This is a genomic window from Palleronia sp. LCG004, from assembly GCF_032931615.1.
Taxonomy (GTDB): domain Bacteria; phylum Pseudomonadota; class Alphaproteobacteria; order Rhodobacterales; family Rhodobacteraceae; genus Palleronia.
On record NZ_CP136759.1, the window covers coordinates 2,422,501 to 2,477,570 of the forward strand.

A 55,070-nucleotide genomic window follows, 5' to 3' on the forward strand; every position below is an offset into this window, starting at 1 on the left:
ACCCCGAAGGGCGCGCTCGACTTGCATGTGTTAGGCCTGCCGCCAGCGTTCGTTCTGAGCCAGGATCAAACTCTCAAGTTGAAAGCTCCGAAGAGCTATCCTTGACGTTCGAACCTCTGCACATCGTCCCGTTGTTCAAACGGGACAGTCTCTGTTCCATGTGCTCAAGGTACCAAAGGTACCGAAAGCCACATCAAACAGTGAAGCTGACACCCCATCATCGGCCGAAACCTAAGGGCGCGATATACAGACGTTGATCCATCGAAATGAACCGAAACCGCCCGCATATCTCTTCAGTATTATAGCGATGTCAAAGAGCGTGAGACAAAAACAAACAAGATGCGCCCTATCTTCGGCGCGCCCCGCCTGCCTGCCTCGAATTTCGTGGTCCGCAGCGTTTACCGAACCTTGTCTAACTCGTCAACACCTTTTTTCGAAGTGCCGCCGAACTAAGCAAAACCGCTAAATCCGCGTCCCGGTAGCGCCTCAGCCCCGCCGGTGAAGCGCTGTCTACGGATATCACCCAAACCCCGCAAGCACATTCCGACAGAAAATCGATAGAAAATCGTAAGTGGTTGATTGGTAATGGGTAAATAGGGGTGGGGTCGGGGAACCAAACCGTCATTTGCTGCGCAGCAACGCCTCTATCTCGGTCCGAAGGGGCATCGACATGGCCGCTCCTGCCCGAGTCACCGAGATTGCGGCAGTCGCATTGCCGAATCTTACGGCGTCTTTTGGATCCGCACCTCGAGACAAGGCAGCTGCGACACCTCCGTTGAACGCATCTCCCGCGCCGGTCGTCTCGGCAACGGGCCCTGCATGCAGTGCAGGCACATGAATTGCGTCGATTCCGTCATGAAAGAGTGCGCCGTTCTCGCCAAGGGTCAGAATCACCGCTCCTACACCACGGGCGACAAGATCCCGGGCCGCGCGCTCCGCTCCTTCGATGCTGGACACATCGATTCCCGTGAGCGCTTCGGCCTCCGACTCGTTCGGGGTTATGAAATCGCAAAGCGCGAGCATGTCGCCGGGAATCTCCGTCGCCGGGGCGGGATTGAGAATCGTCCGCGTTCCCGCACTGCGCGCGATCCGCAATCCGGCATGCGCCGCGTCGAGCGGTTGTTCGAGCTGGGTGAGGAAGATGTCCGCCTCCTCGATCAGCGATCGGTTTGCCTCCACGTCCTCGGGCGAAAGGCCCCCTGCCGCACCCGGTGCGACGATGATCGCGTTGTCGCCCGTCCCCGCGTCGACGAAGATGAAGGCCGCGCCGGTATGATTGTCGGGATCCTCGATCACCCGGGGAATCACCCCTGCGTCTTCCCAAGTCCTGCGGGCAAGATCGCCGAAGGCGTCGCGGCCGAGGCGGGTCAGCATCTGCACCTGCCCCCCCGCCCGCGCCGCGGCGACCGCCTGGTTCGAGCCTTTACCGCCGGGGGTGAGCGCGAACGATTCCCCCAGGATCGTCTCTCCCATCCGCGGCATCCGCGCGGCCCGATAGGTCGTGTCCGCGTTGAACACTCCCATGATGACGATCGACATCTTCCTGCTCCTTCGTTGTCTGCGAGCGGCAGTTCAAAGCAATCGGACAGCGGTGACCAGATCGAATCTCCCGCGGCGATCGGTATCCCGGCTGGACCTCTGGGGGACGGCGGCACGTTGAGGTAGCGATTTCGACACATCCGGAGAACCAAGATGTTCGACAGTACGAACCCGGCAACGGGCGAAAAAGTCGCCACACATCCCGAACTGACCGACGACGAACTTGAGGAGCGGATCGCCAAGGCACACGCTACGTTCCGCAGCTGGCGCAACTCCAGCTACGACGAGCGTACGGCCCTGCTTGATCGAATCGCCGACGTCTACGAAGCCAATGTCGACGATCTCGCGCTCACCATCACCAAGGAGATGGGCAAGCCGATCGAGGCCGCAAAGGGCGAGATCCGGAAATCGGCCACCGCCTTCCGCTATTATGCAAAGAACGGTCCGGCCCTTCTGGAGCCCAAGGAATACGACCTCGGCGACGGCAAGCGCGCCGTCGCGCGATATCTTCCACAGGGCGTCGTGCTGGCCGTCATGCCGTGGAATTTTCCCCATTGGCAGGTTGTGCGGTTCCTCGCTCCGGCGATCATGGCCGGGAATGTCGGCCTCCTCAAACATGCGTCGATCTGTCAGGGCGTGGCACAGGATATCGAGAGAATCGTCCTCGATGCGGGCGCGCCCGAGGGGCTGTTCCAGAACCTTGCCATCAAGTCCGACAAGGTCGACGGCGTGATCGCCGACGACCGGATCGTTGCCGCGACACTCACTGGCAGCGAAGGGGCCGGTCGGGCGGTCGCCGCCTCGGCGGGACACCATTTGAAGAAGGTCGTGCTCGAACTCGGTGGCTCGGACCCCTTCATCGTCATGCCCTCCGCCGACATGGATGCCGCCGTCGAGCAGGCCGTGACCGCGCGGGTCCAGAACGCGGGTCAATCCTGCATCTGCGGCAAGCGCCTGATCCTGCATGCGGACATTCACGACGATTTCCTGGCGCGCTACGCCGAGGCGATGAAGGCCGTGAAGGTCGGCGATCCGATGGATTCGTCGAACGATATCGGTCCGCTTTCCAGCTTCGACCAGCGCGATACGGTCGTGAAGCAGCTCGAAGATGCGAAATCGCGCGGCGCGACCCTGATGTTCGGGGGCGAGGCGCTGGACGGTCCCGGGGCCTATATGTCGCCCGGTATCCTCACCGGGGTGGATCCCAAATCCGACCTGATGTCCGAGGAGATCTTCGGCCCCGTCATGATGGTCTTCAGGGCGGACAACATCGACGAGGCGATCGAGATCGCCAATGCGATCCCCTTCGGCCTCGGATCCTCGGTCTGGACGGAGGATGCCGGCGAGCGGGAGCGATTCATCCGCGATATCGAGGCCGGCATGACGGCGATTAACCAGATCACCGCCTCCGCCCCCGAAGCCCCCTTCGGAGGGGTGAAACGGTCGGGACATGGACGCGAGCTCGGGCCCCATGGCCTGCACGAATTCATGAACCTCAAGACCGTCTTCCTGAGCGATTGACCCGATCGGCGGCGGATCCCGGCAGGGTCCGCCGCTACGCCCTCACGCCGTCTCGGACAGGACCAACCCTCCGAGATCGGCTAGCAGCCGGACGACCTCGTCCACACCCTGCCCCGATTTCAGCGATGCAAAGACGACCGGACCCTCGCCGCGCATCCGCGCCGCATCGCGCGCCATGACGTCGAGCGATGCACCCACATGCGGGGCGAGGTCGGTCTTGTTGATCACGAGGATGTCCGACCGGGTGATCGCGGGGCCGCCCTTGCGCGGAATTTCCTCCCCGGCCGCGACGTCGATGACATAGATCGTCAGATCGGCAAGTTCGGGGCTGAAAGTGGCCGAGAGGTTGTCGCCCCCGGATTCGATCACTACCACTTCAAGATCGGGATGACGCTCCCTCAGCCGCGCGATTGCGGCGAGATTGATCGATGCATCCTCGCGAATCGCCGTATGCGGACAGCCGCCCGTCTCGACACCCATCACGCGATCGCCCGGAAGCACCTGCATCCGCATCAGCGCCTCGGCATCCTCCTGCGTGTAGATATCGTTGGTGATGACCCCGAGCGAGATCGCGGGATGAAGCGCCCGGGCAAGCGCCGCGGTCAGCGTCGTCTTGCCGGCACCGACGGGGCCGCCGATTCCGATGCGCAATGGTCCGTTCATGATCGGAAGATCCTCGGTTGCAATGTCTCGTGTCGCATCGCCGCGATATCCGCGACGAAGCTTGCCGTCGCAAGATCGTCGGGACCGCATCCGTGCGTCTCTTCTGCGATTCGCTGGCAGAGCGGATGGAGCCCCGCGACGATCGCCTGCGCCCGCGTCTGTCCCAGCGGCATGAGACGCTGCGCGGCCGAGACGATGCCGCTCACCATCGCAAGGAGATATTGCGCGACAGTCGCATCGACCGGAAGGCCGAGCCCGCGGCAGGCATGGCCAATCGCCACCGGATAGCAGAGCGCGCGATCCGCGATGGGCCATGCCGCTGCGACAGTCGTCCCGAAGCTTGCCCCCGTATCCTCGATTTCTACGACCCGCTCGGCCGAGGCGGCGAAGGCGCGGGCTGTCCGGTCGAGGTCGGCCAGATCCTCATCCTCGCAGATCGCCGCCGCGCGGATGAGAATCGCATCGGCGCGGCCCGACCCGTGCATCAGCAGATCGCAGAGCCATTCGTCCAGATCGTCGGGCCCCGCTACAGTCCCGTCGGCGATGGCCTGCTCGAGCCCCTGCGAATACGCGAATGCCCCCGTGGGAAAGGCGGGAGAGAACCATTGGGACAGGACAAGCTGCGCCTCATCCATGGCTGTGCCCCATCGTTCGTCCATGGCCATAGGCCCCGCCTTCCGGACGGAACGGCCCCATGAACGGGGTCAAAGTCGCGCCGAGCCCGGAGAGCATCTTCTCCATGACCGGCTCGCGCTGGATGACCAGCCGCGTGGATGAGATTTCGCAAGGGGTGTGGCGATTGCCGATATGCCAGGCAAGACGCGCCAGATCGGGGCCGGTGATCGCGACCAGCGGTTCGTCCGCGGCCAGGACCTCGACCGATCGGCCGTCTTCGAGGACGAGCCGATCACCATGATCGAGCGATGTGACCTGTTCCAGGTCGATCAGGAAGGACAGTCCGCCTTCCCCCGTCAGACGCTTGCGGCGCAGCAGGCGCGCCGCGTAGTCGAGCCGGACGGCATCGACGGGCGCTTCCCCGTCGGCTGTCCCGACTGTCGAGGCAACGGGAAGGAACGCCATTCAGGCATCCCTCCGGTCACATGGCTTCAGGCGTAGTAGACGTCCGCGAAGACGTGACGCACGAGGTTCTCGCGCTTCAGGCCACGCTGGGCAAGCTGCTCGTCGGTCATCGCGTTCAGCGCCTGAAGGCGACGGTAGCGGCTGGAATTCTCGCCCATGGCGATGAGGCCGTGGCCGATCGCCGAGAAGAAGGCCGAGACGGTCTGGCCGAAGGTGCGGCTGTCGGTGCGGGTGTCGTGTGCGGTGTGGAAGGTCGCGTCTGCCATTGGATCGGTTTCCTTTGGATCGTGTGGGTTCCTCTTGCACACGAAGGTAGGGAACGCTGCATCGCAGCAAAACCGACAATGAGGAATGTCCGCCTTGCACGAGATGCAAACCGGACAGCTTCGTTGACCTTATTTTAGGGAATTCTCGCATCAGAACAGGAAATACCTTTGCGCCATGGGAAGAATCTCGGCCGGTTGGCAGGTCAGAAGCTCTCCGTCGGCCCTGACCTCGTAGGTTTCGGGATCGACCTCCATGACAGGCAGGGCCGTGTTGAGGATCAGATCGCGCTTTCCGATGCCCCGCGTTCGCCGCACTGCGGCAGTGGTTTTTCTGAGGCCCAGCGCCGCGCCGATGCCGTTGGCCTCGGCCGCCTGACTCACGAAGAGAACGGCGGAGGCTTCGACCGCACGCCCCATCGCGGCGAACATCGGGCGGGAATGGACCGGCTGCGGCGTGGGGATCGACGCGTTCGGGTCGCCCATCTGTGCGCAGGCGATGGACCCGCCCAGCAGCACCATCTCGGGCTTCACGCCGAAGAAGGCAGGCTTCCACAGCACAAGATCCGCCCGCTTGCCGACCTCGATCGAGCCGATCTCGTGACTCATCCCATGGGCAATCGCCGGGTTGATGGTGTATTTCGCGATATACCGGCGCACGCGCATGTTGTCGTTCTCGCCGCTCTCTTCCGGCAGGCGGCCACGTTGCTTGCGCATCTTGTCGGCGGTCTGCCAGGTGCGGATGATCACCTCGCCCACGCGACCCATGGCCTGGCTGTCCGACGCGATGATCGAGAACGCCCCGATGTCGTGCAGGATGTCCTCGGCCGCGATCGTCTCGCGACGGATGCGGCTTTCCGCGAAAGCGATATCCTCTGGCACACGCTTGTCGAGGTGATGGCACACCATCAGCATGTCGAGATGTTCCTCGACGGTATTGGCCGTAAAGGGCCGCGTCGGGTTGGTCGAGGAGGGCAGAACGTTCTCGTCGCCGCAGATCTTGATGATATCGGGCGCATGGCCTCCGCCCGCGCCTTCGGTGTGGAAGGCATGGATCGTCCGCCCCGCAATGGCATCGACGGTCGTTTCCACAAAGCCGCTCTCGTTCAGGGTGTCGGTATGGATCATGACCTGCACGTCCATGTCGTCGGCGACCGACAGACAGCAATCGATGGCGGCGGGCGTCGTGCCCCAGTCCTCGTGCAGCTTGAGCGCGCAGGCCCCCGCCTCGACCATCTCGACAAGCGCATCGGGACGGCTCGCATTGCCCTTGCCCGACAGCCCGATATTCATCGGCACGCCGTCCAGTGCCTGCAGCATACGACCGATATGCCACGGGCCGGGCGTGCAGGTCGTGGCGAGCGTGCCATGCGCCGGCCCCGTGCCGCCGCCCAGCATCGTGGTCAGCCCGGAATGAAGCGCATCCTCGATGAGCTGCGGACAGATGAAGTGGATATGGCTGTCGAACCCACCGGCGGTCAGGATCCGGCCCTCGCCTGCGATGGCCTCCGTGCCGGGCCCCACCACGATGTCGACACCCGGCTGCACGTCCGGGTTCCCGGCCTTGCCGATCGCGGCGATCCGTCCGTCTCGCAGCCCCACATCCGCCTTGTAGATCCCGGTATGGTCGACGATCAGCGCATTGGTGATGACGGTATCGACCGCACCCTCGGCCCGCGTCGCCTGACTTTGGCCCATGCCGTCGCGGATCACCTTGCCGCCGCCGAACTTGACCTCCTCGCCATAGGTGGTGAGGTCGCGTTCAACCTCCACGATCAGGTCGGTATCGGCCAGACGGACGCGATCGCCCGTTGTCGGGCCGAACATCGCGGCATAATCGGCGCGGGCAATCTTGGTGGCCATCTGGGATCCGGATCCTTGGAAATCTGCCTCAGATTTCCCCGGTGCGTGCGTCACGACAAGACTTCACGCCCGTCGCGACGGCGTTTGCACAAAATTTACGCGAAGTTCGTCAGCCAGGCTGCTTCAACCCGCGCCGACCCAACCGGCGCGCGTTGGAGCGGGTCCGGCGACCGATCGGCTTCAGCCAGGCGGAATAGATCTCGTCGGGCCGGCCGCCCTTCATCGCCGCGTTCCACGCCGCGAGGTTGGCGGCCATCAGGGCCGGCCCCTTCTCGGACACCATGCGGTTGTTTTCGGAAGGCGTGACCGACCAGATCCCGGCCATGCCGAAAAGCCTGTATGTGATGACGGCCTGCGCTTCGGCTGCCATCTGTGCCCCGGCGAGTCCCGCGCGGAACATGTCGAGCGGTACGTTCATGGTCATGGAATATCCCTTCCGAGGAAATGCTGCATATGCGAACACCGCCCAGGTGCCGATGTTCCACGGGCCGGATCAGAGCGGTCCCATCACCTGCCCGCGAAAGCCGAACACGTTGCGATCGCCCGAATACGCGATCAGGCGCACCTCGCGCCTCTGGCCCGGTTCGAACCGCACCGCGGTGCCCGCGGCAATATCGAGCCTGCGACCGCGGGCGACCTCGCGATCGAACTCCAGCGCCGCGTTCGTCTCGGCGAAATGGTAATGGCTGCCCACCTGGACCGGCCGGTCGCCCGTATTGGCGACCATGACCGTCACGGCCTCGCGTCCTTCGTTGAGCGTGATGTCGCCCTCGGCTGTCAGGATCTCTCCGGGGATCATGGCGCACTCCTAGCGGATCGGGTTGTGAACGGTGACGAGCTTCGTGCCGTCGGGGAACGTCGCCTCGACCTGCACGTCGGGGATCATCTCGGGCACCCCCTCCATGCATTGCTCGCGCGTCACGATCCGGGCACCCGCCTGCATCATGTCGGCCACGCTGCGGCCGTCGCGGGCCCCCTCGACCACTGCATCGGTGATCAGCGCGATCGCCTCGGGGTGGTTGAGCTTCACCCCCCGTTCGAGCCTGTTGCGCGCCACGATCGCGGCCATGGAGACGAGCAGCTTGTCCTTCTCGCGCGGTGTCAGTTGCATGGGTCAGAACCTCCAGACGGGGGGAAGCGGTGCGCCCGAAAGGCGCTCCAGAACGGGTATCAGAACGGTCCGCAGCGCAAAGCCGTCCTCGGCCAGAACGCGGCAGACGAGAAGTCCGGGCCGGGGCATCGTGACGCCGGCACTGGCCGGCAGCATCGCCCGCAGGGCTGCCAGTTCGGCCGACACGTCCGGAGCCGCCAGCGCGACGAGCGCCATGGCCCCCGCCCCGCCTCCGATCGCCCGGCGCGCCATCAGCGCGGCAATATCGCCCGAAAGATCGCATCCGTCGCGGAAGATCTCGCTCCCGCCGCGACGCAGCAGGACCCGGTCGGAGAACGCGCCCGCGCGCAGCACCTCGCCGCGCGCGTGCCGCCCGAAGACGACCGGCTCGACCATCAGGAATCGCGCCGACGGGTCCATCTCGATCGACAGCCGGCGCCGCAAGCGCGCGCCGTCGAAGAGGATCGTCTCCTGCGGAAGCCAGTCAAGGGTGCCATTCGCCCCGACGGAAAGCCGCGTGTCCATCCGGCCCGCGATACTGCCCGCCGCGCGGTAGATCCGCTCGGCCGCCTGCGTCGTCAGGACGAGGGACGCATCCGCTTGCGCATTCGCCTCCACGGTGAAGCGGTCGCCACCGGCGATGCCACCGCCGGTATTGATGCAGACCGCCGTCACTGCCGGGCCCCGCGCGGTCGGGAACAGCGCCTTCAGCGCACCGGACTGACGCAGATCCGACAGCCCGCTTGCCCCACTGCGCGCCGCGACCGACACGACCAGCTGCCCGATCGAACGGGGCTGCTGGTTCTGGGTCAGGTCTATCGCGGGAAGGTCGGTCATTTCGCGACCATCCTATCCCGGGTTTCGCGCTTGCCCAGAGGCACACGCCACTGCCCGTCGAAAAACGCGGCGTTCGCCCGAAAATCAGGCAGACGCCGCACCGATCCGCGAGATCCCGATCAGTTCATCGCCTGATCCGTGACCTCGTGCGTCCATGCGCCCTCGGGCTCTTCGGTGATGGCCGGATTCTCTTCCGAAATCGCCGAGAGCAGCGTCTGGACCGTCTGGTCGTAGGCCGCCGGGTCGAGCGTGCCGTCGCTGTTCTTCGTGAGCTCCGAGACCTGGTTCATCATGTAGAGCTGATGATCGAGCGTCTGCGCGCCGGACATGTCGTTGTCGATCACGATCTGCGCGGCCTCCCCGGGATTTTCGGCCGCCCATTCCCATCCGCGCATCGAGGCGCGCACGAATCGCGCCATCTTGTCGACGAATGCCGGATCCTCCAGATCCTCCTCCATGACGTAAAGCCCGTCCTCCAGCATGCCGACGCCCTCGTCGAGATAGTTGAAGTTCACGAGTTCCTCGTCGGTATAACCCGCATCGAGGATCTGCCCGTACTCGTTGTAGGTCATGGTCGAAATGCAATCGGCCTGCCCCTGCAGCAGCGGATCGACATTGAAGGCCTGGCGCAGCACCTCGACGCCGCCCTCGCTGCCATCGGTCGCGATCCCGAGCTGCGCCATCCATGCATAAAAGGGATATTCGTTGCCGAAGAACCAGACCCCCAGCGTGCGGCCCGGGAAATCATCGGGGCTCTCGACCCCGGTCTCGGCAAGACAGGTGAGCTGCAACCCGCCCGAGGCGAAGGGCTGCGCGATGTTGACGAGTGGCAGGCCCCGTTCCCGCGCGGCGAGCGCCGCCGCCATCCACGTGACGATCACGTCCGCGCCGCCGCCCGCGATCACCTGCTCGGGTGCGATGTCGGGCCCGCCGGGATTGATCGTGACGTCGAGGTTTTCCTCGTCGTAGAAGCCCTGATCCTGCGCCACGTAATAGCCCGCGAACTGGGCCTGCGTCACCCATTTGAGCTGCAGGGTGACCTCGTCGGCCTCCTGCGCCTGGGCGGCCCCCGCGATCGTCAGGGCGAGCCCGGCGAGTATCGTCCGTTTCATATGAGTCTCCTTGTTGGGTCGTCCGGGGTTCATCCCCGGTTCGACGGATGCCAGAAGGTCAGACGCCGTTCCGCGATGGCTATGATGCCGTAGAATAGCGATCCGGCAAGTGCGGCGAGCACGATCTCGGCCCAGACCATCTCGAGCGCGAGCTGACCCACCGAGACCGAGATCCGGAACCCCACGCCCACGATGGGCGAGCCGAAGAATTCCGCGACGATCGCCCCGATCAGCGCCAGCGTGGTCGAGATCTTGAGCCCGTTGAAGATGAAGGGAAGCGCCGCCGGCAGCCGCAGCTTCACAAGCGTCTGCAGGTAGCTCGCGCCGTAGGTCCGCATCAGGTCGCGCTGCATCGGCTCGGTGGCCGACAATCCCGCGACCGTGTTCACGAGGATCGGGAAGAAGACCATCACGACGACGACAGCCGCCTTCGATTCCCATCCGAAACCGAACCACATGACAAGGATGGGTGCCGTGCCCACGATCGGCAACGCGGCCATGAAGTTGCCGACCGGCAGCAGCCCGCGCTTCAGAAAGGCGTACCGATCCGCTACGATGGCGACGGCGAAGGCCGCGATCGCGCCGATGATGTATCCGCTGAGCGCGCCCTTCAGGAACGTCTGCACGAAATCCGCCCAGAGCACCGGGATGCGGCTCACGAAGGTGTCCGCGATGATGGAGGGCGGCGGCAGGATCACCCCGGGCACGTCGAGACCGCGCACCACCAGTTCCCACATCACCAGAAGCGTCGCACCGAAGATCGCGGGCACCGCGATCCGGACCGACCGCAACCCCGAGGTGGCCCCCCCTGCCAGCGCCACGTTGAGCGCCCATCCCGCCGCCCAGAGGACCAGTGCCAGCGCGACCAGCATCATCGCCCGAGCCCCATCCGCGCGAGGAACCCGCGCTCGATCACCGCGATCAGCGCGACGAGCCCCGCCGCGAGGATCGCCGCGGCAAAAAGCGCGGACCAGATCTGCACCGTCTGCCCGTAATAGCTTCCGGCCAGTAGCCGTGCGCCGAGCCCGCTCACCGCGCCCGTCGGCAGCTCGCCCACGATGGCTCCGACGAGGCTCGCCGCGATGCCGATCTTGAGCGAGGCGAAGAGATAGGGCAGCGAGGCCGGCAGCCTGAGTTTCGAGAATGTCTGCGCCCGGCTCGCGCCATAGGTCGCAAGCAGGTCGAGCTGCATGGCATCGGGGCTGCGGAACCCCTTCACCATGCCCACCACGACCGGAAAGAACGACAGATACGCGCTGATCACCGCCTTGGGGACGATCCCCTGCACGCCCACCGAATAAAGCACGACGATGATCATGGGCGCGATCGCGATGATCGGCACGGTCTGGCTGACGATAGCCCAGGGCAGCACGCTCATGTCCATGACCCGGCTATGCACGATCCCCACCGCCAGCACGATCCCGAGCGCCGTGCCGATGGCAAAGCCCAGAAGCGTGGCCGACAGCGTGACCCAGGCATGGAACACCAGGCTTCGCGGAGAGCTGACCGCTTCGCCGAAAGTCGACGACCAGAGCTCGGCGGCCACCTGATGCGGGGCCGGCAGGCGCGGCCGCTCCTGCTCGAAGGCGCCCGCGACGCTCACTGCCGGATTGGCGAGCGCCAGCGCCACGCCCCCCATGCCCCGCCGCTCCGAAGCGGTTTCGGGATGCACCGCGATCTCGGCCCGCGCCGCCGCGATCACGGATTGCTGCGCATTCATCGGAATGCAGGCCAGATACCAGAGCGCGAGAATCGCCGCCACGACGGTCAGCACGGGCACGAGCGTGCCGCCCATTCCCCTGAGCCAGAGCGCGACGCGCCCCGACCGGCCGATCCCCGCCTGCGGGGCCGCCAGAGGCGCATCGCTCATCCTCGCGGCTCCCGCATTTTCATCTGTCCGGAAATACTCACGATCCCGACGGTGCCACGAAATGTTTCGCACGCGAAACATTTCCGGGCCCCGCCGCCGATCCTCTCGTGCCGCGTCATGCCGCTTCCATCCCCGCGCGCAGGCCTTCGCGAACCCGGTGCGCGATCTCGATGAACTCCCGCGAATCGCGGATATCGAGCGGCCGCTCCCTCGGCAGGGGGCTGTCGATCACATCGCTGATCCGCCCGGGTCGCGGGCTCATCACGACGATCTTCGTCGAGAGATAGACCGCCTCCGGGATCGAATGGGTCACGAACAGCATCGTCTTGCCCGTCCGCCCCCAGAGCGCCAGCAATTCCTCGTTGAGCCTGTCGCGCACGATCTCGTCGAGCGCGCCGAAAGGCTCGTCCATCAGCAGAAGATCCGCATCGAAGCTCAGCGCCCGCGCGATGGAGGCCCGCTGTTGCATGCCGCCCGACAGTTGCCAGGGAAACTTCTTCTCGAACCCGTCGAGATCGACGAGGGCCAGCGTGTCCTTCACCCTCCGCTTCTTCTCCTCCTCGGAAAAGCCCATGATCTCGAGCGGCAGGCGGATATTTCCCCCGATCGTCCGCCACGGATAGAGCCCCGCCGCCTGGAAGACATAGCCATAGGCCCGCGCCCGCCGCGCCTCCTCCGCGCTCATCCCGTTGACCGAAAGCGTCCCGCCGGTGGGCTGCTCCAGCCCCGCGACGCAGCGCAGGAACGTCGTCTTGCCGCAGCCCGACGGCCCGATGAAGCTCACGAACTCGCCCTGCCCGACCTCCAGATCCACGTCCTTCAACGCATGGACCGGTCCGTCATTGGTCTCGAACGTCAGGTTCAGCCCCCGCGCCGAGACGATCATGTCCGGCATGATATCGTCTTCCCGGTTTCCGCCTCGACGAGATCCCGAAGCGCAAGGATGCCTCCGGCGGTCCTCTCGATCTCGGCTCTCAGACGTTGATCGTGCCCGGGCGGAAACGTTCCGCCCTTCGTTGTCTCACCGCATCGACAGGCGCAGAGCGGCATCGCTCAAACCCCGCTCACTGGGATGCCCGACCGCTCCACCGGGCGCGGCGCGCTGATGGCCTTCCAGGACGAAAGCGCCTCGCTCACCGGGCCTTTCGGCGGGCGCTTGACGAACTGGCCATGGCCTTCTTCGGGGCGCATCTCGCCGTCATGCACCGCCACGCGGCCGCGCGTCAGGGTAAAGCGCGGCAGGCCCTTCACCTTCTGTCCTTCGAAGACGTTGTAGTCGATCGCGGATTGCTGGCTCTCCGCCGTGATCGTCTTCTCCTTGGCGGGGTCCCATACGACGATATCGGCGTCCGATCCGACAAGGATCGCACCCTTGCGCGGATAGCAGTTGAGGATCTTGGCGATATTGGTCGAGGTCACGGCCACGAACTCGTTGGGCGTGAGCCGTCCGGTCTCGACACCATGCGTCCAGAGCATCGGCATCCGATCCTCGAGCCCCCCGGTCCCGTTGGGGATCTTGGTGAAGTCGCCCAATCCCGTCCGCTTCTGATCCGTCGTGAAGGCGCAGTGATCGGTCGCCACGACCGACAGCGATCCGGCCTGCAACCCGGCCCAGAGGCTTTCCTGATGCTTCTTGTTGCGGAAGGGCGGCGACATCACGCGGCGCGCGGCATGGTCCCAGTCTGCGTTGAAATACTCGCTCTCGTCGAGCGTCAGATGCTGGATCAGCGGCTCGCCCCAGACGCGCTTGCCCTGCTGGCGCGCGCGGCGGATGGCCTCGTGGCTCTCTTCGCAGGAGGTGTGCACGACATAGAGCGGCACGCCCGCCATGTCGGCGATCATGATGGCGCGGTTCGTGGCCTCCCCCTCGACCTGCGGCGGGCGGGAATAGGCGTGCCCCTCGGGCCCGGTATTGCCCTCGGCCAGCAGCCGGGCCGACAGGTCCGCGACCACGTCGCCGTTCTCGGCATGGACGAGCGCGATGCCCCCGAGCTCGGCCAGGCGCTGGAACGAGGCATACATCTCGTCGTCCTGCACCATCAGCGCGCCCTTGTAGGCCATGAAATGCTTGAACGTGTTGATGCCACGGTCGCGCACGACCGTCTCCATCTCGTCGAAGACCTGCTCGCCCCACCATGTCACCGCCATGTGGAAGGAATAGTCGCAATGCGCGCGCGTCGACTTGTTGTCCCACATCTTGAGCGCGTCGAGCAGCCCCTGCCCAGGCGAGGGCAGCGCGAAATCGACGACCATGGTGGTCCCGCCCGCGAGCGCCGCACGCGTGCCGCTTTCGAAATCGTCGGCGGAATAGGTGCCCATGAAGGGCATCTCGAGATGGGTATGCGGGTCGATCCCGCCCGGCATGACGAAGCACCCGTCGGCGTCGAGCACCTCGTCGCCCTTCAGGTCGGGCCCGATCTCGACGATCTTTCCGCCGTCGATCAGCACGTCGGCGGCATAGCTCAGGTCGTGGGTCACGACGATGCCGTTCTTGATGACTGTGGTCATGGGTGCCTCGCTTTTCGCATGTTCTTCGTCGTCCCGGAGTCGATCCGGGATCTCGGCCAGCCGGAAATCGACCGTCGGGGATCTGTCCGCTCACGCCCCGCTATTCCGGAATCGGCGCGTCGATCAGCTCCGACATTCGCGCCCCGTGCAAACCCCGCGCGGCCTGAGATATTCCGGGAGCCTGAAACCGAAGCGGCGTTCGACATACCTAGTGCCCGACATACCCCGACACCGATTCCGCACCATGATTTGCCACGCAACGGCGCAGAACGCCGGTCGAGCCGAGATGGCGCGCCCGGCCGGGGCACGTCGCGCGGATCTGGACGACTGACGATCTGTCCGGCCTTCCGCCCGACGAGGCCCCGGATCGGGTCCGGCGCGGCGTTGCGCGGATCGGCGAGCCTCACCCTTCGACGCCCGCCGTCTCGATCACGGCGTGGAGCAGGACATCCGCCCCGGCCTTGGCCCAGTCCTTGGTGATCTCCTCGGCCTCGTTATGGCTCAGACCGTCGACGCAGGGGCACATCACCATGGCGGTGGGGGCCACGCGGTTGATCCAGCAGGCATCGTGACCGGCACCCGAGACGATGTTCATGTGGCTGTAGCCCAGACGCTCCGCCGCGTCGCGCAGCGCCGTCACGCAGCCCTCGTCGAATGCCACCGGGTCGAAATGGCCCGCCTCCTCGATCTCGATCCCGAGGCCGAGCTCGGCGGCGATCGCCGGTGCGGCCTCTTCGAGCGCGGCCTTCATGCCGTCGAGCTTTCCGAGGTCGGGCGAGCGGAAGTCGATGGTGAAGACCGCCTTGCCGGGGATCACGTTGCGCGAATTGGGATAGACGTCGATATGGCCCACCGCGCCCACCGCATCGGGCTGGTTCGCCATCGCGATCTCGTGGACCTTGTCGATGATCCGCGCCATGCCCAGGCCCGCATTGCACCGCAACGGCATCGGCGTCGATCCGGTATGCGCGTCCTTGCCGGTCAGCGTCACCTGCAGCCACCAGAGACCCTGTCCATGGGTCACGATGCCGATCTGCGTATCCTCGGCCTCGAGGATCGGGCCCTGCTCGATATGCAGCTCGAAGAAGGCATGCATCTTGCGCGCGCCGACCTCTTCCTCGCCTTTCCAGCCGATCCGCTCGAGCTCGTCTCCGAAGCTCGCCCCGCTGGCATCGGTACGTCCGTAGGCCCAGTCCTGATCGTGGATGCCCGCGAAGACGCCCGAGGACAGCATGGCGGGCGCAAAACGCGTCCCCTCCTCGTTGGTCCAGTTGGTCACGACGATCGGATGCTTCGTCCGGATGCCCAGATCGTTCATCGTGCGCACGATCTCGAGCCCGCCCAGAACGCCCAGAACGCCGTCGTACTTCCCGCCGGTGGGCTGCGTGTCGAGATGCGATCCCACATAGACCGGCAGCGCCTCGGGGTCGGTCCCTTCGCGACGGGCGAACATGTTCCCCATCCGGTCCACCCCCATCGTGCAGCCCGCATCCTCGCACCAGCGCTGGAACAGGGCGCGGCCCTCGGCATCGGCGTCGGTAAGGGTCTGGCGATTGTTGCCGCCCGCCACGCCCGGCCCGATCTTGGCCATCTCCATCAGCGAGTCCCAGAGCCTGTCACCGTCGATCCTCATGTTCTCGGCGGGGGCGGCGGGCTGGCTCATGGCTGGCTCCTCGAATGTGTTAACGGCTATTTGACCAATCGGTAAAACGAAGGCTAACAGAGGGTCGAAACCAGTCAAGGATCACGATGAGAATGCCGGCGGATGCACAAAGAACGGGCGTATCGCACGGGTCAGGCCGGTTGATTGACCGTTCGCAACATGGCTGAGACCCGCATCCAGTCGCGCAATCGCGCGGCCATCCTCGACGCGGGCCTCGAGGTCTTTTCGCGCCGCGGATTCGGCGGTGCGACGCTCGACCAGATCGCGGCCGAAGCGGGGCTGTCGAAGCCCAACCTGCTCTATTACTTTCCGTCGAAGGAGGCGATCCACCGTGATCTTCTCCTCGGTCTGATGGGGGCCTGGCTCGACCCGATGCGCCGCATCGACCCGGAGGGAGAGCCGCTGGACGAGATCATGGGCTACGTCCGGCGCAAGATGGACCTGACCCGCCATTATCCGCGCGAAAGCCGCCTTTTCGCAAACGAAATCCTCCAAGGCGCGCACCATATCGACGACACGCTCGGCGGCGAATTGCGGGATCTCGTCGACCGGACCGCCGCGTTGATCCAGGGCTGGGTCGATCGCGGCCGCCTTGCGCCCGTCGATCCGCACCACACCATCATCTCGGTCTGGGCGCTGACCCAGCATTACGCCGATTTCGACGTGCAGGTCCGTGCGGTCCTCGGCGACGCGGATCCACTCCTGCGCGCCGAGGCCCATGTCGAGCAGCTCTTCCGCCGGCTCCTCACGCCGCCGGCGGACAGTACGCGCTAGCTCATTCAGCGGCGATCGCGCCGGGATTGTTCGGATGCGTCGTCCAGTCGGCCGGCTCCTTCTCGACCGTCCGGCCGGTGCGCGGATCGACGGCTCCGGGTTCGAGCACTTCCATCGTGATGCAGTTCTCGACCGGGCAGACATCCACGCAGAGATTGCAGGCCACGCATTCGTCGTCCTTCACGGTGAAGGTACGGTCGGCAGACATCGCGATCGCCTGGTGCGACGTGTCCTCGCAGGCGGCGAAGCAGCGTCCGCACTTGATGCAATCGTCCTGGCTGATCCGGGCCTTGGTCACGTAGTTGAGGTTCAGATACTGCCAGTCGGTGACATTCGGGACCGCGCGGCCCACCACCTCGGACACGCTGGAATACCCCTTCTCGTCCATCCAGGCCGACAGCCCCGCCTTCATTTCCTGCACGATGCGAAAGCCGTAGGTCATCGCGGCGGTGCAGACCTGCACGTTGCCGGCCCCGAGGCTCATGAACTCTGCCGCGTCGCGCCATGTGGTGATGCCGCCGATCCCCGAGATCGGCAGGCCGCGCGTCTCGGGGTCGCGGGCGATCTCGGCCACCATGTTCATCGCGATGGGCTTGACCGCCGGGCCGCAATAGCCGCCATGCGTGCCCTTCCCGTCGATCATCGGCTCCGGTGACATCGTGTCGAGATTGACCGACGTGATCGAGTTGATCGTGTTGATCAGGCTCACCGCATCCGCGCCGCCGTTCTTCGCCGCGAGGGCCGGCTTGCGGATATCGGTGATGTTGGGCGTCAGCTTCACGATCACGGGGCGGTCGTAGTACTGCTTGCACCACCGCGTGACCATCTCGATATATTCCGGCACCTGCCCCACGGCCGATCCCATGCCGCGTTCGGCCATCCCGTGCGGGCACCCGAAATTGAGCTCGATCCCGTCGGCCCCGGTCTCCATCACGCGCGGCAGGATCGACTTCCAGGCCTCCTCCTCGCAGGGCACCATGATCGACGCGATCAGCGCCCGGTCGGGCCAGTCGGCCTTCACCCGCGCCATTTCCTCGAGGTTCGTCTCCAGCGGCCGGTCGGTGATCAGCTCGATATTGTTGATCCCGAGCACGCGCCTGTCGGCCCCGTGGATCACGCCGTAGCGCGGCCCGTTGACGTTGACGACCGGCGGCCCCTCGGCCCCGAGCGTCTTCCACACGACGCCGCCCCAGCCGGCCTCGAAGGCGCGGCGGACATTGTATTCCTTGTCCGTCGGCGGCGCGGAGGCGAGCCAGAACGGGTTGGGCGATGTGATGCCCAGGAAATCGGTCGTCAGATCAGCCATTCTCTAGCCTCCTCGTTTGCATGGTCGGACGCTCCCTCGCGCCCCGACCGAAGATGCGGGCCGCCGCGGCCCTAGCCCTGATGCGTCGCGCAGTGATAGGCCGAGCGTCCGCCGACCTTCTTCATCGCGATCGTACCGCCGCAGCGCGGGCAATCGGCCCCCTCGTCGCGGCGATGGATCAGCCAGTCCTCGGGCAGATCCGAATACTGCGCGCCGGTGTCGAGCACGCCCTGCAGCACGTCGCGCATCGTGCCGTGCAGATCGCCGAGCCGGTTGCCGCCCAGATCCGTGCCCGCCTCGTCCGGCGCGATCCCACATTGGAACAGCGCCTCGTCCGACCAGAGATTGCCGATCCCGGCGAGCTTCTTCTGGCTCAGCAGCGCGGATTTCACTGCGCCCCTGCTGCCGCCGATCCGCTCGGCGAAGGTCTCGCCGTCGATCTCCATCGCGTCGGGCCCGAGCCCCCGGTGGGCGACGAAGGCGTCCACGTCGTCGGTCACGCGGACCCATCCGAATTTGCGCGGGCAACGATAGCTGAGCCGCCGCGCACCCTCGAAGACGAAGGTGATCCGCGTGTAGTCCGGCGTCGTGTCGTCGCCGTCATGAACCCTCAGCGACCCGCTCATTCCCAGATGCACGACGATCCACGGGCCAGTGGCCGAGCCCACGAAGATGTATTTCCCGTGCCGCCGCGTCTCGGTGAACTGGCCGCCGACAAAGCGCGCGCGCTCTTCCTCCGACGGCAGGTCCAGATGGGTCACGTCGGTGCCGAGCCGAACCTCCACGACGGTCCGGTTCAGCGCGCCGTCCTCGACGCGCCTGCGATTCGCCTCGGCCTCGGGCAATTCAGGCACGCGCATCCTCTCCGATGACCGCACCGGTAGGGTGGACCGCCGCATCCATGAGCGTCGCATGGATGTCCTCGGCCGCGTCGCGACCCTCGGCCACGGCGACAACGGTCAGATCGTCGCCGCCGGTGCAATCGCCCCCGGCCCAGACCCCGTCGACCGAGGTGCGCCCGGCCCCCGTCACGCGGATCTTCCGACCGTCGAGTTCGAGCCCCCGATAGGTCAGGACCTGACCGATCGCCTTGAAGACCTGATCGGCCGGCAGCCGCAGCTTCTCGCCCGTTCCCCTGAGGCCAGTACCGTCATCGGCGGTGTATTCCAGCTCGATCTCCGCCGCCGCGCCGTTGCCGTGCACCGCCACGGGCTGCGCGTTGAAGATGATCCTGACGCCCTTGGAAGTGGCGAGGTTCTGCTCGAATTCCGACGCGCCCATCCGCGACTTGTCACGGCGATAGGCGATCGTCACGTTCTCGGCCCCGAGCAGCTTCGACTGCACCGCGACGTCCACCGCAGTCATGCCGCCGCCGATCACGACCACGTTGCGCCCGACGGGCAATGTCGTCAGGTCGTCGGCCTGGCGCAGCGCCGCGATGAAGCCCACCGCATCCATCACCCCGTCACGATCGGCCCCCTCCGCATCGAGATCGTTGACCCCGCCGAGGCCCACGCCCAGGAACACCGCGTCGTAATCGCGCCGTAGATCCCCGAGGTCGAGATTCGTTCCCAGCGCCGAGTTGGGCCGAAGCTCGATCCCGCCGATCCCGCACAGCCACTCGACCTCGCGCGCGGCGAAATCGTCGGTGGACTTGTAGGCGGCGATCCCGAATTCGTTGAGCCCGCCGGGCTTGTCCTTGGCGTCGTGCAGCACGACGTCGTGGCCCCGCATGGCGAGCCTGTGCGCACAGGCAAGACCCGCAGGCCCCGCGCCCACCACGGCGACGCGCTTGCCCGTCGCCTCCGCCCGGCGGAACGGATGGCCCTGTCGCGCCATCAGGCTGTCGGTCGCGTGGCGCTGCAGGCGTCCGATCTCGACCGGCTTGCCCTCGGCCGCCTCGCGCACGCAGGCCCCCTCGCAGAGATCCTCGGTCGGGCAGACCCGCGCGCACATGCCGCCCAGAATGTTCTGATCCATGATCGTCTGCCCCGCCGCTTCCGGCTGGCCGGTCGCGATCTGCCGGATGAAAAGGGGGATGTCGATCTCGGTCGGACAGGCCGTGACGCAGGGCGCGTCATAGCAGAAATAGCAGCGATCGGCCGCGACCGCCGCCTCGTGCGGATCGAGCGGCCTGTGAAGATCGGCGAAGTTCTCGGCGATCTCGTCCCGGCCCAGACGGCCGGCCACGATACCCGGGGTCATGGAATCTGGCATGGGACCTCCTGGCTCAATTCCTGCACCCGAGCTTTGCACGGAAATTTTTTTTATCAAACGGTAAATTTTGGGCGGTCCGCGAACCCTGCGACACCTGGTGTCATGGCGGGTCGCGCGGCGGCGCTATCTTGCGGCCCATGTCAGACGACGACGATTTCCCCGGCCGCGCCGTGCCGAGCGCCCGTCTCGCCCGCCTCTTCGGGATGGGCCGGATGACGGGTGGCCTCGCGGGGCGCGCGCTGCGCGGCGGCGCGGGCAAACTCGCCGCCGGCCGGCGGCCCCGGATCGGCGATCTGATGATGACGCCCGCCAATGCCCGCGCCGTGACCGAGGAATTGGCCCGGATGCGCGGGGCCGCGATGAAGGTCGGCCAGCTCGTCTCGATGGAGGCCGAGGATCTCCTCCCGCCCGACCTCGCCGCGATCTTCGCCCGGCTCCAGGCCGATGCCGATCCGATGCCGCCCCGCCAGCTGCGCGAGGTCCTGACCCGCGAATGGGGCGATGGGTGGCAACGCCGCTTCGCGCGCTTCGACGTGCGCCCCGTCGCCTCCGCCTCCATCGGGCAGGTTCATCGGGCGACCACCCGCGACGGGCGCAATCTGGCGATCAAGGTGCAATATCCCGGCGTGCGCGGCAGCATCGACAGCGACATCCGCAACATCGCCGCGATCCTTCGGGTGCCGGGCCTCGTCCCGCGCCAGCTGAACCTCGCCCCCCTTCTGGAAGAGGCGCGCGCCCAGCTCCACGAAGAGGCCGATTACCTGCGCGAAGGGTCGCAGCTCGAAGCCTATGCCGACGTGATCGGCGACGATCCCCGCTTCGTCGTGCCGCGGCTGCATCCGGAGCTTTCGACCCGCGACATCCTCGCCATGGATTACCTCGAAAGCGTCCCTCTGGGCACGCTGGCCGATGGCCCGCAAGAGGTTCGCGACGACGTGGCGGCGCGGCTGATCGACCTCGTCCTGCGCGAGCTGTTCGAATTCCGCCTGATGCAGACCGACCCCAATTTCGGCAATTACCGCCGGATGGCGGACGGGCGGATCGCGCTGCTCGATTTCGGGGCGACGCAGGTCATCCCGGACCGGTTGTCACGCGATTTCCATGCGCTCATGCAGGCGGGCCTCTCCTCCGACCGCGAGGCGTCGCGCGCCGCGGCGATCAGGGTGGGCCTCTTCGACGATCCGGTGGCCGAGGGACATCGCGAGACGATCCTCGACATGTTCGCGATGACGATGGCCCCGATGCTGCAGGACGGCCCTTTCGATTTCGGGCAAAGCGACCTCATGGCGCGGATGCGTCTCAAGGGGGCCGAGATCGGGGAGGAGCGCGATTTCTGGCACGTGCCGCCGACCGAGACGCTGTTCGTCCAGCGCAAGGTCGTGGGAACCTACCTTCTCGCCACGCGGCTCAAGGCGCGCGTCGATCTCAAGGCGATCGCGGCGCGCTACCGCTGACGGAAAAAGGGCCCGGATCTCTCCGGGCCCTCCTGTCTCAATCCAGATACGGAAAGATCTTGTCCGGCGTCGCGGGGTAGTCGTAGACCCTCACGCCGCAGGCATTGTAGATCGCGTTGGTGACCGCGGCACCGGCCCCCGAGAGGCCCAGCTCGCCGATGCCCTTGATCTGCATCGGGTTCGCCTGGTCGTCGCGCTCTTCCACGAAATGCACCTCGAGGTCCGGCACGTCGAGATTGACCGGCACGTGGTACTCGGCAAGGTCGTTGTTGACGATGTGACCCGTGCGGGGATCGTGCTGGATCTCCTCGGTCAGCGCGCCGCCGATGCCCCAGATCTGGCCGCCCCAGACCTGGCTGCGCGCGGTCTGCGCGTTGAGGATCCGGCCTGCCGACATGGCGGCCAGCATCCGGCGCACGCGCACCTCGCCCGTCACCTTGTTGACCGCGACCTCCGCGAAATGCGCTCCGAAGCCCGACTGCTCGAAATCGTTCGAGGTCGATCCGGGCTCGATATGCCCCTCTTCGGTGATGGGTCCGTCCATCAGCTCGGCCAGCGGCCGGCGATTGTTGGCCCCCGTCGCCACGCCGTCCTGAAGGCGCAGCTCCTCGGGCGAACAGCCCAGCCGCTCGGCCAGCTTCTTGCGGATGCCCTTCGCACCCAGGAAGACCGACGAGCCGGCCGATGCCGCACCCCAAGATCCACCCGAGCCCGACGCCTCTGGCAGCTCGGTATCGCCGAGCTCGACCGTGACCTTGCTCGGGTCGATCCCCAGCATCTCGGCCGCGATCTGGCCGAGAATGGCATAGGTGCCGGTTCCGATATCGGTCATGTCCGTCTGGACAAGCGCCGTGCCGTCGGGGTTCAGCGTGACGTTGGCGCGGCTCTCCATCAGAACGTTGCTGCGCGCGGCCGAGCCGACGCCCATACCCACATACCATTCACCCTCGAGCCGCTCCTTGGTGCCCTTGCGCTCGGACCAGCCGAACATCTCGGCCCCCTCGCTCAGACATTGCGCGAGCGCGTTCGAGGAAAACGGCAGACCGCTTTCCGGCGATTTTTCGGGCACGTTGCGGATGCGGAACTCGACCGGGTCGATGCCCGCCGCCTCAGCAAGCTCGTCCATCGCGTTCTCGAGCGCGAGCTGCCCCACGGCCTCGCCCGGCGCGCGTACGGCCCCGGAGGCAGAGCGGTTGAGCCGCGCGATGTGCTGGCCATACCGGCGGTTCTCGCCGCCATAAAGGAAATGCGTCGCCACATCGACAGGCTCGGCCATCGATTCGCCCGGCAGGTTGGTTTGCCAGTTCTCGTGACCGATCCCGGTAAGCTTGCCGTCCGCATCGCAGGCAAGCCGCACGCGCTGCTTCGTCTCGGTCCTGAGCGTGATCATCTCGAAGACGTTGTTGCGGTGCAGGACCACGCGGACCGGCCGCCCGAGTTTCTTCGCCGCGACCGCGGCCGCCACGCATTCGGGCGAGATCCCGAGCTTCGATCCGAACCCGCCGCCGACATATGGCGACAGGATGCGGACGTTCTTGGCGTCGATCCCGAGCGAATCCGCCAGCTCGTTGCGGTTGAAGCCAAGCATCTGCAGCGAACCGCGCAGCGTGACCTTGTCACCGTCCCAGTCGGCGACGGCCGCATGAGGCTCCATCGCCGCGGAATTGTGCGGCTTGGTGGTATAGGTCGAATCGATGCTGAACGCGGCATCCGACATCGCCTTGTCGAGATCACCGATATCGACCGGATCGTCGTCGTCCTCGAACTCCGACGCATCGTCCATCACCGTCTTCGCGCCGTCCTCGGCCGTGTAGGTCACCTTGAGAGATTGCGCGATGTCGCGCGCCTGCTCGAAGGTTTCGGCCACGGCGACCGCGATGGGCTGGCCGAGGTAATGCACCTCGCCTTCGGGCTGAACGGGGTTCGTGCCCATCGTGCCCTGCGCCGAGTTGCGCACCATCCGGTCGGTATAGATGCCGAGGAACCCGGGCATGTCCCTGACCGACGCCTCGTCGATCTTGCATTTGCCCTTGGTGATCGCGGCCCGCACCATCACCCCTTCGGCGAGGTCGGGTGCACTCCACTCGGCCGCGTAACGCGCGGTACCCGAGACCTTCAGCGGACCCTCGGGACGCGTCATGGGCTTGTGGATCGCGCCCTGTCCGGTCTCGTCCAGCATGCGCGGCTGGACATTGTCCATCTTGAGATGTTCGGTCATCACGAAGCTCCCGTCAGTTCGCCCAGCACCGCCTTCAACGTGCGACGCGCGAGCGGTATCTTGAAATCGTTGTCGCCATGGCCCTTCGCATCGGCCAGCAGCACGTCGGCCGCCTTGTCGAAAAGCGCCTCGGACGGGGCTTCGCCCACCAGCACCTCCTCCACGGCCGTGTCGCGCCAGGGACGCGGCGCGAGCCCGCCGAAGGCCAGCGCGGCCTCGGTGATCTTGCCGCCCTGCGTCTCGACGATGCCTGCCACGGAAACCAGCGCGAAGGCATAGGACGATCTGTCACGCACCTTGCGATAGGTCTGACGCCCCTTCGGGGCCGTCGGCAGATGCACGGCGGTGATCAGGTCGCCGGGATTCAGGACCGTCTCGACCGACGGATCGTCGCCCGGCAGCACGTAGAACTCGTCCATGGTCAGAAGCTCGGTGCCACGATCGACCGAGTCGATCTCGATCCGCGCATCGAGCGCGCGCATGGCGACCGCCATGTCGGACGGGTGCGTCGCGATGCACTTGTCGGATGCCCCCAGCACGGCGAGGATGCGGTTGGCCCCCTCCATCGCCTGGCAGCCCAACCCCGGCTCGCGCTTGTTGCAGGCCTGCGTGGTGTCGTAGAAATACGGGCACCGCGTGCGCTGCATCAGGTTGCCGCCCGTGGTGGCCTTGTTCCTCAGCTGGCCCGTCGCGCCGGCAAGCAGCGCGCGGCTCAGGACGGGATAGTCGCGCCTGACGCTCTCATGCGCGGCAAGCTCGGAATTGGTCACGAGCGCGCCGATCCTCAGGGAGTTCTCGGCCTGCTCCACCTCGGTCATGTCGAGACGCGTGACATCGACGAGGGTCGACGGTGTCTCGATCTGGTGTTTCATCAGGTCGAGCAGGTTGGTCCCGCCCGCGATGATCCTGCCACCGGCTTCCTTGACGCCGGCCGCATCGCTTGCGCGGACATAATCGAACGGTTTCATTCGGCGGCCTCCGTTCCGGTGTTGCGTTCCTCGGGCGCGGCTTCCTCGATCGCCGCGCAGATGCCCGGATAGGCCGAGCAGCGGCAAAGGTTCCCGCTCATCCGTTCGCGGATCTCGGTGCGACTGAAATCGGGAACGGCGGTCAGGTCGTCTGACACGTTCGACGGCCATCCGAGGTCGAACTCGGCCATCATGCCCTTGGCCGACATGATCTGGCCGGGCGTGCAGTACCCGCACTGATAGCCGTCGTTCTGGACGAAGGCGCGCTGCAGCGGCGACAGCGATCCGGGCTGTCCCACCCCTTCGATCGTCAGGATCTCGTCGCCCTCGTGCATCACGGCAAGCGTGAGGCAGGCGTTGATCCGGCGTCCGTTCAGAAGGATGGTGCAGGCCCCGCACTGACCGTGGTCGCAGCCTTTCTTGGACCCCGTCAGTTCGAGATGGTTGCGAAGCGCATCGAGAAGTGTGGTGCGCGGATCGATGTCGAGGTCGCGATCCTCGCCATTCACGTTCAGCGTTAATTTCATGACGATTCCTTCGTCTTAGGATATTCCAGACGCCCGCCCTGACCGGATCGTCCCCGGTCGCGGGCGCGCTTGCACGGGTCCGCTCGGTCCCGCAGGCACATGATGACATTCGTAGCGCGGGACCGCATGCGGGCCACCCCTCCTCCGTCTGTCGATGATGCCAGGCTCGGGACCGTGCACGAGATCTGAACGCACCGCACGCCGTTTCGGTCCCACCTTCGGGAACATCCGTTCCGCATCGACCGCCCCGACGGGTCAGGCGACCATCGCCTCGGCCTTCTTCAGATCCACGCTGACAAGCTGCGAGACGCCCTGCTCGCCCATCGTCACGCCGAAAAGCCGGTCCATCCGCGCCATCGTCACGGCATGATGGGTGATGATGAGGAACCGCGTCTCGGTCTGGCGGCACATCTCGTCGAGCATGTCGCAGAACCGCGTGACGTTCGCGTCGTCGAGCGGCGCGTCCACCTCGTCGAGCACGCAGATCGGCGCGGGATTGGCGAGGAAGACCGCAAAAATCAGCGCCATCGCCGTCAAGGTCTGCTCTCCCCCGCTCAGAAGGCTCAGCGTGCTCAGCCGCTTGCCCGGCGGCGAGCACAGGATCTCGAGCCCAGCATCGAGCGGATCGTCCGATTCCACCAGCTCCAGCCGCGCCTCTCCGCCTCCGAAAAGGTGCTTGAAAAGCATGCCAAAATTCTCGTTCACACGCTCGAACGCGGCCAGAAGACGCTCGCGGCCCTCGCGGTTCAGCCCGGCGATCCCGCGCCGCAGCTCGGCGATCGCGCCTTCGAGATCGGCCTTCTCGGCGACAAGCCCGGAATGCTCGCCCTCGATCTCGCTCGCATCCTCCTCGGCACGCAGGTTGACCGCGCCCATCGCGTCGCGTTGTTGGCGCAGCCGGGCGATCTCGGCCTCGATCTCGTTGGCCGGCGGCATCTTCTCGGGATCGGCCCCCAACCCTTCGAGCAATTGCGCGGGCGTCGTGTCGAGCGCCTCCTCGATCCGGTGCGCGGCGGCCTCGGCGGCCTCGCCTGCGGCATCGCGTCGCGCGCCCGCGCTCGCCCGCGCCTCGCGCGCCTCTCCGGCCGCGCGCTCGGTGTCGCGTTCGGCGCGTGCGGCCTCCGTCAGCGCGCTCTCGGCGGCACTCAGCGCCTCGGCCGCCTTGACGCGGCGCGCCTCCGCGCCGCTCGCATCGCGGTCGAGCGTTTCGCGGCGGGCCTTCAGCTCGGCGGGGCGGCTCCGCGCGGCGGCAAGCTCGGTCTCGGTCGCCTCGCGGCGGCGCGCCAGATCCGCGAGCCGGCTGTCGGCATTGCCGAGCCGCCCGCGCCAGCCCGCCAGCTCCTTCTCGATGGCCGTCTGCCGCCGCTCCCGCGCCGCGATCTCGCGATCGAGCTCGTCATGAGCCGAGCGTTTCGACAGCATCGCGATCCGCGCGGCCTCGACCGCGATCTTCAGATCCTCGACCCGCGCCCGCAGCGCATCCAGATCGTCGAGCCCGTCGCGCTGCGCCTCGGCCTCGGCCATCGCCTTGCGGGCGGCCCCGGCCTCCTCGTCGTGGCGCGCGACGGCGAGGCGCGCGGATTCGAGCTTGCCGTCGGCGATGTTGCGATCGGCCTCGGCCCGGCTCAGATCGCGCCCCAGCGCCGCGACCGACGCATCGGCCGCGCGCCGCGCCTCGCGCGCATCGGCCTCGGCGCGGGATTGCGCCTTGGCCTCGACCCCGATCGCCTCATGCGCGTCCCGCGCCTCGCTCGCGCGGGCCTCGAGCCCGGCCAGATCGGCGCGCAGGGCCTCCAGCCGATTGACCTGCTGCAATCTCAGCGCCTCGGCCGACGGCGCGTCGGCCGCCCGCGCGCAAAGCCCGTCCCAGCGCCAGAGGTCGCCCTCGCGGCTGACGAGCCTCTGTCCCGGCTTCAGATCCGCCTGCAGCCGCGCCCCATCCCCGGCCTCGACGATGCCCACCTGCGCCAGACGCCGCGCGAGCAGATCCGGCATCTTCACCTGCGCGGCGAGCGGCCCAACACCGGCCGGAAGCGCCTGCGGTTCGTCGTAATCGGGCAGCGTCCGCCAGCCCGATCCCTCCTCCGAGACCCGCGCGCGCAGATCGTCGGCCAGCGCCGCGCCCAGCGCGGCCTCGTATCCCGGCGCGACGCTCAGCGCATCGACGAGCTGGTCGCCCGCATCGTCGCCGCGCGCCACCAGCTTTTCGAGCGCCGCGGCCTCGGCCCGGATCGCGCCGAGTTCGCCCTCGATCTCGGACCGCGCGGCGCGGGCCTCGGCCTCGCGCGACTGGATTTCGGCACGGCTCGCCTCGACCCCGGCAAGCGCGGCCTCGGCCGCCTCTGCCCTGGCCTGTGCGTCGCCCTGCGCGCCCTCGGCGACCTCCTGCGCGGCACCGGCGCGGGAGAGCGCGGCCTCGGCCTCCTCCACGGCGGTGCGCGCTTTGGAGGCGGCGGCCTCGGCGCGGTCGCGGTTGGTGCGGCCCTCGGCCACCAGCCGCTCGGCCGATTGGTGCCGCGCGGCGAGGCGGGCGACCTCTTCGGTCATGCGCCCGAGATCCCCTTCCCGATCGGCGAGGATGCGGGCGGCCGTCTCGGCCTCCCCTTCGGCCTCGGAAAGCGCATCGGCGGCGCCCTCGCCCGCCTGGGTCAGCTCGGCGGCCTCGGCCATGAGCCTGTCGATGCTCTCGCCCGCATCGGCGTTGAGCGCCTCTTCCCGCGCACCGTCGCGGGCGATCTGTTCGAGCCGGGCCTCGAGCGTCTCGATGGCGCGCTCCGCGCGGGTCGCCTCCTCGTCGAGCGTCGCACGCTCGACCTGCAGCCGCTGGAGGATCGCGGCGGCGATGGAATCCTCCTCGCGGAGGGGCGGCAGCGCGATCTCGGCCGCCTCGCGGGCCTCGACGGCCTGCCGTGCGGCGCGTTCGGCCTCGCCCGCTCGGGCGACACGGTCTTCCATCTCGGCGACGGCAACCGCGCGGGCGGTGTCGGCCTCGCGCCAGCGGCGATAGAGCAAGAGCCCCTCGGCCTCGCGCAGGCGCGCGCCGATCTCGCGGTAGCGCGCCGCCTGCTTCGCCTGGCGGGCGAGCTGCGAGAGCTGCTGGGCCATCTGGTCGATCACGTCGTCAAGCCGCGCGAGGTTCGCCTCGGCCCCCTTGAGCTTGAGCTCGGCCTCGTGGCGACGCTGATAGAGCCCCGAAATGCCCGCCGCCTCCTCGAGGACGCGGCGGCGGGATTTGGGCTTGGCGTTGATGAGTTCGGAAATCTGACCCTGCCGGACGAGGGCCGGAGATTGCGAGCCGGTCGAGGCATCGGCGAAGAGCATCTGCACGTCGCGCGCCCGGACGTCGCGGCCCGCCGCCTTGAAGGCCGAGCCCGCATCGCGGGTGATCCGGCGGATGATCTCGATCTGGTCGGTATCGTTGAAGGCCGCCGGGGCCAGACGCTCGGAATTGTCGATATGGATCGCGACCTCGGCGAAATTGCGCGCCGACCGGCTCGACGTGCCGGCGAAGATCACGTCCTCCATCCCGCCGCCGCGCATGGCGGTCGGGCGGTTTTCGCCCATCACCCAGCGCAACGCCTCGAGCAGGTTGGACTTGCCGCAGCCATTCGGCCCGACCACACCGGTCAGCCCGTCATGGATGACCAGGTCGGTCGGGTCCACGAAAGACTTGAAGCCGTTGAGCCTGAGCTTCGTGAATCGCATGGGCGCTCCGCAGATAACTTGCACGCGTCAGGTTTCGCGGCGAAACCTCCGAAGTCAACCACACTGCGCCAGATAACGGCCCCTCGGCCTTGTTTTCCACAAGATATCGCGGGTCCCATCCGATATTGCGGTCCCCGGCGGCGGCTCGCCGAACCCGATGCGTCCGGGCCGGCAGGCCGCCGGGGGATCAGTCCTCGTCGTCCTCCGCGTGGCCTTCGGGGCCGCGGATGGGCTTGTCACGCATCTCGTCGGTCGCGAAATCGTCCATGCCCTTGGAGGGCTTGTCGAACTTCGTCTGCCCACCTTCGGGCTTTTCCTCGGCCGCGATCGGGCCTTTCGCGTCGTCCTTGGTCATCGAATGCTCCTTCTCGATCCTGCGAGGGCAAAGATCGACGGCCGGCCGATCGTTCCCCCGATGGACAATCGACCGCACCCGGGGGATGCGCGATCGCCCGCCGGGAAATTGCCGCTTGCCCGGAGACGCCGCGTGGCGGATCACGGGGAGGTGATACGTCGCGACCCGGCGCAACGGAAGGATCCCAGCATGATCGTGCCCATCGTCGTTCTCCTGATGCTGCAGCTCGCGGGGGAGGTCGCGGCGCGCGGGCTCGACCTGCCGGTGCCGGGGCCCGTCATCGGCCTTGTCCTGCTGCTTGTCGCGCTGGCGCTGAGACCGTCGCTGGAGGATCTGCTGCGGCCGGTGACGAGCACGCTGCTGGGCAATCTCTCGCTGCTCTTCGTGCCGGCGGGCGTCGGGATCGTCGGGCATCTCGACACGCTGAGGGAGAGCGGCGTCGCGCTGGTGGGGATCATCATCGCCTCGACCATCCTCGCGCTGCTGGCGGGGGCATGGACATTCGCCGCGATCGCGCGCGTGACGGGCGGGGAGGACCCGACATGACCGAGATCTGGTCCTATCTCCGGCAGGGGGAACTTCTGTGGCTGACCGCGACGCTGCTGGCCTATCTCTGCGGCGACAGGCTGTTCCGGCTGTCTGGACGCTCGCCGCTGGTCAATCCGGTGCTGGTCGCGATCGTCATCCTCGGGGCCGCGCTGATCCTGAGCGGGACGCGCTACGACACCTATTTCGAGGGCGCGCAGTTCGTCCACTTCATGCTGGGGCCCGCGACCGTGTCGCTGGCCGTGCCGCTCTGGGCGAACCGGACGCGCGTCGGACGGGTGATGCTGCCGATGGGGGCCGCGCTCCTCGTGGGGTCGATGGTGGCGCTGCTCTCGGCGCTCGGGATGGGGATGGCGCTGGGGCTCGACCGGACGGCGCTCGTCTCGCTCGCGTCGAAATCGGTCACGGCCCCGGTCGCGATCGGCATCACCGAGGAACTCGGCGGCGCGCCGACGCTGACGGCGGTCCTCGTGATCCTGACGGGGATCATCGGCGCGATCGTGGTCACCCCGCTCTTCAACCTCGCGCGGCTGACGGACTGGCGCGCGCGCGGCTTCTCGGCGGGCGTCGCCTCGCACGGGATCGGCACGGCGCGGGCCTTTCAGGTCAACGAGACGGCCGGGACGTTCTCGGGGATCGGGATGGGGCTGAACGCGGTCCTGACCGCGATCCTCGCCCCCATCGTGATCCGCCTGATCCTCTAGGTGGCGGCGGCGCTCAGGGCGCGCCGTCGATCAGGGCGGGGGACAGCATCTCGATCAGCTCGGGCTCGAGATCGCGGAGCACCTCGACCAGGATGGCGGAATAGATGAGGCCCGTGGCGACGAGCACGAAGACGTGCCAGATCGTCGTGTGATAGGGCAGAGCTTCCCACAGGAAGAAGGCCACCCCGATCGTGTAGAGCAATCCGCCGATCACGATGAGCCACATCGCGCCGGGGCTGAGCGAGGAGAAGACCCCGCCGCCCGCCCAGACGCCGACCCAGCCCATCCCGAGATAGAGCGCGAGCCCCAGCCAGCGCAGCCGGTCGGGGGCCAGCATCTTGAGAGAGGTGCCGCCGAGCGCCGCACCCCAGAGCCCCACGAGGAACGGCACGCCCGCCCCGCCCGTCAGCGCCACGAGCGGCGTGAAGCTGCCCGCGATCTTGAGGTAGATTGCCGAATGGTCGAGCCGTTTCAGCACGGGGGTCCAGCGGTGCTGGCCGGTGATGTTGTAGACGGCCGAGGCCCCGAGCATGGCGAGAAGCGTGGCGCAATAGACGCCGATCGCCGTCACGACCATCCAGTCGCCGCGCCGGTCGACCGCCAGCACGAGGAGGGCGGGCACGGCGAGTGCCGCGAGGCACAGGCCCGCGTAATGCACGATCGCGTCGCTGCGCGATTCGATCCGGTAGGCCTTCTTGTATCTGCGCTTGGGGCTCATGCCCCGAAGATACGTACCGGGCCGTTAATTTTAAACGACGATCGCCTGACGAAGCGGTGACCTGGCGTCAGCCGCGAGGCGTGCCGTCGCGCTTGAGCGCGTCGCGGATCTCGAGCAGGACGTCGATCTCGGACGGGCCCGTCTTGACCTCGGGCACCACGTCGTCGGGCCGTTCCGCCGCCGATTTCACGCGATTGACGATCTTCACGAGCATGAAGACCACGAAGGCGATGATGAAGAAGTTGATGACCGCCATGACGAAGCGCCCGACCGCGAAGACGGGAACGCCCGCCGTCTGCGCCGCCTCGATCGAGCTGTAGTCGCCCTCGCCCAGCGTGTAGAACCACCCCGAGAAGTCGATACCCCCGGTGAAGACGGCGATGACCGGGTTGATGATGTCGCCCACGAGCGAGCTGACGATGGCCGTGAAGGCCGCGCCGATGATGATCCCGACGGCGAGATCCATGACGTTGCCCTTGGCGATGAAATCCTTGAATTCCCTGATCATGGCCCGTGCCCCTGATTTCCTGCGGCCTCCGCCGCCCCGGTTTCGCGAAAGTTCGATTTCCGAAGGAATGGCAAGCTGCCGTGCGGGACGCAAGACCCGGCCCGCGACGCGGCTCTGTCTTGCGCGGGGATGCGCGCTAGGTCGGGGCGGGACCACAGAACGAAGGTGCCGACCATGACAGACCTCAGAGATTTCGAGATCACGCGCAAATGGCAGCCGGAAGACCCCTCGAAGCTGCAGCTCTATTCCTTTCCGACGCCGAACGGGCAGAAGGTCGCGATCATGCTCGAGGAGCTCGGCCTGCCCTACGAGCCGCACAAGGTGACGCTGTCCGACGCGGACGTGAAATCGCCGGAATTCCTGTCGCTGAACCCGAACAACAAGATCCCCGCGATCATCGACCCGGACGGGCCCGGCGGAGAACCCATCGGCCTGTTCGAGAGTGGTGCGATCCTGATGTACCTGGCCGAGAAGACCGGCCGCTTCATGGGAACGGGCACGCAGCGCTGGGAGACGATCACCTGGCTGCAATGGCAGATGGCCGGGCTCGGGCCGATGTTCGGGCAGATGGGATTCTTCGTGAAGCTCGGCGGCAAGGAGATCGAGGACCCCCGCCCGCGCGAGCGGTATGTCGGCGAGGCGAAGCGGCTTCTCGGGGTGCTCGAACGCAAGCTCGACGGCTACGACTGGGTGGCGGGAGAGTATTCCATCGCCGACATGGCCATCGCGCCGTGGCTCAGGGCGCTCGATTTCTACGAGGCGAAGGAGATGGTCGGATGGGACGGGCATCCGCGGGTCGCGGCCTATCTCGACCGGTTCCTCGAACGGCCGGCGGTGCAGCGCGGGCTCGACATCCCCAGCCGGGAGTGAGGCGCTTGCAAGCGCACGGGGCCGCGCATAGGTCGCGCGGATGACGCAGCGACGAGAAAGACGAGGAACGCCCATGCCCGACGGATCCGCGATGGTGGGGGACACGTCATGGGCGTGACCCGCGAGGACGTTCTGAGCGCGCTCGGCGGGCTGAAGGATCCTGCGACGGGGCAGGACCTCGTCGCGGCCGACGTCATCCGGGCGATGACGGTCGATGGCGGCACGGTGCGCTTCGTGATCGAGATCGACCCGAAGGCGGCGAAGGCCTACGAGCCCGTCCGCGCGGAGGCACAGGCGCGGGTGCAGGCGCTGCCGGGGGTCGAGACGGCCTCGGTCGTGCTGACGGCGCATTCGAAACCCGCCGATCCGCCGGAACTCAAGGCGGCGCGCAAGCCCGCGCCGAAGCCCGAGGCCGTTCCGGGCGTGGACCGGATCGTCGCCATCGGATCGGGCAAGGGCGGCGTCGGCAAGTCGACCGTGTCGGCCAACCTCGCCTGCGCGCTCGCGGCCGAGGGACGGCGCGTCGGCCTTCTCGATGCGGATGTCTACGGGCCCTCGCAGCCGCGCATGATGGGCGTGTCGGGCCGCCCGGCGAGCCCCGACGGCAAGACGATCCTGCCGATGCGCAACCACGGCGTCACGATGATGTCGATCGGCCTGATGGTGGCCGAGGGACAGGCCGTGGCCTGGCGCGGACCGATGCTGATGGGCGCGCTGCAGCAGATGCTGATGCAGGTAAAATGGGGCGAGCTCGACATCCTGCTGGTGGACCTGCCGCCCGGGACGGGTGACGTGCAGATGACGCTGGCGCAGAAGGCGCGGCTCGACGGGGCGATCATGGTCTCGACCCCTCAGGACGTGGCACTGCTCGATGCCCGGAAGGGGATCGACATGTTCAACACGCTGAAGACGCCGCTTCACGGCCTGATCGAGAACATGAGCACGCATGTCTGTTCGAATTGCGGCCACGAGGAGCATATCTTCGGCCATGGCGGCGTCGCGCGCGAAGCCGAGAAGCTCGGGGTGCCGCTGCTGGCGGAGATCCCGCTCCATCTCGATATCCGGACGGCGGCGGATGACGGCGTGCCGATCGTGGTCTCGCATCCCGACAGCGCGCAGGCGCAATCGTTCCGCGACCTCGCCCGCCGCCTGATCGCGGACGGCCTCGCCTGACCGGAGGCTTCTGAAGGCCGCCGGTCGGGAAGGTCCTCAGTTCCTGCGGCTGTCGTCCATCACGCGGCGCATCTCCGCGATCGCGGGGGCGAGGCCGCGGAAGATCGCCTCGCCGATCAGGAAATGCCCGATATTGAGCTCGACCACCTGCGGGAGGGCCGCGATCGGCGGCACGCTCTCGTAGGTGAGACCGTGGCCCGCATGAACCTCGAGCCCGCGCGCCGCGGCATGGCCGGCCATCTCGGCGATGCGGGCAAGCTCGGCATCCCTGTCCCCGAAATGCCCTTCGGCATGGGCATCGCAATAAGCCCCCGTATGCAGTTCGACTACCTGCGCGCCGATCCGGGCCGCGGCGTCGATCTGGCCCCGGTCGGCGGCGATGAACATCGACACCCGCGCGCCGGCCTCCCTGAGCGGGGCGATGAAGCGCGCGAGGCGGTCTTCCTCGCGCAGGATGTCGAGCCCGCCCTCGGTCGTGCGCTCCTCCCGCCTTTCGGGGACGAGGCAGACGGCATGCGGCCGGTGGCGCAGCGCGATGGCCTGCATCTCGTCGGTGGCGGCCATCTCGAAGTTGAGCGGCACCCTGAGGGCATCCATCAGCCGTTCGATGTCGTCGTCCGAGATATGGCGGCGATCCTCGCGCAGATGCGCGGTGATGCCGTCGGCCCCCGCCTCCTCGGCCAGCTTCGCGGCCCGGACCGGATCGGGCAGCGCGCCGCCGCGGGCGTTTCGCACGGTGGCGACGTGATCGATGTTCACGCCCAGTCGCAACGGATCACTCATTCGGCGCTTCCTTTTTCTGCCGGATCGCGGCGGTCTTCTGCGCGGCGCGGGCCTGCTTGTCGAATTTCCGGCGCAACCGGTTGATGCGCCCTTTCTGATAGGCGGCGATCACGGGACGCGAAATCGCGTAGGCCGCGATCGCGGCGATGATGCCGGGAAGAATCCCCCCCACGAGATAGGGCAGGAAGACCTGCGTCGCGAAGACCTCGAATCCGTCCCAGTGGACGGCGCGTCCCGTCAGAAGCGCGCTGAGATTGGCCCAGAGCTCGACCGAGACGCGGCTGAACGCGTCGAACGTCTCGTCGAGCGGCAGGGCATGGCGCCGTCCGAGCATCCGCGAGCCGATCTCGACCGAGATCCCGGCGATGATCGGAAAGGTGACGGGATTGCCCACGAAGGTCGCGAGCAGCGCCGCCAGCATGTTGCCGCCGATCAGCCATGCGAGACCGGCCGAAACGAGGAAATGCAGGCCGAAGAAGGGGGTGAAGCTCACGAACACCCCGGCCGCGATCCCGCGGCTGATCTTGTAGGCGGGATCCGGCAGCCTGCGCAGCCGGTAGGCCATGTAGCGGATGGCGCGCCACCAGCCGCCGCGTGGATAGAACCATCGCCCCACGCTGGCCAGCATCGATCTGCGCGTGCGTCGCTTGAACACGAATGTCCACCTTTCGTCCTGCCCTATGCGGCGCGATGCCTGTCGCGCACCCGTGCGATGGTCACCACGTCCTGATCGGCCTCGAGGGCAAGGCGCACCGCATGCATGTGTTCCACAGAGCGCAGATCTATGTCTATGCGCACGCGATAGAAATCCGGTTTCTTGTCGCGAAACTCGAGATCAGAGATGTTCGCCTTCTGTGCGCCGATGAGCGTGCAGACCCGGCCGAGGACGCCCGCATCGTTGGTGATGGCAAGCTCGAACGTCACGGTATGGATCGCGGGATGCGTGCCGCCGTGCCAGTGCAGGTCGATCCAGCGGTCGGGCTGGTCCTCGTAATCGGCGAGGACGGGGCAATCGATGGCATGCAGCGTCACGCCCTTTCCGCGCCGGCTGATGCCGACGATCCGCTCGCCCGGGACGGGCTGGCAGCATTGCGCGCGCTCGAACGCGGCGTCGCCCTCGAGCCCGACGATGGCGGCGCGGGCGTCGATCTCGTCGCTGTCGCGCGTCGCGAGTTCGGGATAGAGCACCCCGATCACCTGGCGGCTCTGGATCTCGGCCGAGCCGAGCCGGGCCAGAAGCTCGTCCGCGTCCTGCAGGTGAAGCTCCCGTGCGGCGGTGGCCAGCGCCTTCATCGACATCCGCTTGTTCACGCCGTCGAAGGCCACGCGGGCAAGTTCGGTCCCGAGACGGATGAACTTGTCACGGTCGGCCGCCCGGAGCGACCGGCGGATGGCGGATTTCGCGCGGCCCGTCACCACGATGTCCATCCAGGTCGCCTGCGGGCGCTGCGCCTCGGCGGTCAGGATCTCGCAGCTCTGCCCGTTGCGGAGGCGGGTCCAGAGCGGCACGCGCACCGAATCGACCTTGGCCCCGACGCAGGCATCGCCGATCCGGGTGTGGATCGCATAGGCGAAATCGAGCGGCGTGGCCCCTTTCGGCAGCTTCACCACCTCGCCCTTGGGCGTGAAGCAGAAGACCTGGTCCTGGTACATCTCGAGCTTCACGGCCTCGAGGAACTCGTCGTGGTCCTGCGCCGAATCGAACTGCTCGTTCAGGGACGAGACCCACCCGGCGGGATCGACCGCGAAGGGATTCTCGACCCGCTCGCCGTCGCGGTAGGACCAGTGCGCGGCCACGCCCGTCTCGGCCACCTCGTGCATCTGGCGCGTGCGGATCTGCACCTCGACGCGCTTGCCGTCGCGCCCCGAGACCGAGGTGTGCAGCGAACGGTAGCCGTTCGATTTGGGCTGGCTGATGTAATCCTTGAACCGGCCCGGAACGGCGCGCCAGCGCTGGTGGATGGCCCCGAGCACGGCGTAGCATTCCTGCTCCGTCGCGACGATGACGCGGAAGCCGTAGATGTCCGACAGGCGCGAGAAGCCGATCTGCTTCTCCTCCATCTTGCGCCAGATCGAGAAGGGACGCTTGGCGCGGCCCCGCACCTCGCCCACGATTCCCACGCGGTCGAGTTCGGTCCGGATGTCCGTCGCGATCTTGTCGATCACGTCGCCAGATTCGCGCTGCAGCGTGACGAAGCGGCGGATGATCGAGTTGCGGCCCTCGGGGTTGAGGACCGAGAAGGCCAGATCCTCGAGCTCCTCGCGCATCCACTGCATGCCCATGCGGCCGGCGAGCGGCGCGAAGATGTCCATCGTCTCGCGCGCCTTGCGCTGCTGGCCCTCGGGCTTCATCGACTTGATGGTGCGCATGTTGTGCAGGCGGTCGGCGAGCTTCACGAGGATGACCCGCATGTCGCGGCTCATCGCCATGAAGAGCTTGCGGAAGTTCTCGGCCTGCTTGGTCTCGTTGGAATTGAGTTGCAGCTTGGTGAGCTTCGTCACGCCGTCGACCAGATCGGCGATCACGGGGCCGAATTCGCGCACCAGATCGGCGTGGGAGGCGCGGGTATCCTCGACCGTGTCGTGCAGGAGCGCGGTCACGATCGTGGCGTCGTCGAGCTGCTGTTCGGCGAGGATGTTCGCGACGGCGAGCGGATGGGTGATGTAGGGGTCGCCGGAATGGCGGAACTGCCCGTCATGCATCGTCGCGCCGAACGCATAGGCACGCAGGATGAGGCCGCTGTCGCTGTTGGGGTGGTAGCCTTTGACGCGGGTGATCAGACCGGAGATCGTGTCCATGAAATCCGACCGCCCGCGCCGTGTGACTTATTGCTGACCCTGCGCTTCCATCAGCGCGCGGAGCAGCTTTTCCTCGGAGAGGTCGTCATCGGCGGGCTTGTCCTGCTCGCCGCCACCCATGAGGAGGGACATCGAATCCTCCTCGGGCTCGTCGACCTCGATCTGGGTCTGGTAGGATTCGATCATCCGCTCGCGCAGATCGTCGGCGAGCTGCGTCTCCTCGGCGACCTCGCGCAGCGAGACGACCGGGTTCTTGTCGTTGTCGCGATCCACGGTGGGCGCGGAACCTGCGGTGATCTCGCGCGCACGATGCGCGGCCAGCATCACGAGCTCGAACCGGTTGGGGACTTTATCGACGCAATCTTCGACGGTCACGCGGGCCATGGGGCACCTCTTCGACGGAATGAGAAGGTATCGACGTAGATCATCCGAAAGGGATTGACAAGGTGGCTGTCTCAGGGAAACCCGCCGTCGATGGGCACGATCGCGGCAAGCTCCCCGGGCGGACGGGCTGCCAGCATCTGCCTCACCGTGAGACCCAGCACCGGATGCCGCCAGTCGGGCGCGGTTTCGGCCATGGGAAGCAGGACGAAACCGCGATCCTGCATCCGCGGATGCGGCAGGATCAGCCTTCGCGGCGTCAGCCGGCGCTGCGCGGACGGGGGCAATCGCATCCACCGCGCAAGCGACGGAACATCGGGACGAATCGATCGTTCAACTGCAAGGAGATCGAGATCGACCGTTCGCGGCCCCCACCGCGACAGACGCATCCGCCCCAGAGCGCGCTCGCACGCATGCAACCGCGCCACGATCGCGGAGGGTGGAAGCGGTGTGGAAAAGGCGGCGACGGCGTTCACGAAATCCGGCCCCGACCCGGCGGGAAACGCCGGGCTGCGGAACAGGCGGCTGAGAGATAGGAGACGGAAATCATGTCGCCGTAAATGCTCGACGGCCATCATCAATGTCCGCTCCGGCGCGCCGCCGGGGCCGGGGAGATTCGCCCCGAGGGCAATGTGACATTTCCGTGGCGTCACCAGGTCGGGGCCTTATTGCGCGTAACCATGATGTGATTAAGTGTCTCGCCTATATTCTACAACAGCACAACGAACGGACACGGCCCGAAGGCCTGTTCGAGAAGGAAACCCAATGTTTTATCGCGACGAACGGCTCGCGCTCTTTATTGACGGTTCGAACCTTTATGCGGCCGCCAAGGCCTTGAGCTTCGACATTGATTACAAGTTGCTGCGGCAGGAATTCATGCGCCGGGGCAAGCTTATTAGGGCGTTCTACTATACCGCACTGCTCGAGAACGAGGATTATTCCCCGATCCGTCCCCTCGTCGACTGGCTGAACTACAACGGGTTCACCATGGTCACGAAGCCCGCGAAGGAATTCACCGACAGCACCGGCCGCCGCAAGGTCAAGGGCAACATGGATATCGAGCTGACCGTCGATGCGATGGAGTTGGCCCCGCGGGTCGATCACATCGTCCTGTTCTCGGGCGACGGCGATTTCAGGCCACTGGTCGAATCGCTGCAGCGCGCCGGTGTGCGCGTCTCGGTTGTGTCGACGATCCGCAGCCAGCCGCCGATGATCGCCGACGAGCTTCGCCGTCAGGCCGATAATTTTATCGAGCTGGACGAGCTTCGCGACATCATCGGCCGCACGTCGCGCGAGACTGCCATTCATTCGACGCCGAACCAGGCCGTCAACGAATAGCGCGGCCCGAAAGGTATCTGGGGGCTATCCTCCGCCCAAGCGGGCGCATGCGCCGCGCCTCGGGTGAGGTCGCGCCGAACGGTGGCGTCGTACCGGAACGGGGCCGGACGCCCGCGGAATTCGCGGGCGCGACGCCGTGCCCGCCTTTACGGCGGCGCGGCTCTTGCCTAGGTCTTTGGCAGGAACAGGAGAGATCCTCATGACCAAACCGCCCCTGACCCTCTATCTCGCCGCGCCGCGCGGTTTCTGCGCGGGTGTCGAACGCGCGATCAAGATCGTCGAGATGGCGATCGAGAAATGGGGCGCCCCGGTCTATGTCCGTCACGAGATCGTCCATAACCGCTATGTCGTCGACGATCTGCGCGACAAGGGGGCTGTCTTCGTCGAGGAGCTCGACGAGGCACCGGACGACCGGCCAGTGATCTTCTCGGCCCATGGCGTGCCGAAATCGGTTCCGGCCGAGGCCCGCGCGCGCGAGATGGTCTATGTCGATGCGACCTGCCCCCTCGTCTCCAAGGTTCATATCGAGGCGGAGCGCCATCACCAGAACGGCCTGCAGATGGTGATGATCGGCCATGCCGGCCACCCCGAGACGCTCGGCACGATGGGGCAGCTGCCCGATGGCGAGGTCCTGCTGGTCGAGACGGTGGCCGACGTGGCCGAAATCGCGCCGCGCGACCCCGAACGGCTCGCCTTCATCACCCAGACGACACTGAGCGTCGACGACACGGTCGATATCGTGGCCGCGCTCAAGGAGCGGTTCCCGGCGATCGTCGGGCCGCACAAGGAAGATATCTGCTACGCCACGACCAACCGCCAGGAGGCGGTCAAGGCGATGGCTCCGAATTGCGACGCCATGCTGGTCGTGGGCGCGCCCAATTCGTCCAATTCCAAGCGCCTGGTCGAAGTCGGCTCCAAGGCCGGATGCCGGTATTCGCAACTGGTCCAGCGGGCGACCGATATCGACTGGCGCGCGCTCGACGGGATCGAAAGCCTGGGCGTCACCGCCGGTGCCTCGGCCCCCGAGGTGCTGATCGACGAGGTGGTCGATGCCTTCCGCGACCGCTACGACGTGCGGGTGGAGCTGGTCGAGACTGCGGTCGAGACCGTCGAGTTCAAGGTGCCGCGCGCGCTGCGCGAGCCTGTCCGGGCCTGAGACCCGTGACGGATCGCACGCGACCGGAACGGCCGGAAACGACCATCGCCGTATCGGGAACAGGGTCATGATCGTCCCGCCCGCCCCCCTGCTTCTCGGGCTTGCCGGCCTTCTGCCGTTCGTCTGGGGCGCGGCCACGATGCTGATCCCGGGCCTTGCCATGTGGACGGCCGAGGCGATAGGGCCGCGCTTCGTCGGGCCGTATGTCCAGCTTGCCTACGGCACCGTGATCCTGAGTTTCATGTCGGGCGCGCTCTGGGGGTTCGCGACGCGCGCCCATGGGCAGGTCGCGGCGACGGGCTATGCGCTGTCGGTGATCCCCGCGCTCTGGGCGTTCTTTCTCGTGGGGGGCGGCCCGGTCTCGGCGGCGGTCTATCTCGCGCTCGGCTTCGTGGGGATCCTCGGGCTCGACTGGCTTTTCTGGCGGCAGGGGCTTGCGCCCCCGTGGTGGATGGCGTTGAGGCTGATGCTGACGACGGGCGTGGTGCTCTGCCTGCTGCCGATCATCCTCTGACGGGCCGGATTGCACCCGGGCGGCACCGCCCCTAGAACGCCTCTTTTCAGGAGGTCGCCCATGCCCAAGCTCTTCGCCTATACCGACGGTGCCTGCTCGGGCAATCCGGGGCCCGGCGGCTGGGGTGCGCTGCTCGTCGCGCGCGAGGGAGAGGCCGTCCTGCGGCAGCGCGATCTGAACGGCGGCGAGGCGCAGACGACGAACAACCGGATGGAGCTCCTGGCGGCGATCTCGGCGCTCGAAAGCCTGAGCCGCGCCTCGCAGATCACGATCGTCACCGACAGCCAGTACGTGAAGAACGGCGTGACGAGCTGGATCCACGGCTGGAAGCGCAACGGCTGGAAGACCTCGGCCAAGAAGCCGGTCAAGAACGACGATCTCTGGAAGCGGCTCGACGCGGCACAGGCGCGCCACGACGTGACGTGGGAATGGGTCAAGGGCCATGCCGGCCACCCCGAGAACGAACGTGCCGACGAGCTCGCGCGCGAGGGGATGGCCCCCTTCAAGCCCGGTCGCTAGCCAAGCAGCTCCGGCAGGCGGAAGCCGCGCAGGGCCTCGTCGGCGGTTCCGGGCTTGCGGCCGGCGCGCTGAAGCTCGAGCAGTTCGACGGCCCCCTCTCCGCAGGCGATGCGGTGGCCGCCCAGAACCTCGCCCGGCGCGCCCTGCCCATCGGCCATGCGGGAGCGGAGAAGCTTCACGCGCCCGCCCGCGATCTCGCACCATGCACCCGGGAAGGGCGAAAGCCCGCGGATCTTCCTGTCGACCTCGGCAGCCGGAAGGGACCAGTCGATCCGCGCCTCGGCCTTGTCGATCTTGGCCGCATAACTCACGCCGTCCTCGGGCTGAGGCACGGGGGGCAGCGCGTCGATCCGCGACAGCGCCTCGACGATGGCCGCGGCCCCCATGCGCGACAGGCGGTCGTGCAGGTCGCCCGTCGTCTCGGTCGCGCCGATCGGAGTCCGCTCGGTCAGCAGGACCGGCCCGGTATCGAGCCCGGCCTCCATCCCCATGACGCAGATCCCGGTCTCGGCATCGCCCGACATCACCGCGCGGTGGATCGGCGCCGCCCCGCGCCAGCGCGGCAAAAGCGAGGCATGGATGTTGAGACACCCCCGCCGCGGGGCGTCGAGTACGGCTTGCGGCAGGATCAGGCCATAGGCCACCACAACCGCGATATCGGCCCCGAGGGCGGCGAATTCGGCCTGTGCCTCGGCACCGCGCAGGCTTTCGGGGTGACGGACCTCGAGGCCCAGCGCCTCGGCCCGGGCATGAACCGCACCAGGGCGCGGGCGCTTGCCGCGCCCTGCCGGGCGGGGCGGCTGGGTATAGACGGCCGCGATCTCGTGGCCCGCTTCGACCAGCGCGTCGAGCGGCGGCACCGAGAAGTCGGGCGTTCCCATGAAAACGATGCGCATGGACTATCCTTTCCGCTTGGCCGCACGACGGATCAGCATGTCGCGCTTCACCCGTCCGAGCCTGTCGAAATACATCCGGCCCGCCAGATGATCGATCTGGTGCTGGACGCTCGTCGCCCAGAGATCGACGAAGTCACGCTCGACCCATTCGCCCTGCTCGTCGAGGAACCGGACCGTCACCGCGCGGGGCCGCGTCACCACCGCCGAGACGCCCGGCAGGTTCGGCGATGCCTCCTCGTGGTCGCGCGGCTTGACGCTTGCATGCAGGATTTCGGGATTGGCCATGCGGATCGCACGGCCGCGCGCCTCGGACGCATCGACGACGGCAAGGCGGAGCATCACGCCGATCTGCGGCGCGGCGAGGCCCACGCCCGGCATCGCCTCCATCGTGTCGATCATGTCGGTCCAGATGGCGCGGATCTCGTCGGTGACGGCGTCCACCGGCGCGGCGGGCCTCCGCAGGCGCGGATCGGGCCAAGGGATGCAGGGACGGACGGCCATCAGACGGTGCCCGCGCTCAGCCTGTCGGCCAGATACCCGTTGGGCGAGGGCGCGCCCTGCATCATGTGGCGGATCCATGCGTCGCGCTCGTGCATCAGCACCGGCAGCTCCCACACGCAGGCCGTGAGCGGTCGCGCATCGACGGAGGCGAAGCCCGCCCCGTCGTCGAAGCTGAGCCTCTGGCACAGGATGTCGCCATGCGCCCACCAGTCGAGCAGCAACCAGGTTCCCGCGACGCCCTCGTGGATCACGGCGAACCCGAGATCCTGCGAGCCGCCCTCGCTCGCGCACTCGCCCTCCATCCGGCGGGCCTCAACTTCGGCGGAAGCAAGGCGTTCGGGGGCAAGCTCGCGCGCGCCGATATGATAGGGTTTCACCCGGACCGGCCCGATCCGCCATTCGGGCAAGGGCCGAACGGGCCGGGGCTCGTAGACCGGGAGGAGGTCAGGCACGGGCCTGTTCGCGCTTCAGCTTGACCATCCTGCGGGTGATCATCTGCCGCCGCATCGGGCGGAGGTAGTCGATGAAGAGCTTGCCGTCGAGGTGGTCGATCTCGTGCTGGACGCAGGTGGCCCAGAGGCCCTCGAACCGCTCGGTGGCCTGCGTGCCGTCGAGCGTGGTCCAGCGGACCTCGACCGTGCTCGGACGCTCCACGTCGGCATATTGTTCGGGGATGGAAAGACACCCTTCCTCGTAGGTGCTGAGCTCCTCGGACCGCCAGATGATCTCGGGATCGACGAGGGTCATGGGGCGCGGCTCGGCCCCCTCCTCCTTCACGCAATCCATGACGAGAAGGCGCACCATCGCCCCCACCTGCGGCGCGGCGAGACCGATGCCCGGCGCGTCGTACATCGTCTCGAGCATGTCGGAGGCGAGCGTGCGGATCTCGTCGGTGATCTCGCCCACGGGGGCTGCGGGCTTCTTCAGGCGCGGATCGGGATGGATCAGGATGGGGCGTATCGTCATGGCGAAGGATCTAGTCGGGCCCCTTCTCGGATGCAACAAATGTCGCGCATTCCCCATTCGCCCTTGAGCCCGCCGCGAGAGCCGGACAGGTTGGGCCCGAAGACGAGGAGCCGCAAGATGTCATTCGACGAGATCATCGACCGCACGAACACCCATTCGGTCAAGTGGGACATGATGGAGCCGATCTACGGCGTCCCGCCCGGGGACGGCATCGCCATGTGGGTCGCCGACATGGATTTCCGGCCGCCCGATTGCGTGAACCGTGCCGTGGCCGGGATGCAGGCGCACGGGATCTACGGCTATTTCGGCGACGACCGGCCCTATCGCGAGGCGATCCGCTGGTGGATGGAGACGCGCCATGGCTGGCAGCTCGATCCGGAGCACGTCTTCACCACGCAGGGCCTCGTCAACGGCACGGCCATGTGCGTCGACGCCTTCACCGATCCCGGTGACGGCGTCGTGCTCTTCACGCCGGTCTACCACGCCTTCGCCCGCGTCATCACGGCCGCGGGGCGCGAGGTCGTGCAGTGCGAGATGCCCGTCGAGGACGGGAAATACGTGCTCGATTTCGACGCGTTCGACGCAGCCATGACCGGGCGCGAGAAGATGCTGGTCCTGTGCTCGCCGCACAATCCCGGCGGCCGCGTCTGGACCCGCTCCGAACTCGAGGGCGTGGCGGACTTCGCGCGCCGTCACGACCTGATCCTCGTCTCGGACGAGATCCACCACGACCTCGTCTTTCCGGGCGAGAGCCACACGCCCATGGCGCTGATCGACGGGATCGCGGACCGGCTGGTCATGATGACGGCCACCACCAAGACCTTCAACATCGCGGGCAGCCATGTCGGCAACGTCACGATCGCCGACGAGGGGCTGCGCGCGCGGTTCGGCGCGCGGATGGCGGCGCTCGGGCTGTCGCCCAATTCCTTCGGCCTGCACATGGCGACGGCCGCCTATTCGACCGAGGGCGCGGCATGGGTCGACGATCTCGTTGCCTATCTCGACGGCAACAGGCGGGTCTTCGACGAGGGGATCGCCGCGATCCCCGGCCTGCATTCCATGCCGCTGGAGGCGACGTATCTCTCCTGGGTCGATTTCTCCGGCACCGGGCTCACGCGGGCGGAGCTGACGGGACGGGTGCAGAAGGATGCGCGCATCGCCGCCAACCATGGGCCGACCTTCGGAAAGGGCGGGGAAAGCTTCCTGCGCTTCAACATCGCCACGCCGCGCAAGCGCGTCGAGGAGGCCGTGGAACGCCTGCAATCGGCCTTCGCCGACCTGCAATAGCTTGACAGCGGGCCCTCGCCCGCCGATATGCCACATCAAGACGCCGATCCCTGCCGCGTGAGCAGACGGGCCCCAAGGCCCCACGAGATCGACGCACCGTTTCCCAGATCACGCGGGGAGGCACGCATTCAGGACGGCCCGGCGGCAATGCGGCCCCGAGTCAGTTCCCGGATGTCTCCTCTTGCTGCACGGACACCCCGGCATCCTGCCGCGGGCCTCCGACCCATTTTCCGAAAGGATCCATTCGATGGATTTCGATATGCTGGGCCTCTCGCCCAAGATGACCGCCCGCCTGGCCGAGATCGGCCTCAAGGACCCGACGCCCATCCAGAAGCAGGCGATCCCGCATGCCATGAACGGCCGCGACGTCATGGGCCTCGCCCAGACCGGCACCGGCAAGACCGCGGCCTTCGGCCTGCCGCTCGTCCATGCGCTGTCGGCCGAAGGGACGAAGCCCGAGCCCCGCTCGGTCCGCGGGCTGATCCTCGCGCCGACGCGCGAGCTTGCCAACCAGATCGCCGAGAGCCTCAGGAATTTCGCGGGCGGCACGCATCTGTCGATCGCGGTCGTCGTGGGCGGCGTGTCGATCAACCGGCAGATCGGCCGACTGGAGCGCGGCACCGACCTGCTCGTGGCGACGCCCGGCCGGCTCATCGACCTGATCGAGCGCAAGGCCGTACGGCTTTCCGATACGCGCTTCCTCGTCCTCGACGAAGCGGACCAGATGCTCGACATGGGATTCATCCACGCGCTGCGCCAGATCGCGCCGCTGCTCCGGCCCGAGCGTCAGACGATGCTCTTCTCGGCCACGATGCCGAAGCTCATGTCCGAGATCGCGGACAAGTACCTCACCAACCCCGTCCGCATCGAGGTCGCCCGCCCCGGGCAGGCCGCCGACAAGGTCGAGCAGGAAGTCCATTTCGTGTCGAAGGAAGGCAAGCAGGACCTGCTGGTCGAATGCCTTTCGCGCCACAAGGACGAACGTGCGCTGGTCTTCGGCCGCACCAAGCACGGGTCCGAGCGCCTGATGAAGCAGCTCGACCGCGCGGGCTTTGCGACCGCCTCGATCCACGGCAACAAGAGCCAAGGACAGCGCGACCGCGCGATCCAAGGCTTCAAGGACGGCACGATCAAGGTTCTGGTCGCGACCGACGTGGCCGCCCGCGGCATCGACATCCCCGGCGTCGAATACGTCTACAATTACGAGTTGCCGAACGTGGCCGAGAACTACGTCCACCGGATCGGGCGGACCGCGCGTGCGGGCCGTGACGGACAGGCCGTGGCCTTCTGCGCACCCGACGAGATGTCCTATCTGCGCGATATCGAGAAGGTGCTGAAGACGAAGGTCACGGTCGCCTCCGGCGCGCCCTGGGCCGAGGACACCCCGCCGCCGAAACAGGGCGGCCGCGGTGGCAAGCCCGGTGGTGGCGGTGGACGCGGCGGCCCGGCGAAGGCGAAATCGGGCCGGCCGCGCCGCCGGTCGAAGCCCGGTGGCAATCGCCGCGCGGCCTGACGACCCCCGTCCAAACGCCCCGGCCGCCTTCGCGCGGCGGGTGCGCAGTCCCGGCAGCCGGGACGACGCGATTGATCCGACCCGCCCGTTCAGGCGCGCCGGTTCATTCCCAGATGTGAGTGGATACTGGAGAGACGAGCCCCGGCGATCCGACTGGATCGCCCGGAGGTGCGTTTCAGCTGCGGCGCAGCCGGATGACCACGTCCACCGCGCTGATCCGCGTGCCGTCGGGGGCCGTGGGAAGGGATTCGATCTTGAGCTCTTCGGCCGGGGCGTCGGTCAGGCGACCGTCGTCTTCCCAGTAGAAATGCGGATGGTCGTCCATTCGGGTGTCGAAATAGCTTTTCGAACCTTCGACGGTCACTTCCTGCATCAGGCCCGCATCGCAGAACGCCCTGAGCGTGTTGTAGACCGTCGCAAGCGATACGGCCTCGCCGGTCTCGCGGCTCGCCGCATAGAGGCTCTCGGCGGTGACGTGCCGGTCGCGACCGTCGCCCACGAGAAGGGCGGCAAGCGAGACGCGCTGCCGCGTGGGCCTGAGACGTGCGGCATTCAGCCACTCGATCCCGCGATCGCGTGCAAGGGTGTCCACGATGTTGCCTCTTTCACTCATAGCAGCACATATAGGACAGGAAATGCCCCGATTTCAATCGGCAATCCCGCCGGCCCGCGCCCTTGCACGCGGGAAGAGGCCGGTGATAGACCGCTCGGACAAGGAAAACGAGCCCAAGGGGAGGCCTTCCGCATGACGCGCTATCCAACGAGCTTCGATCGCGACGCGCTGCTGAAATGCGCGCGCGGCGAGCTGTTCGGACCCGGCAATGCGCAATTGCCCGAGCCGCCCATGCTGATGATGGACCGGATCACCGACATCTCGGACGATGGCGGCGCGCATGGCAAGGGTCACGTCGTGGCCGAGTTCGACATCAATCCGGACCTCTGGTTCTTCGAGTGCCATTTCCCGGGCAATCCGATCATGCCGGGATGTCTGGGGCTCGACGGGCTCTGGCAGCTCACGGGCTTCAACCTCGGCTGGCGCGGCTGGCAGGGGCGCGGCTATGCGCTGGGTGTGGGCGAGGTCAAGCTGACCGGCATGGTCCGCCCCGAACGCAAGATGCTGACCTACACCGTCGATTTCACGAAGGCCGTGCAATCGCGCCGCCTGACGATGGGCGTGGCCGACGGGACCGTCCATGCCGACGGGGAACTGATCTATCAGGTGACGGGGATGAAAGTCGCCCTGTCCGAAAGCTGATCCATCCAGAGGGAGAGCGCCATGCGCCGCGTCGTCGTCACCGGGCTGGGCATCGTCTCGCCCATCGGGAATAACGCTGAGGAAGTGACCGCCGCGCTCAGGGCCGGCCGATCGGGCATCGAGGCGAGTGCCGACATGGCCGAGCACGGCTTTCGCAGCCAGATCGCCGGAACGCTCAAGATCGACGTGGCCGACCATGTCGACAAGCGCACGCTGCGGTTCATGGGGCCGGGTGCCGCCTATGCCCATATCGCGCTGCAGCAGGCCATCGCGGATGCGGGGCTCAGCCCCGATCAGGTCTCGAATCCCTCGACAGGGCTGATCGCGGGGTCGGGCGGCCCCTCGACCTCGGCCATGTTCGAGGCGCACCAGACCGTCCTGCAGAAGGGCAGCCCCAAGCGCATCGGCCCCTTCGCGGTGCCCAAGACCATGTCCTCGACCGTGAGTGCGAACCTTTCGACCGCCTTCGCGATCAAGGGGATGAACTTCTCGATCACCTCCGCCTGCTCGACCTCGCTGCACTGCATCGGCATGGCCGCGCAGCAGATCGCGGTCGGGGGCCAGGACGTGATGTTCGCCGGCGGCGGAGAGGAGCTCGACTGGACGCTCTCCTGCCTCTTCGACGCGATGGGCGCGATGAGCTCGAAATACAACGACACCCCCGAGAAGGCGAGCCGCGCCTTCGATGCGAACCGCGACGGATTCGTCATCGCGGGCGGCGGCGGAATGGTCGTTCTCGAAAGCCTCGAACACGCCCAGGCGCGCGGTGCAAAGATCTATGCCGAGGTCACGGGCTTCGGCGCGACGAGCGACGGGCACGACATGGTCGCGCCCTCGGGCGAGGGCGGCGAGCGGGCGATGCGCCTCGCGCTCAAGGATTTCGAGCCGTCGCGCGTGGGATACATCAACGCGCACGGCACCTCGACGCCGGTGGGCGATGTGGGCGAGGTCGAGGCCGTGCGCCGCGTCTTCGGCGAAGGCACCTCGCCTCTCATCAGTTCCACCAAGTCGATGACCGGCCATTCGCAGGGGGCCACCGGTGCCCAGGAGGCCGTCTATTGCCTCCTGATGCTAGAAAACGACTTCATCGCGCCCTCGATCAACGTCGAGACGCTCGACCCCGCGATCCGGCCCGGAGAGATCGCGACGGAACTGGTGGAGAATGCCGGGCTCGATACGGTCATGACCAATTCCTTCGGCTTCGGCGGGACGAACGGGTCGATGCTTCTCACGAAATTCAGGGAATAGGCTCATGGCGGATCTGCTCCGGGGCAAACGCGGTCTCGTCATGGGCGTGGCCAACGATCACTCGATCGCATGGGGCATCGCCCGCGCGATGGCCGCCGAGGGGGCGGAGCTCGCCTTTTCCTACCAGGGAGAGGCCTTCGGCAAGCGGGTCGAACCGCTGGCGGCCTCCGTCGGCAGCGACTTCCTGATCGACATCGATGTCGGCAGCGACGACAGCATGGATGCGGGATTCGACAAGATCCGCGAACGCTGGGGCGGCCTCGACTTCGTGGTCCACGCGATTGCCTTTTCCGACAAGAAGGAACTGACGGGCCGCTTCATCAACACGACGCGGGCCAATTTCGGCAATTCGCTCGCTGTCAGCTGCTATTCATTCATCGACGTGGCGAAACGCGCCTCCGAGCTCATGCCTGAGGGCGGGACGCTCCTGACGCTCACCTATCAGGGGTCGAACAAGGTCACGCCGTTCTACAACGTCATGGGCGTGGCGAAGGCCGCGCTGGAATCCGCGGTCAGGTATCTCGCGAACGATCTCGGGCCTGACGGCATCCGCGTCAACGCGATTTCGCCGGGGCCAATGAAGACTTTGGCCGGCGCGGCGATCGGCGGCGCGCGCAAGACCTTCAAGCATACGGGCGAGAATGCGCCGCTCAGATCCAATGCGACGCTCGATGCCGTCGGCGGCACGGCGGTCTATCTCGCCTCCGAGGCCGGGTCGTACACCACGGGCGAGATCGTGCACGTGGATGGCGGCTACCACGTCCTCGGCATGCCGCAGCCGGACCACATCTGAAACGAAAGCGGGCCGCCCCATGGGGACGGCCCGGCATCGCGACGGCACCTCGAGGATGCCGTCGCCGAATTCGCGCAGGCTCAGGCGGCCTTGATGTCGACGAGCTCGACGTCGAACTTCAGTTCCTGACCCGCAAGCGGGTGGTTCGCGTCGAGCATTACCTCGGTGTCGTTCGCCTCGGCCACCATCACGGGAATCGTCTGACCGTCGGGCGTCTGCATCTGCAGCTGGGTGCCCGGATCGGTCGGGATGTGATCGGGAAGCTGGTCACGCGGAACCGCTTGGACGCGCTGCGGATCGCGGGGGCCGTAGCCCTCTTCCGGCGTCACGGTCACGGTCTTCTTGTCGCCGACTTCCATGCCGGTCAGGGCATTGTCGAGGCCCGGGATAATCTGGCCGGTGCCGAGCTGGAATTCCAGCGGCTCGCGGCCTTGGCTGCTGTCGAACTGGGTGCCGTCCGTCAGGCTGCCGGTGTAATGCATGGAAACGGTGTCGCCTGCCTTTGCCTGGCTCATGTCGAACTCCTTCGATGTCGGATGAAATTTGAAGAGGCCGCCAATCTCGGCGGGTGCTCTGTCGCGTCTTGCGGGTAGACCTAGGGATCATTGCGCGGCTGTAAACCCCCGAAACCCTGCATTTCGGGCCAAAAACATGCAAATTCGGCGATTTTTCCGCCGGTTTTCGTGTTGTTTCGCAAAACGCCACCTTCCGCCACATGATGTTGCGCAGCGCCCGCCCCCGGTGCATCCTCGCCCCGCCGGGGGCCGAAGAGCCCCCGAAATGACGAGAGGTCGCGCCGATGCCTGATTTCACCACCTCCGACGGTCTCAGGCTTCATTACGAGGATCGCGGCGAGGGCACGGCGATCCTCTGCCTGTCCGGCTTGACGCGCAATTCGACCGATTTCGACTATGTCGCGCCGCACCTTTCGGGCCGTGTCATCGCGCTCGATTATCGCGGGCGGGGAAAATCCGACTGGGCCGAGAGCGACAGCTACAGCGTCCCCGTCGAGGCGCGCGACGCGCTCGAGCTTCTCGATCATCTGGAACTGCCCCGTGCCGCGATCCTGGGCACGTCGCGCGGCGGGCTCATCGCCATGCTGATCGCCGCCACCGCCAAGGACCGTCTCACGGGCGTCTGCCTCAACGATATCGGCCCCGAGATCGCGCCCGAGGGGATCGCCGCGATCATGGACTATATCGGCCGCGCGCCCGAGCAGGCGACGCTGGCCGAAGCGGCGGCGATCCGTTCGGGCCTCATGGCGGGGTTCGAGGAGGTGCCGCAATCGCGCTGGATCGACGAGGTCGCCAAGCATTACGTCGAGGGCGAGAACGGCCTGACCATCAACTACGACCCGGGCCTCGCCGATGCCGTCCGGGCGGGCGGCGCCGAGCCCGCGCCGGACATGTGGCCGCTCTTCGACGCGCTGGAGGGGCTGCCGCTCGCCGCGATCAGGGGGCGCAACTCGAACCTCCTGTCGCCCGAGACCTTCGCCGAGATGCAGCGCCGCAGGCCCGACATGATCGCGGTCGAGGTGCCGGGGCGCGGCCACGTCCCCTTTCTCGACGAACCCGAGGCGCTCGACGCGCTTGCCAGATGGCAGGCGCTGCTGTGACGCCCGACGCCATCGACGCCGCCGCGCGGAGATTGCAGGGCCATGCCCGACGCACGCCGCTTCTCTCAGCGCCGCTTCTCGACGAGGTGGCCGGCCGGCGCGTGCTGGTGAAGGCCGAATGCCTGCAGCTCACCGGCAGCTTCAAGTTCCGAGGAGCCTTCTCGGCGATCAGCGCTATGGACGAGACGACGCGCAATCGCGGCATCCTCGCCTATTCCTCGGGCAACCACGCGCAGGGCGTGGCGCTCGCCGCCCGGATGCACGGCGTGCCCGCGACGATCGTGATGCCCGCCGACGCGCCCGCGACGAAGCTCGCCAATACGCGCGCCTACGGGGCCGAGATCGTGACCTATGACCGCCATGCAGAGGATCGCGAGGCGATCGGCGAGACGATGGCGCGCGACCGTGGCCTGACGCTCGTCCGTCCCTATGACGAGCCGGATGTTATCGCGGGCCAGGCGTCCTGCGGGATCGAGATCGCGGAGGAGCTGGGCGATGCCACGGGCGACGTGCTCGTCTGCTGCGGCGGCGGCGGGCTCACATCGGGCATCGCGCTTGCGCTGGCCGAGCGTGCGCCGGGCCTGCGTGTGCGACCGGTGGAGCCTCGGGGCTTCGACGACACGGCCCGTTCGCTTGCCGCCGGAGAGATCCTGCGCAACGCGCCGGACGCCCGCAGCATCTGCGACGCGATCGTGACGCCCGCGCCGGGGCAGTTGACCTTTCCGATCATGAAGCGCCATTGCGGTCCGGGCATCGCCGTTACCGACGACGAGGCGCTGCACGCGATGGCGCTGGCCTTCGCGCGGCTGAAGATCGTGCTCGAGCCCGGCGGTGCCGTCGCGCTTGCCGCCGCGCTCTTCCATGGCGGGGAGGTCGCGGGCGACACGGTCGTCTGCGTGGCCTCGGGCGGCAATGTCGATCCCGCAACCTTCCGGGCGGCGCTCGAACGGTTCGGCGATGGCTGAGACCGGCGCGCCCCACCGCCCCACCCCCCTATCGGAGCCTTCCCATGCCCATCGCCACCTTTGACGGTTTGCATCTGCATTACGAGGAAAGCGGCGATCCGGACGGCGCGCCGATCGTCTTCGCGAATTCCCTCGGCACGGACATGCGGCTCTGGGATGCGATCCTGCCGCTGCTGCCAGCGGGCCTCAGGATCATCCGCTACGACAAGCGTGGCCACGGGCTGAGCGATTGCCCACCGATGCCCTATTCCATGGGCATGCTCATCACCGATGCCGAACGGCTCATGGACCGTCTCGATGTGCGCGACAGCCTCTTCGTGGGGCTTTCCATAGGCGGCATGATCGCGCAGGGCCTTTCGGTGAAGCGGCCCGACCTCATCCGCGCCGTGGTGCTGTCGAACACCGCCGCCAAGATCGGCACGCCCGAGATCTGGAAGGACCGGATCGACACGCTCAAGATCGACGGGATCGAGGCGCTGGCGGATGCGGTGATGGAGCGGTGGTTCTCGGCCGAATTCCGTGCGACGGACGAGATCGTGAAATGGCGGCACCTGCTCTGCCGCACGCCGCGCGACGGCTATGGCGGATGCTCGGCCGCGATCTCGGGCACGGATTTCTACGCCTCGACCGCGACGCTGCGCCTGCCCGCGCTCGGCATCGCGGGGTCCGAGGACGGCAGCACGCCGCCCGACCTCATGCGCGAGACGATGGACCTGATCCCCGGATCGGACTTCGCGCTGATCCGCGGGGCGGGACATCTGCCCTGCGTCGAGAAGCCCGAGGAATACGCAGGGATCCTGTCGGATTTCATTCGCCGCACCGGCCACGTCTGAGGCATGTCCCGCGCGCGGGGTACCTGAGCGCCGACCCGCGTCCGCCTGCCGCAGGATTGACACCGCCCGGAGCCCGCGCGATGACGCGCGCTTGCGCCAGCGACATCCGTCGCGCCTTTGGGAGACCCGATGAAAGACCGCCTGCCCCTGACCTTCATCATGGTGACACTCATCATCGATGCGATGGGGATCGGCCTCGTCCTGCCGGTGATGCCCGACCTCATCGAGGAGGTGTCGGGCGGCAACCTTGCCGAGGCCGCGCTCTGGGGCGGGATCCTCTCGACCAGCTTCGCGGTGATGCAGTTCCTCTTCGGCCCGTTCCTCGGATCGCTGAGCGACCGGTTCGGACGACGTCCGGTCCTGCTCGTCTCGCTTCTCGTCATGAGCCTCGACTATCTCGTCATCGCACTCGCCGGCAGTATCTGGGTCCTGCTCGCGGGACGGATCGTGGGCGGCATCGCGGCCTCGACGCAATCGACGGCGACGGCTTTCGTCGCCGACATCTCGACCCCGGCGCAGAAGGCCGCGCGCTTCGGCATGGTCGGTGCGTCCTTCGGGGTGGGCTTCGTGCTCGGCCCGCTGCTGGGTGGCGTGCTGGCCGAATACGGGACCCGCGCGCCGTTCTACATGGCGAGCGTTCTCGCCGCGCTGAACCTCTGCTTCGGCTATTTCATCCTGCCCGAGACCGTGACCGACCGGATCAGGCGGCCCTTCTCGTGGGTCAGGGCCAATCCGCTGGGTGCGCTGCTCGATCTGGGCCGGATGGAGGGGGTCACGCGGCTGGTCCTGATGTTCTTCCTCTATCAGGTGGCGTTCTTCGTCTATCCCGCGATCTGGGCCTACTTCACCAAGGCGCGGTTCGGGTGGAACCCGCAGATGGTCGGCCTGTCGCTCGCCTTCTTCGGCATCGCGCTGGCCCTCGTGCAGGGCTGGCTCATCCGCTACATCCTGCGCTGGCTGGGAGATCGGGGCACGGTGATCTACGGGCTGATCTTCAACAGCATCGCCTTCATCCTGCTGGCCTTCGTGACAAGCGGGACGGTCGCGCTGATCCTCACGCCGCTCGCGGCCCTAGGCGCGGTCGTGACGCCCGCACTGCAGGGGATCATGTCGCGGACCATTCCCGACAATGCCCAAGGCGGCCTGCAGGGCCTGCTGACGAGTGCGGGCGCGCTCGCCATGATCGTCTCGCCGCTGATGATGACGCAGGTCTTCTGGCTCGCCACGGCCGACAGCACGCCCTTCTACCTTCCGGGCGCGCCGTTCCTCCTGTCGATGCTGCTTCTCGTCGCCTGCGCCTTCGTGTTCCTGACCCGACGCCGCAAGCCCGCCGCCTGAGCCTCAGAGCCCGGCGGCGCGGATCGCCTTGACGGTGGTGCCCACGATCTCGTCCACGTTCTCGCGCGAGAGGCTGAGCGGCGGGGCGAAGCCCAGGATGTCGCCGCCGGGCATGGCGCGCGCGATCACGCGCTCCTCGGCCATCTTGCCCACGACCTTGGCCGCCACCTTGCGCGACGGATCGAAGAACCTGCGACGCCCGCGATCCTCGACCAGCTCGACCGCGGCCAGCATTCCCTCGCCACGGACTTCGCCCACATGGGGATGGTCGGCAAGCGCCGCGCGCATCTCCGAGGT

General features: G+C 67.1%; 58 protein-coding genes and 1 rRNA gene (2 of these 59 only partly in view). 20 read left to right on the forward strand and 39 right to left on the reverse strand.

The genetic code is table 11. The features are described from left to right. Together RVY76_RS11865 and rbsK are read right to left on the reverse strand one after the other, a co-directional pair. Positions 1-81: ribosomal RNA gene (locus RVY76_RS11865) — 16S ribosomal RNA — on the reverse strand; it reaches 1,388 nt to the left of the window's first position. Positions 82-621: 540 nt separating this feature from the next. Next, entirely contained in the window at positions 622-1,539 is a 918-nt protein-coding gene (rbsK, locus tag RVY76_RS11870; RefSeq protein ID WP_317374258.1) for a ribokinase, read from the reverse strand. A gap of 153 nt (positions 1,540-1,692) precedes the next feature. On the opposite strand from rbsK, the gene RVY76_RS11875 reads away from it, so the two are divergent. Beyond that, positions 1,693-3,060 (forward strand): NAD-dependent succinate-semialdehyde dehydrogenase, encoded by a 1,368-nt coding sequence (locus tag RVY76_RS11875; protein ID WP_317374260.1) that lies wholly within the window; start codon positions 1,693-1,695, stop codon positions 3,058-3,060. 42 nt (positions 3,061-3,102) lie between these two features. Here RVY76_RS11875 and ureG read toward each other — a convergent pair whose 3' ends face one another. The 15 genes from ureG to RVY76_RS11950 form a co-directional block, all read right to left on the reverse strand. Beyond that, positions 3,103-3,723, reverse strand: coding sequence for an urease accessory protein UreG (ureG, locus tag RVY76_RS11880; protein ID WP_317374261.1), 621 nt, complete (start codon positions 3,721-3,723; stop codon positions 3,103-3,105). Beyond that, entirely contained in the window at positions 3,720-4,382 is a 663-nt protein-coding gene (locus tag RVY76_RS11885; RefSeq protein ID WP_317374262.1) for an urease accessory protein UreF, read from the reverse strand. Before RVY76_RS11885 ends, ureG begins: the two co-directional genes overlap by 4 nt. Beyond that, positions 4,351-4,803: an urease accessory protein UreE gene (locus tag RVY76_RS11890; RefSeq protein ID WP_317374263.1), complete on the reverse strand. Its 453-nt coding sequence runs from the start codon at positions 4,801-4,803 to the stop codon at positions 4,351-4,353. The genes RVY76_RS11885 and RVY76_RS11890 overlap by 32 nt, the downstream gene beginning before the upstream one ends. 26 nt (positions 4,804-4,829) lie before the next feature. Next, the gene (locus tag RVY76_RS11895) at positions 4,830-5,069 is read right to left on the reverse strand and encodes a DUF1127 domain-containing protein (RefSeq protein ID WP_317374264.1); all 240 of its coding nucleotides are present in this window, start codon (positions 5,067-5,069) and stop codon (positions 4,830-4,832) included. Positions 5,070-5,219: 150 nt separating this feature from the next. After that, positions 5,220-6,929 carry an urease subunit alpha gene (ureC, locus tag RVY76_RS11900; RefSeq protein WP_317374266.1) on the reverse strand — a complete coding sequence of 570 codons (1,710 nt, stop codon included), beginning with the start codon at positions 6,927-6,929 and terminating at the stop codon, positions 5,220-5,222. A 109-nt stretch (positions 6,930-7,038) separates the two neighbouring features. Next, complete coding sequence (locus RVY76_RS11905) at positions 7,039-7,353, reverse strand: antifreeze protein (protein ID WP_317374267.1); 315 nt, start codon at positions 7,351-7,353, stop codon at positions 7,039-7,041. A 69-nt stretch (positions 7,354-7,422) separates the two neighbouring features. Further along, positions 7,423-7,728, reverse strand: coding sequence for an urease subunit beta (locus RVY76_RS11910; RefSeq protein ID WP_317374268.1), 306 nt, complete (start codon positions 7,726-7,728; stop codon positions 7,423-7,425). Positions 7,729-7,737: 9 nt separating this feature from the next. After that, entirely contained in the window at positions 7,738-8,040 is a 303-nt protein-coding gene (locus tag RVY76_RS11915) for an urease subunit gamma (protein ID WP_317374270.1), read from the reverse strand. A 3-nt stretch (positions 8,041-8,043) separates the two neighbouring features. Beyond that, the gene (locus RVY76_RS11920) at positions 8,044-8,877 is read right to left on the reverse strand and encodes an urease accessory protein UreD (protein WP_317374271.1); all 834 of its coding nucleotides are present in this window, start codon (positions 8,875-8,877) and stop codon (positions 8,044-8,046) included. A 119-nt stretch (positions 8,878-8,996) separates the two neighbouring features. Beyond that, positions 8,997-9,989, reverse strand: coding sequence for an ABC transporter substrate-binding protein (locus tag RVY76_RS11925; RefSeq protein WP_317374272.1), 993 nt, complete (start codon positions 9,987-9,989; stop codon positions 8,997-8,999). A 29-nt stretch (positions 9,990-10,018) separates the two neighbouring features. Continuing rightward, the gene (locus tag RVY76_RS11930) at positions 10,019-10,864 is read right to left on the reverse strand and encodes an ABC transporter permease (RefSeq protein WP_317374273.1); all 846 of its coding nucleotides are present in this window, start codon (positions 10,862-10,864) and stop codon (positions 10,019-10,021) included. Further along, positions 10,861-11,784: an ABC transporter permease gene (locus tag RVY76_RS11935; protein ID WP_317376763.1), complete on the reverse strand. Its 924-nt coding sequence runs from the start codon at positions 11,782-11,784 to the stop codon at positions 10,861-10,863. The genes RVY76_RS11930 and RVY76_RS11935 overlap by 4 nt, the downstream gene beginning before the upstream one ends. A 190-nt stretch (positions 11,785-11,974) precedes the next feature. Then, positions 11,975-12,754 (reverse strand): ABC transporter ATP-binding protein, encoded by a 780-nt coding sequence (locus RVY76_RS11940; RefSeq protein WP_317374274.1) that lies wholly within the window; start codon positions 12,752-12,754, stop codon positions 11,975-11,977. Positions 12,755-12,912: 158 nt separating this feature from the next. Further along, on the reverse strand, positions 12,913-14,367 hold the full coding sequence (gene hydA / locus RVY76_RS11945) for a dihydropyrimidinase (RefSeq protein WP_317374275.1): 1,455 nt from the start codon (positions 14,365-14,367) through the stop codon (positions 12,913-12,915). A 403-nt stretch (positions 14,368-14,770) separates the two neighbouring features. After that, a complete protein-coding gene (locus RVY76_RS11950) occupies positions 14,771-16,030 on the reverse strand; it encodes a Zn-dependent hydrolase (RefSeq protein ID WP_317374276.1) in 1,260 nt (419 codons plus the stop codon). A gap of 159 nt (positions 16,031-16,189) precedes the next feature. Between RVY76_RS11950 and RVY76_RS11955 the strand changes: the two genes are divergently transcribed. Next, entirely contained in the window at positions 16,190-16,804 is a 615-nt protein-coding gene (locus RVY76_RS11955; RefSeq protein ID WP_317374277.1) for a TetR family transcriptional regulator C-terminal domain-containing protein, read from the forward strand. A gap of 1 nt (position 16,805) precedes the next feature. On the opposite strand, the gene preA is transcribed toward RVY76_RS11955, so the two are convergent. The 3 genes from preA to RVY76_RS11970 all read right to left on the reverse strand — a co-directional run bounded on the left by preA (position 16,806) and on the right by RVY76_RS11970 (position 20,327). Further along, positions 16,806-18,110 (reverse strand): NAD-dependent dihydropyrimidine dehydrogenase subunit PreA, encoded by a 1,305-nt coding sequence (gene preA / locus RVY76_RS11960; protein WP_317374278.1) that lies wholly within the window; start codon positions 18,108-18,110, stop codon positions 16,806-16,808. Positions 18,111-18,181: 71 nt separating this feature from the next. Further along, positions 18,182-18,964 carry an Fpg/Nei family DNA glycosylase gene (locus RVY76_RS11965; protein WP_317374279.1) on the reverse strand — a complete coding sequence of 261 codons (783 nt, stop codon included), beginning with the start codon at positions 18,962-18,964 and terminating at the stop codon, positions 18,182-18,184. Then, positions 18,957-20,327: an NAD(P)-dependent oxidoreductase gene (locus RVY76_RS11970; RefSeq protein ID WP_317374281.1), complete on the reverse strand. Its 1,371-nt coding sequence runs from the start codon at positions 20,325-20,327 to the stop codon at positions 18,957-18,959. The genes RVY76_RS11965 and RVY76_RS11970 overlap by 8 nt, the downstream gene beginning before the upstream one ends. A 137-nt stretch (positions 20,328-20,464) precedes the next feature. On the opposite strand from RVY76_RS11970, the gene RVY76_RS11975 reads away from it, so the two are divergent. Next, positions 20,465-21,781, forward strand: a complete 1,317-nt coding sequence (locus RVY76_RS11975) for an AarF/ABC1/UbiB kinase family protein (RefSeq protein ID WP_317374282.1) — start codon at positions 20,465-20,467, stop codon at positions 21,779-21,781. Between the two features lie 37 nt (positions 21,782-21,818). Here RVY76_RS11975 and RVY76_RS11980 read toward each other — a convergent pair whose 3' ends face one another. The 5 genes from RVY76_RS11980 to RVY76_RS12000 form a co-directional block, all read right to left on the reverse strand. Further along, entirely contained in the window at positions 21,819-23,999 is a 2,181-nt protein-coding gene (locus RVY76_RS11980; RefSeq protein ID WP_317374283.1) for a xanthine dehydrogenase family protein molybdopterin-binding subunit, read from the reverse strand. Beyond that, on the reverse strand, positions 23,999-24,967 hold the full coding sequence (locus tag RVY76_RS11985) for a xanthine dehydrogenase family protein subunit M (RefSeq protein WP_317374284.1): 969 nt from the start codon (positions 24,965-24,967) through the stop codon (positions 23,999-24,001). Before RVY76_RS11985 ends, RVY76_RS11980 begins: the two co-directional genes overlap by 1 nt. Next, positions 24,964-25,494, reverse strand: a complete 531-nt coding sequence (locus tag RVY76_RS11990; protein WP_317374285.1) for a 2Fe-2S iron-sulfur cluster-binding protein — start codon at positions 25,492-25,494, stop codon at positions 24,964-24,966. Before RVY76_RS11990 ends, RVY76_RS11985 begins: the two co-directional genes overlap by 4 nt. 255 nt (positions 25,495-25,749) lie before the next feature. Further along, positions 25,750-29,199, reverse strand: coding sequence for a chromosome segregation protein SMC (smc, locus tag RVY76_RS11995; protein WP_317374286.1), 3,450 nt, complete (start codon positions 29,197-29,199; stop codon positions 25,750-25,752). Between the two features lie 187 nt (positions 29,200-29,386). Then, positions 29,387-29,554 carry a hypothetical protein gene (locus RVY76_RS12000; protein ID WP_317374287.1) on the reverse strand — a complete coding sequence of 56 codons (168 nt, stop codon included), beginning with the start codon at positions 29,552-29,554 and terminating at the stop codon, positions 29,387-29,389. Positions 29,555-29,743: 189 nt separating this feature from the next. Here RVY76_RS12000 and RVY76_RS12005 point away from each other — a divergent pair, with 189 nt between their 5' ends. Beyond that, positions 29,744-30,100 carry a CidA/LrgA family protein gene (locus RVY76_RS12005; RefSeq protein WP_317374288.1) on the forward strand — a complete coding sequence of 119 codons (357 nt, stop codon included), beginning with the start codon at positions 29,744-29,746 and terminating at the stop codon, positions 30,098-30,100. Then, positions 30,097-30,804: an LrgB family protein gene (locus tag RVY76_RS12010; RefSeq protein ID WP_317374290.1), complete on the forward strand. Its 708-nt coding sequence runs from the start codon at positions 30,097-30,099 to the stop codon at positions 30,802-30,804. Before RVY76_RS12005 ends, RVY76_RS12010 begins: the two co-directional genes overlap by 4 nt. 13 nt (positions 30,805-30,817) lie before the next feature. Here RVY76_RS12010 and trhA read toward each other — a convergent pair whose 3' ends face one another. Together trhA and mscL are read right to left on the reverse strand one after the other, a co-directional pair. Beyond that, a complete protein-coding gene (gene trhA, locus RVY76_RS12015) occupies positions 30,818-31,522 on the reverse strand; it encodes a PAQR family membrane homeostasis protein TrhA (RefSeq protein WP_317374291.1) in 705 nt (234 codons plus the stop codon). A 67-nt stretch (positions 31,523-31,589) separates the two neighbouring features. Further along, complete coding sequence (mscL, locus tag RVY76_RS12020; protein WP_317374292.1) at positions 31,590-32,030, reverse strand: large conductance mechanosensitive channel protein MscL; 441 nt, start codon at positions 32,028-32,030, stop codon at positions 31,590-31,592. 174 nt (positions 32,031-32,204) lie between these two features. Between mscL and RVY76_RS12025 the strand changes: the two genes are divergently transcribed. After that, the gene (locus RVY76_RS12025; RefSeq protein WP_317374294.1) at positions 32,205-32,900 is read left to right on the forward strand and encodes a glutathione S-transferase family protein; all 696 of its coding nucleotides are present in this window, start codon (positions 32,205-32,207) and stop codon (positions 32,898-32,900) included. A gap of 108 nt (positions 32,901-33,008) precedes the next feature. Beyond that, positions 33,009-34,073, forward strand: coding sequence for an Mrp/NBP35 family ATP-binding protein (locus RVY76_RS12030; protein WP_317374295.1), 1,065 nt, complete (start codon positions 33,009-33,011; stop codon positions 34,071-34,073). Between the two features lie 36 nt (positions 34,074-34,109). Here RVY76_RS12030 and RVY76_RS12035 read toward each other — a convergent pair whose 3' ends face one another. The 5 genes from RVY76_RS12035 to folK all read right to left on the reverse strand — a co-directional run bounded on the left by RVY76_RS12035 (position 34,110) and on the right by folK (position 38,689). Continuing rightward, a complete protein-coding gene (locus RVY76_RS12035; protein ID WP_317374296.1) occupies positions 34,110-34,856 on the reverse strand; it encodes a pyridoxine 5'-phosphate synthase in 747 nt (248 codons plus the stop codon). Next, positions 34,849-35,511: a DUF2062 domain-containing protein gene (locus RVY76_RS12040; RefSeq protein ID WP_317374298.1), complete on the reverse strand. Its 663-nt coding sequence runs from the start codon at positions 35,509-35,511 to the stop codon at positions 34,849-34,851. Before RVY76_RS12040 ends, RVY76_RS12035 begins: the two co-directional genes overlap by 8 nt. Positions 35,512-35,534: 23 nt before the next feature. Next, positions 35,535-37,655 (reverse strand): bifunctional (p)ppGpp synthetase/guanosine-3',5'-bis(diphosphate) 3'-pyrophosphohydrolase, encoded by a 2,121-nt coding sequence (locus RVY76_RS12045; RefSeq protein WP_317374300.1) that lies wholly within the window; start codon positions 37,653-37,655, stop codon positions 35,535-35,537. A gap of 27 nt (positions 37,656-37,682) precedes the next feature. Further along, entirely contained in the window at positions 37,683-38,039 is a 357-nt protein-coding gene (gene rpoZ, locus RVY76_RS12050; RefSeq protein WP_317374302.1) for a DNA-directed RNA polymerase subunit omega, read from the reverse strand. Positions 38,040-38,110: 71 nt separating this feature from the next. Then, positions 38,111-38,689, reverse strand: a complete 579-nt coding sequence (gene folK / locus RVY76_RS12055) for a 2-amino-4-hydroxy-6-hydroxymethyldihydropteridine diphosphokinase (protein ID WP_317374304.1) — start codon at positions 38,687-38,689, stop codon at positions 38,111-38,113. A 112-nt stretch (positions 38,690-38,801) separates the two neighbouring features. Here folK and RVY76_RS12060 point away from each other — a divergent pair, with 112 nt between their 5' ends. The 4 genes from RVY76_RS12060 (at position 38,802) to rnhA (ending at position 41,563) form a co-directional block, all read left to right on the forward strand. Next, on the forward strand, positions 38,802-39,374 hold the full coding sequence (locus RVY76_RS12060; RefSeq protein ID WP_317374305.1) for an NYN domain-containing protein: 573 nt from the start codon (positions 38,802-38,804) through the stop codon (positions 39,372-39,374). Positions 39,375-39,573: 199 nt separating this feature from the next. Next, on the forward strand, positions 39,574-40,530 hold the full coding sequence (gene ispH, locus RVY76_RS12065) for a 4-hydroxy-3-methylbut-2-enyl diphosphate reductase (RefSeq protein WP_317374306.1): 957 nt from the start codon (positions 39,574-39,576) through the stop codon (positions 40,528-40,530). Between the two features lie 67 nt (positions 40,531-40,597). Beyond that, positions 40,598-41,044 (forward strand): DUF3429 domain-containing protein, encoded by a 447-nt coding sequence (locus RVY76_RS12070; protein ID WP_317374308.1) that lies wholly within the window; start codon positions 40,598-40,600, stop codon positions 41,042-41,044. Between the two features lie 60 nt (positions 41,045-41,104). Beyond that, the gene (rnhA, locus tag RVY76_RS12075; RefSeq protein WP_317374309.1) at positions 41,105-41,563 is read left to right on the forward strand and encodes a ribonuclease HI; all 459 of its coding nucleotides are present in this window, start codon (positions 41,105-41,107) and stop codon (positions 41,561-41,563) included. Here rnhA and fmt read toward each other — a convergent pair. Genes fmt through def (RVY76_RS12095) form a run of 4 tightly spaced genes read right to left on the reverse strand, consistent with a single transcriptional unit; the run spans position 41,560 to position 43,926 of the window. Beyond that, positions 41,560-42,459 (reverse strand): methionyl-tRNA formyltransferase, encoded by a 900-nt coding sequence (gene fmt / locus RVY76_RS12080; protein WP_317374310.1) that lies wholly within the window; start codon positions 42,457-42,459, stop codon positions 41,560-41,562. The genes rnhA and fmt overlap by 4 nt on opposite strands. Before the next feature lie 3 nt (positions 42,460-42,462). Then, positions 42,463-42,960 (reverse strand): peptide deformylase, encoded by a 498-nt coding sequence (gene def / locus RVY76_RS12085; RefSeq protein ID WP_317374311.1) that lies wholly within the window; start codon positions 42,958-42,960, stop codon positions 42,463-42,465. Then, complete coding sequence (locus RVY76_RS12090) at positions 42,960-43,412, reverse strand: hypothetical protein (RefSeq protein WP_317374312.1); 453 nt, start codon at positions 43,410-43,412, stop codon at positions 42,960-42,962. Before RVY76_RS12090 ends, def (RVY76_RS12085) begins: the two co-directional genes overlap by 1 nt. Beyond that, positions 43,405-43,926, reverse strand: coding sequence for a peptide deformylase (gene def / locus RVY76_RS12095; RefSeq protein ID WP_317374313.1), 522 nt, complete (start codon positions 43,924-43,926; stop codon positions 43,405-43,407). The genes RVY76_RS12090 and def (RVY76_RS12095) overlap by 8 nt, the downstream gene beginning before the upstream one ends. 117 nt (positions 43,927-44,043) lie before the next feature. On the opposite strand from def (RVY76_RS12095), the gene RVY76_RS12100 reads away from it, so the two are divergent. Together RVY76_RS12100 and RVY76_RS12105 are read left to right on the forward strand one after the other, a co-directional pair. After that, on the forward strand, positions 44,044-45,213 hold the full coding sequence (locus RVY76_RS12100; RefSeq protein ID WP_317374315.1) for a MalY/PatB family protein: 1,170 nt from the start codon (positions 44,044-44,046) through the stop codon (positions 45,211-45,213). Positions 45,214-45,460: 247 nt separating this feature from the next. Further along, on the forward strand, positions 45,461-46,726 hold the full coding sequence (locus RVY76_RS12105) for a DEAD/DEAH box helicase (protein WP_317374316.1): 1,266 nt from the start codon (positions 45,461-45,463) through the stop codon (positions 46,724-46,726). A gap of 175 nt (positions 46,727-46,901) precedes the next feature. Here RVY76_RS12105 and irrA read toward each other — a convergent pair whose 3' ends face one another. Continuing rightward, on the reverse strand, positions 46,902-47,339 hold the full coding sequence (irrA, locus tag RVY76_RS12110; protein ID WP_317374317.1) for an iron response transcriptional regulator IrrA: 438 nt from the start codon (positions 47,337-47,339) through the stop codon (positions 46,902-46,904). 132 nt (positions 47,340-47,471) lie between these two features. Here irrA and fabA point away from each other — a divergent pair, with 132 nt between their 5' ends. From fabA to RVY76_RS12125, 3 genes are read left to right on the forward strand one after another with little or no spacing between them, the layout of a single operon-like run. Next, complete coding sequence (gene fabA / locus RVY76_RS12115) at positions 47,472-47,981, forward strand: bifunctional 3-hydroxydecanoyl-ACP dehydratase/trans-2-decenoyl-ACP isomerase (protein WP_317374318.1); 510 nt, start codon at positions 47,472-47,474, stop codon at positions 47,979-47,981. Positions 47,982-48,002: 21 nt separating this feature from the next. Next, complete coding sequence (gene fabB / locus RVY76_RS12120; RefSeq protein WP_317374319.1) at positions 48,003-49,229, forward strand: beta-ketoacyl-ACP synthase I; 1,227 nt, start codon at positions 48,003-48,005, stop codon at positions 49,227-49,229. Positions 49,230-49,233: 4 nt separating this feature from the next. Then, positions 49,234-50,022, forward strand: coding sequence for an enoyl-ACP reductase (locus RVY76_RS12125; protein WP_317374320.1), 789 nt, complete (start codon positions 49,234-49,236; stop codon positions 50,020-50,022). 80 nt (positions 50,023-50,102) lie between these two features. On the opposite strand, the gene RVY76_RS12130 is transcribed toward RVY76_RS12125, so the two are convergent. Beyond that, complete coding sequence (locus tag RVY76_RS12130; RefSeq protein ID WP_317374321.1) at positions 50,103-50,537, reverse strand: peptidylprolyl isomerase; 435 nt, start codon at positions 50,535-50,537, stop codon at positions 50,103-50,105. A gap of 284 nt (positions 50,538-50,821) precedes the next feature. Here RVY76_RS12130 and RVY76_RS12135 point away from each other — a divergent pair, with 284 nt between their 5' ends. From RVY76_RS12135 to RVY76_RS12150, 4 genes are all read left to right on the forward strand, one after another. Beyond that, a complete protein-coding gene (locus RVY76_RS12135; protein ID WP_317374322.1) occupies positions 50,822-51,637 on the forward strand; it encodes an alpha/beta hydrolase in 816 nt (271 codons plus the stop codon). Further along, complete coding sequence (locus RVY76_RS12140) at positions 51,634-52,602, forward strand: threonine/serine dehydratase (RefSeq protein WP_410795996.1); 969 nt, start codon at positions 51,634-51,636, stop codon at positions 52,600-52,602. Before RVY76_RS12135 ends, RVY76_RS12140 begins: the two co-directional genes overlap by 4 nt. Before the next feature lie 44 nt (positions 52,603-52,646). Continuing rightward, the gene (gene pcaD, locus RVY76_RS12145) at positions 52,647-53,435 is read left to right on the forward strand and encodes a 3-oxoadipate enol-lactonase (protein WP_317374325.1); all 789 of its coding nucleotides are present in this window, start codon (positions 52,647-52,649) and stop codon (positions 53,433-53,435) included. Positions 53,436-53,564: 129 nt separating this feature from the next. Next, positions 53,565-54,773: a TCR/Tet family MFS transporter gene (locus tag RVY76_RS12150; protein WP_317374326.1), complete on the forward strand. Its 1,209-nt coding sequence runs from the start codon at positions 53,565-53,567 to the stop codon at positions 54,771-54,773. Between the two features lie 3 nt (positions 54,774-54,776). Here the strand turns inward: RVY76_RS12150 and RVY76_RS12155 are convergent, their stop codons facing one another. Next, on the reverse strand, positions 54,777-55,070 hold the final stretch of the coding sequence (locus tag RVY76_RS12155; protein WP_317376764.1) for an aspartate aminotransferase family protein. Its footprint extends 1,077 nt past the window's final position; 294 of the gene's 1,371 nt are visible here — the last part of the coding sequence; the start codon falls outside the window, past its right edge; the stop codon is at positions 54,777-54,779.

Coding starts and splice junctions, on each gene's coding strand:
- RVY76_RS12000 (WP_317374287.1), bottom strand. CDS start 29,554: ATGACCAAGGACGACGCGAAAGGCCCGATCGCGGCCGAGGAAAAGCCC.
- RVY76_RS11875 (WP_317374260.1), top strand. CDS start 1,693: ATGTTCGACAGTACGAACCCGGCAACGGGCGAAAAAGTCGCCACACAT.
- def (WP_317374311.1), bottom strand. CDS start 42,960: ATGGCCGTCCGTCCCTGCATCCCTTGGCCCGATCCGCGCCTGCGGAGG.
- ureC (WP_317374266.1), bottom strand. CDS start 6,929: ATGGCCACCAAGATTGCCCGCGCCGATTATGCCGCGATGTTCGGCCCG.
- RVY76_RS11950 (WP_317374276.1), bottom strand. CDS start 16,030: ATGAGCCAGCCCGCCGCCCCCGCCGAGAACATGAGGATCGACGGTGAC.
- RVY76_RS11925 (WP_317374272.1), bottom strand. CDS start 9,989: ATGAAACGGACGATACTCGCCGGGCTCGCCCTGACGATCGCGGGGGCC.
- trhA (WP_317374291.1), bottom strand. CDS start 31,522: ATGAGCCCCAAGCGCAGATACAAGAAGGCCTACCGGATCGAATCGCGC.
- RVY76_RS11940 (WP_317374274.1), bottom strand. CDS start 12,754: ATGCCGGACATGATCGTCTCGGCGCGGGGGCTGAACCTGACGTTCGAG.
- hydA (WP_317374275.1), bottom strand. CDS start 14,367: ATGACCACAGTCATCAAGAACGGCATCGTCGTGACCCACGACCTGAGC.
- rbsK (WP_317374258.1), bottom strand. CDS start 1,539: ATGTCGATCGTCATCATGGGAGTGTTCAACGCGGACACGACCTATCGG.
- RVY76_RS11975 (WP_317374282.1), top strand. CDS start 20,465: ATGTCAGACGACGACGATTTCCCCGGCCGCGCCGTGCCGAGCGCCCGT.
- RVY76_RS12070 (WP_317374308.1), top strand. CDS start 40,598: ATGATCGTCCCGCCCGCCCCCCTGCTTCTCGGGCTTGCCGGCCTTCTG.
- RVY76_RS11915 (WP_317374270.1), bottom strand. CDS start 8,040: ATGCAACTGACACCGCGCGAGAAGGACAAGCTGCTCGTCTCCATGGCC.
- RVY76_RS12060 (WP_317374305.1), top strand. CDS start 38,802: ATGTTTTATCGCGACGAACGGCTCGCGCTCTTTATTGACGGTTCGAAC.
- RVY76_RS11920 (WP_317374271.1), bottom strand. CDS start 8,877: ATGACCGACCTTCCCGCGATAGACCTGACCCAGAACCAGCAGCCCCGT.
- RVY76_RS12025 (WP_317374294.1), top strand. CDS start 32,205: ATGACAGACCTCAGAGATTTCGAGATCACGCGCAAATGGCAGCCGGAA.
- RVY76_RS12105 (WP_317374316.1), top strand. CDS start 45,461: ATGGATTTCGATATGCTGGGCCTCTCGCCCAAGATGACCGCCCGCCTG.
- RVY76_RS11905 (WP_317374267.1), bottom strand. CDS start 7,353: ATGACCATGAACGTACCGCTCGACATGTTCCGCGCGGGACTCGCCGGG.
- RVY76_RS11890 (WP_317374263.1), bottom strand. CDS start 4,803: ATGGCGTTCCTTCCCGTTGCCTCGACAGTCGGGACAGCCGACGGGGAA.
- RVY76_RS12005 (WP_317374288.1), top strand. CDS start 29,744: ATGATCGTGCCCATCGTCGTTCTCCTGATGCTGCAGCTCGCGGGGGAG.
- mscL (WP_317374292.1), bottom strand. CDS start 32,030: ATGATCAGGGAATTCAAGGATTTCATCGCCAAGGGCAACGTCATGGAT.
- RVY76_RS12030 (WP_317374295.1), top strand. CDS start 33,009: ATGGGCGTGACCCGCGAGGACGTTCTGAGCGCGCTCGGCGGGCTGAAG.
- RVY76_RS11930 (WP_317374273.1), bottom strand. CDS start 10,864: ATGATGCTGGTCGCGCTGGCACTGGTCCTCTGGGCGGCGGGATGGGCG.
- pcaD (WP_317374325.1), top strand. CDS start 52,647: ATGCCCATCGCCACCTTTGACGGTTTGCATCTGCATTACGAGGAAAGC.
- RVY76_RS12125 (WP_317374320.1), top strand. CDS start 49,234: ATGGCGGATCTGCTCCGGGGCAAACGCGGTCTCGTCATGGGCGTGGCC.
- rnhA (WP_317374309.1), top strand. CDS start 41,105: ATGCCCAAGCTCTTCGCCTATACCGACGGTGCCTGCTCGGGCAATCCG.
- RVY76_RS12100 (WP_317374315.1), top strand. CDS start 44,044: ATGTCATTCGACGAGATCATCGACCGCACGAACACCCATTCGGTCAAG.
- RVY76_RS12130 (WP_317374321.1), bottom strand. CDS start 50,537: ATGAGCCAGGCAAAGGCAGGCGACACCGTTTCCATGCATTACACCGGC.
- RVY76_RS11970 (WP_317374281.1), bottom strand. CDS start 20,327: ATGCCAGATTCCATGACCCCGGGTATCGTGGCCGGCCGTCTGGGCCGG.
- RVY76_RS11910 (WP_317374268.1), bottom strand. CDS start 7,728: ATGATCCCCGGAGAGATCCTGACAGCCGAGGGCGACATCACGCTCAAC.
- RVY76_RS11955 (WP_317374277.1), top strand. CDS start 16,190: ATGGCTGAGACCCGCATCCAGTCGCGCAATCGCGCGGCCATCCTCGAC.
- RVY76_RS11895 (WP_317374264.1), bottom strand. CDS start 5,069: ATGGCAGACGCGACCTTCCACACCGCACACGACACCCGCACCGACAGC.
- RVY76_RS12135 (WP_317374322.1), top strand. CDS start 50,822: ATGCCTGATTTCACCACCTCCGACGGTCTCAGGCTTCATTACGAGGAT.
- RVY76_RS11990 (WP_317374285.1), bottom strand. CDS start 25,494: ATGAAATTAACGCTGAACGTGAATGGCGAGGATCGCGACCTCGACATC.
- RVY76_RS12010 (WP_317374290.1), top strand. CDS start 30,097: ATGACCGAGATCTGGTCCTATCTCCGGCAGGGGGAACTTCTGTGGCTG.
- ureG (WP_317374261.1), bottom strand. CDS start 3,723: ATGAACGGACCATTGCGCATCGGAATCGGCGGCCCCGTCGGTGCCGGC.
- rpoZ (WP_317374302.1), bottom strand. CDS start 38,039: ATGGCCCGCGTGACCGTCGAAGATTGCGTCGATAAAGTCCCCAACCGG.
- fabA (WP_317374318.1), top strand. CDS start 47,472: ATGACGCGCTATCCAACGAGCTTCGATCGCGACGCGCTGCTGAAATGC.
- RVY76_RS12150 (WP_317374326.1), top strand. CDS start 53,565: ATGAAAGACCGCCTGCCCCTGACCTTCATCATGGTGACACTCATCATC.
- ispH (WP_317374306.1), top strand. CDS start 39,574: ATGACCAAACCGCCCCTGACCCTCTATCTCGCCGCGCCGCGCGGTTTC.
- fmt (WP_317374310.1), bottom strand. CDS start 42,459: ATGCGCATCGTTTTCATGGGAACGCCCGACTTCTCGGTGCCGCCGCTC.
- RVY76_RS11985 (WP_317374284.1), bottom strand. CDS start 24,967: ATGAAACCGTTCGATTATGTCCGCGCAAGCGATGCGGCCGGCGTCAAG.
- RVY76_RS12035 (WP_317374296.1), bottom strand. CDS start 34,856: ATGAGTGATCCGTTGCGACTGGGCGTGAACATCGATCACGTCGCCACC.
- RVY76_RS12045 (WP_317374300.1), bottom strand. CDS start 37,655: ATGGACACGATCTCCGGTCTGATCACCCGCGTCAAAGGCTACCACCCC.
- irrA (WP_317374317.1), bottom strand. CDS start 47,339: ATGAGTGAAAGAGGCAACATCGTGGACACCCTTGCACGCGATCGCGGG.
- RVY76_RS11885 (WP_317374262.1), bottom strand. CDS start 4,382: ATGGACGAACGATGGGGCACAGCCATGGATGAGGCGCAGCTTGTCCTG.
- def (WP_317374313.1), bottom strand. CDS start 43,926: ATGACGATACGCCCCATCCTGATCCATCCCGATCCGCGCCTGAAGAAG.
- preA (WP_317374278.1), bottom strand. CDS start 18,110: ATGGCTGATCTGACGACCGATTTCCTGGGCATCACATCGCCCAACCCG.
- fabB (WP_317374319.1), top strand. CDS start 48,003: ATGCGCCGCGTCGTCGTCACCGGGCTGGGCATCGTCTCGCCCATCGGG.
- smc (WP_317374286.1), bottom strand. CDS start 29,199: ATGCGATTCACGAAGCTCAGGCTCAACGGCTTCAAGTCTTTCGTGGAC.
- RVY76_RS11935 (WP_317376763.1), bottom strand. CDS start 11,784: ATGGGCGGCACGCTCGTGCCCGTGCTGACCGTCGTGGCGGCGATTCTC.
- RVY76_RS11980 (WP_317374283.1), bottom strand. CDS start 23,999: ATGACCGAACATCTCAAGATGGACAATGTCCAGCCGCGCATGCTGGAC.